The sequence below is a fragment of the Bradyrhizobium sp. U87765 SZCCT0048 genome, from assembly GCF_018131225.1.
Lineage (GTDB): Bacteria > Pseudomonadota > Alphaproteobacteria > Rhizobiales > Xanthobacteraceae > Bradyrhizobium_A.
In genome coordinates, this window is record NZ_JAFCMM010000004.1 from 732,287 (window position 1) to 787,985 (window position 55,699).

Consider the following 55,699-nt stretch of genomic DNA (forward strand, 5'->3'; position numbering starts at 1 on the left):
AACGAGCCCATCGAGCGCGCCGTGCCCATGCACAGCGTATGTACCGGCGCCTTGATGAACTGCATGGTGTCGTACATCGCAAGGCCCGAGGTGATCACCCCGCCATAGGAGTTGATGTAGAGGTTGATCGGCTTGTGGGGGTTGTCGGCTTCCAGCAGCAGGAGCTGCGCGCAGACGAGGCCGGCCTGCGCATCGTTGACCTCGCCATTGAGGAAGATGATGCGTTCGCGCAGCAGGCGCGAGTAGATGTCGAACGCGCGTTCGCCGCGGCTCGACTGTTCGACGACCATGGGGACGAGCTGCATCATGTCGCGCATCGGCGACCTCCTTTCAGCGATGAAGGCGGGTATTTTGGCGTTAGGCCGTTTGAGCAAGACCAGCGATCGTCTCGCCGCTCAGGCGGCGCGCATCAGAACGTCGTTGCTGTTGGCGCCGTGCAGCGCCTGCGCGGCGTGGTGCTGCGTGATGCCGAGTTCGTGGATGATGTGGACGCGCGTGCCGCCTGCCGGTGTCGGGGTCAGGCGAAAGGTGACCACGCTCTCACCAAACGGCGGCCGTGGATCGCGCATGCGGTAGCGCACTTCCTCGCCGTCGACGGTGGTGTCGGGTTCGGCCGTCGCAAGATCGGCATCGGGGAGCCAGCGCTCGCGCAGCGCCGGGATGGTGACCGCGCGCCAGACCTTTTCGGGCGGCGCCTCGAACTCATAGTCCAGCTCCAGCCTGTCGTGCTCGGGGGTGCGGTCCGCAGTCGCCGGCTCGGTCATTGGTCCATGTCCTTCAGCAGGGTCCGGAGCGCGTCCATCCGCTGCGGCCAGTACGCGCGGTAGCGGGCGAGCCAGCTGCCGATATGGGCGATGCCGTCGGGGTCGACCTCGTAATTGACGAAGCGGCCCTGGCGCTCCTCGCGCACGAGCCCGGCGGCGCGCAGCACCGCGAGATGCTGTGACATGGCCGGCTGGCTGATGGGCATGCCCTCGCGCAGGGCGCTGGCGTTCTGGCCGCCGTCGGCGAGTTTTTCGAAGATTGCCCGTCGGGTCGGGTCGGCCAATGCCTTGAAGATGTCGTTCTCCATGAACGACACATAAGCATATACTTATCTGGATCGCAAGCCCTGTCGCCGGGGGGCGAGAGGGGCGCGCGCCGCATCGGCCGGAAGACCGCGCGGCGCGGCCGGGTTACTGCAGCGCCTCGCCGTGCTGGGTGATGTCGAGGCCTTCCAGCTCCTGGTCCCTGGTGACGCGCAGCGGCACCATGACGTCGACGATCTTGAGCAGCACGAAGGTGACGCCGCCGGTCCAGACGAAGGTGACGGCGACGCCGTAGAGCTGGCTGAGAATCAGTTTGCCGTTGCCTTCGATCAGGCCGGACGAGCCACCGATCGCCGAGGTGGCGAACACGCCGACCAGCAGCGTGCCGATCAGGCCGCCGATGCCATGGATGCCGAACACGTCGAGCGAGTCGTCGTAGTTGAAGCGGTGCTTGAGGCTGGTGCACGCCCAGAAGCAGACCGCGCCGGCGATGATGCCGATGACGATGCCGTGCCATGGCGCGACAAAGCCCGACGCCGGCGTAATCGTGCCGAGACCGGCGACCGCGCCGGAGATCATGCCGAGCACCGACGGCTTGCGGCGGGTCAGCCATTCGATCGCGGTCCAGGTCAGCGCGCCGGCGCAGGCGGCGAGATGGGTCGCGAAGATCGCCATCACCGCGCGCGAGCCGGCCTCGAGCGCCGAGCCGCCGTTGAAGCCGAACCAGCCGACCCACAGCAGGCCGGTGCCGATGATCGCCAGCGACAGATCATGCGGCGCGAGGTTCTCGGTGCCGTAGCCGCGGCGGTTGCCCATCACCAGGGCTGCGACAAGGCCGGCCGTGCCGGCACTGAGATGCACGACAAGACCCCCGGCAAAGTCGAGCGTTCCGGCTGCGGCGAGGAAGCCGCCGCCCCAGATCCAGTGGGCGAGCGGCACATAGACCAGCGTGAACCAGCAGATCGAGAACACGACATAGGCGGAGAATCGCAGCCGGTCGGCGACGGCGCCGGCGACGAGCGCCACGGTGATCACCGCGAAGGTCATCTGGTAAAGCGCAAACAGCGCCTCGGGAATCGTTTTCGCCAGCGGGTTGACGCTGGTCATCTCGAGGCCGGCGAGCAGCCCGCGGTCGAGCGTGCCGATCCAGTCACCGTTGCCGACGAAAGCGAGGCTGTAGCCGTAGACCACCCACAGGATCGAGATCAGCGCCACTGCGGCCAGGCTCTGCGCCATGGTGGCGAGCACGTTCTTCTTGCGCACCATGCCGGAGTAGAACAGCGCGAGGCCGGGAATGGTCATCATCAGCACGAGAGCGGTGGCGATGATCATCCACGCGGTGTCGACGGCGCTGATGGCGCTCGTCGCGGGCTGCGCCAGCGCCGGCGTTGCGCCGGCGACCGCCAGCAGCGCGCCGGTGGCGACACCCTGGACGATGACTTGAGAGCTGACTTGAGAAATGCGCGCGCGCGGCTGCGCCGCGAAGACAGCCGCGCGCAATGCGCGGCGAGACGTGGCCGTCATGGATGATCCCCAGCAGGCAATAATGAAGGCGCGCGCGGCGTTGGGCGCGCCCGGGCAGGACGTTATGGCGTCAGAGCGCGTCGGCGTCGGTCTCGCCGGTGCGGATGCGCCGCGCGTGGTCGATCGGCGTGACGAAAATCTTGCCGTCGCCGATCTGTCCGGTGCGCGCGCCGGTGGTGATGACGTCCACCGCCTTGTCCGCGAGCTCCGAGGAGACCGCGATTTCGATGCGGAGCTTGGGCAGGAAGTTCACCACATACTCCGCGCCCCGATAGATTTCGGTATGGCCCTTCTGGCGGCCATAACCCTTCACCTCGGTCACCGTCATGCCGTGGACGCCGATGGCGGTCAGCGCCTGGCGCACTTCGTCGAGCTTGAACGGTTTGATGATCGCAACAACAAGTTTCATAGTCCCCGGCCTTCCCAGCTCTCTCACGCGCCCTGATTGGTTCGCTGCCAGGCTCCGCTGACAGCCAGCGCCCGGGCCTTACGGGATCGCGCGCCCATGTCATGGGTGTGACATCCCGCGACGACGCCCCCGCGCCTGCCGACGCGGGCGGCACGGACGCAGGAAATAAGCAGGTTTGCTGCCTGCGATAAAGGCTGTCGGCAAAATATTACGGCAATTCCGGACGCTCTGCCCATCCGGCCGGCAGCCGTCCGGGGCGTCCGGTCGGCCGGGGCGCGGGTCGCAGGGGGCGGCCGGTCAGCTCTTGCGTTCGCGGATCGAGCCTTCCTGCGCCACCGAGGCCACCAGCGTGCCGTCGGGTTTGAAGATCAGCCCGCGGGTCAGGCCGCGGCCGCTCTGGGCGCTCGGCGAATCCTGGCTGTAGAGCAGCCATTCGTCGGCGCGGAACGGGCGGTGAAACCACATGGCGTGGTCGAGGCTCGCCGGCATCATGCGCTTGTCGAACAAGGTTCGGCCATAACGCGCCATTGCCGCGTCGAGCAGCGAGAAATCCGAGGCATAGGCGAGGGCGCACATATGCAGCGCCGGATCGTCCGGCAGCTTGGCGGCGGTGCGGATCCAGACATGGATACGGCCGTCGTCGATCTTCTGGCCGAAATAGCGCCCGAGCTCGACCGGACGCAGTTCGATCGGCCGGTCGGATTCATAGTAGCGGCGGATGAATTCCGGCATCTCCCGGAACATCGGCTGCTTTGCGACTTCCTCGGCGGTGAGCTTTTCCGGCGGCGGCACGTCCGGCATCACTTCGGAATGATTAAAAGAGCTGTCCTCGTCGACATGGAACGAGACCATGATGGAGAAGATGGCCTGGCCGTGCTGGATGGCGGTGACACGCCGCGTGCTGTAGCTCTTGCCGTCGCGCAGCCGCTCGACCTCGTAGATGATCGGAATCTGCGGATCGCCCGGCAGGATGAAATAGCAGTGCAACGAATGCGGCATGCGGCCTTCGACGGTACGGCAGGCCGCTACCATCGCCTGGCCGATAACCTGGCCGCCGAACACCCGCTGCCAGCTGGTCTTGGGGCTGAGGCCGCGGAACAGGTTCACTTCCAGCGGCTCGATGTCGAGAATCGAGATCAGGTCAATCAGGCTTTTCGACATGGCGTGTCTCGGTCCTCGGTTTCGCCGGGCTGGGCGCCGCGATTTTGAACATTTCCGGGTGCACGGAATTGCTGATAGAACAACAGCATCCGCCGTGTTCCAGGCGCGGGACTATGTTGCCCAAGCGTGCGTGCGTGGCAAGAGCGAGTATGGGAAGACGACCATGTCCACGCAACGAGGTATCGTCATCGGCGGCGGCGCATTCGCAGGGCTCGCCCTGGCGCTGGCGCTGCGCCAGGGGCTCGGCGACGACACGCCGATCATCGTCGCCGATCCGGCGCTGGCGACGCGGCCGTCCCGCGATCCGCGCGCTTCGGCGATCGTGGCCGCCTGCCGCCGCCTGTTCGAGGCGCTGGAGGTGTGGGGCGCGGTCGAGGGCGACGCCCAGCCGATTCTCGACATGGTGGTCACCGACAGCCAGCTCGCCGACGCGACGCGGCCGGTGTTCCTCACCTTCGCCGGCGAGGTCGCTCCCGGCGAGCCGTTCGCGCACATGGTCGAGAACCGCCATCTCATCAATGCGCTGGTGACCCGCGCGGAGGCCTCCGGCATCACGCTGCGTCCGACCGCGGTGACGAGCTATGACGCGCGCACCGATGGCATCGCCGTGCGGCTCGCCGATGGCACGCCGATCGAGGCGAGCCTGCTGGTTGCGGCCGACGGCGCACGCTCGAAGCTGCGCGAGCGCGCCGGGATCGCCACCCACGGCTGGGACTACGACCAGTCGGGCATTGTCGTCACCGTCGGCCACGAGCGCGATCATGAAGGCCGCGCCGAGGAGCACTTCCTGCCGGCGGGACCGTTTGCGATCCTGCCGCTCAAGGACCAGCGTTCGTCGCTGGTGTGGACCGAGAAGCGGCGCGAGGCGGCGCGCATCGTGGCGCTGCCTGCCGACGAATTCCAGCAGGAGCTGGAAACACGCTTTGGCCTCAAGCTCGGCGAGGTCCGTGCGCTCGACACGCCGCGCGCCTTTCCGCTGGGATATTTCGTCGCCCGCTCGTTCGTCGCGCCGCGGCTCGCGCTGGTCGGCGATGCCGCGCATGTCATTCATCCGATCGCGGGGCAGGGCCTCAACATGGGCCTCAAGGACATTGCCGCGCTCGCCGAGTGCGTCGTCGATGCGGCGCGGCTCGGGCTCGATTTCGGGCAGGCCGACGTGCTCGAGCGCTATCAGCGCTGGCGGCGGTTCGACACCATGGCGATGGGCGTCGCCACCAATACGCTGAACGCGCTGTTCTCCAACGAATCGACGCTGCTGCGTACAGTGCGCGATATCGGCCTCGGCATCGTCGATCGCCTGCCGCCGCTCAAGAGCGCCTTCATCCGCCAGGCGGCCGGGCTGTCCGGCGAGGTGCCGCGTCTGCTGCGCGGCGAGGCGCTGTAGCGCGCTTGCGCGCGAAGGGCGCGCCGGTTCGCTCGAGCAAACGCGAACCGGTCTGCCGCCTCAGTCGAGCTTGCGCGCTTCTTCGGGCAGCATGATCGGAATGCCGTCGCGGATCGGATAGGCGAGCCTGGCGGTGCGCGAGACCAGTTCCTGCCGTTCCGCGTCGTATTCCAGCGGCCCCTTGGTCAGCGGGCACACCAGGATCTCGAGCAGTTTGGGGTCGACGGCGTCCGGGCGCTCGGTCGGGGCGGTCATGGCTGGCTCCGGCATGAGGATCGAAAGGCTGGCTCCTGCTAGCATACCTCGATGGCGAATGGATATCGCCGTGCCGTTCAGCCGCGCACGCCGGCCATTCGCACGAGTTCGTCGACCAGCGCGGCCGGCCTGTCCGAAGGCGCGGTTCTGTCCGACAGGGCGAAGCCGAGAAAGGTCCAGTACAGGATCTGGGCGCGCGCCGGCGCGGCCGCGGCGGGCACGCCACCGGCGGTGAGCAGGCCCTCGACATAGGCGAGGCGGCGGCGATCCACCGCCTGCACCGTGCGTCGCGCCGCGGCATCGTGGGTGGCCCAGCTGCGCACGGCCGCTTCGAGGGCCGGTCTCGCCGCGAACACGCGCCGCAGCAGACGGTGCAGCGGCAGCTCTTCCGGCGGCGCCTGTTCGACGTCGGCGATGATGTTGTCGAGCGCGACCTCGCGCCAGCGCCCGAGCACCGCGGCGTGGTAGGCGGCGATGTCGGCGAAGTGCCAGTAGAAACTGCCGCGCGATACGCCCATCGTCTTCGCAAGCGGCTCGGCCTTCAGTGCGGTGAAGCCGTCTCGTGCCAGCGTACGCAAGCCCTGGTCGAGCCAGTCCTGCGCCGAGAGCTGATCCGCCATGGTTCCGTGTCCTGTCCGTCGTGCGGGTGTTTCAAACGCCCGATGCGTCGACCATACACTCCTGTATTGACAGGGGCCAGCCGCAAGCGCATCGTCACCATACATAGCTGTATGGTGACGATGATGGGCATGACGATGCATGATGTGATGCTGCAGGCCGCCGGCGTGATCGCGATCGCCACCGCGATCGCTCATGGCGTGCTCGGCGAAACCATGGTGTTTGCCAATGCCACCATCGAGCCGCGGCGGCTGCGCACGCTGATCCGTCTGGTCTGGCAATGCAGCACGGTGGCGTGGCTCGCCGGCGGCGTGCTGCTGATCGCGGCGCCACTGGTGGCGCCGGAGCCGGCGCGGCAGTGGATCGTCGTGGTCGTCGCGGCGATGTATGCGTTCGGCGCGCTCGCCAACGCCTATGCGACACGGGGGCGGCATCCCGGCTGGATGGCGCTGGCGGTGGTGATCGGGCTCGCGGCGGCCGGCGCCTGACGGCCGGCCGGCGGCATTACTGCAGCGGCGGGTCGCCGGAGGTCTTCTTCTTGGCGAGGTCCATCTCGGTCACGGCGATCAGGATCTCGGCGCGGGTCTTGAGATCGCGTGCCTCGAGCAGGGCCTGCTTCTCGGCCGCGCCATAGGGCGACATCATCGCCAGTGCGTTGACCAGCGCCTCGTTGGGCGCATTGTCGATGCCGTCCCAGTCGACCTTGAGCTGGTTGGCCTTGAGGAAGGCACGCAGCGCGGTCAGCAGCGCATCGCGATCGACATCGTCCTCGCCCTTGCGCGCGGTGAAGTCGTCGACGAACGGCTGATAGTCGACGCGGCAGCGCCGGTAGGGGGTGGTGACCGCGATTTCCTCGACGACCCTGAAGCGCGACACGCCGGTCAGTTCGAGGATGTAGCGGCCGTCGCCGGCCTCGGCGAGCTGGGTGATGCGGCCGACGCAGCCGACCTGGAAAAGCACCGGGCGGTCGGCATTGTGCGAATGGGCGACATCCGGCTGGATCATGCCGATCAGGCGATGGCCTTCGCGCAGCGCATCGTCGACCATCGCGAGATAGCGAGGCTCGAAGATGTTGAGCGGCATCTGGCCGCGCGGCAGCAGCAGCGCCCCGGTCAGGGGAAACACCGGAATGATGGCCGGCAGGTCCGCGGGTCCGCGATATTCGACATTGATCGGCATGCGTTCAGTCCCGGGCGGAAGTGGTGTCTGATTCGGGAGCGGCGGTGGGGGCGACGGCCATGGCCGCGCCCCTTGATCCGGCGGTCACGAGAACAGAATCGATGACAGGCGGCGGCGGCCCTCGGTGGTGGCCTCGTCGGTCGGTCCCCACGCCTCGAACAGCTGCACCAGTTGCTTGCGCGCGCCGTCGTCGTTCCATTTGCGATCGCGGCGCACGATCTCCAGCAGGTGATCGGTCGCCTCGGCGCGCTTGCCGGCGGCGTTCAGCGCGTTGGCGAGGTCGAAGCGCGCCTGAGTGTCCTTGGGATCGGCGGCGACCTTCTGTTCGAGCTCAGCGATCGGCCCGAGCGACTTGGCCTGCTCGGCAAGATCGAGCACCGCCTGCACCGCTTTCACTGCCGGATCGTTCCGCTTGGATTCCGGCACCATGGCCAGCGTCTGGGCGGCCTGGTCGATGGCACCGGTCTCGGCATAGCAGCGCGCAAGGCCGGCCAGCGCAACGATGCTTTCCGGGTCCTCGCCGAGGACCTGGGCATAGATCGCGGCGGCAGTCGCCGGATCGCCGGCGGCGAGGGTCTCCTCGGCCTCCTTGAGCAGATCGGCGGTGTCGCCAGTCGGCGGCAGGTTCTTGGTCAGGCGGTCGATGAAGGTGTTGATCTGGCTTTCCGGCACCGCGCCCATGAAGCCGTCGGCGGGCTGGCCGTTGACGAAGGCGATCACCGCCGGAATGGACTGGATGCCCATCTGGCCGGGGATCGCCGGGTGCTCGTCGATGTTCATCTTGACCAGCTTGACCTTGCCTTTGGCGGCGCGGACCGCCTTTTCCAGGATCGGCGTCAGCTGCTTGCATGGGCCACACCACGGCGCCCAGAAGTCGATCAGCACCGGTTGGCGGCGCGACTCCTCGATGACGTCCTTCATGAACGTCTGGGTGGTGGTGTCCTTGATGAGATTGGCTGATGGCGGCGGGGTGTCGCCGTTTCCCTGCTCGATTATTGTCACGTGGTCCTCGCCTGGCGCCCGTTGGCCGTCCCGATGCCCCTCGCATTGTCGGGAGGAGGCCGATCCTATCACGGCCCCGGGGATAAATGGCGGCAAAGGCCGGTATTTTCAATTGCCTGGAACCGGCGCGAATCGCCGCTGCCGCGGCGATTTACCGGCGGTTGCGGGGCGAAACGTCGCAAAACCGTTCGTTAAGCGTCATCGTCGTTTTAAATGCGCCCAGCCTGTTGCATTCCCCGGCGGCATTTGGCATAGGACTGCCCACCAGCGCCCCGGCAGGGCGCTGATATCTCGGATGCGGGTGTAGCTCAGGGGTAGAGCACAACCTTGCCAAGGTTGGGGTCGAGGGTTCGAATCCCTTCGCCCGCTCCAGATGTCTCAGGCAGCGATTTCACGGACAACATCGACAAACCGGCCATCCTGCGTTTGCGGGCTGTGATCACGCGCCGGGCCGTTGTCGCCTACCCTGCTTCATCCAGTCTCCCCCGCGATCATCGCGGCTGATCCGCTTCCGCTGCAGACCCCTGCCGCGTTTGCCGGCCGCCGGCTTCTTTCCGCGCCATGCCGCCGGCTCCAGAACGGCTGATCGGGCCAGCGCCGTTCCATGCCGTACCAGGCGGCGAGGTGGGCGCGGTAGGTCGCGCGGACCTGCGCCAGCTCCTGCGCATAGTCGGCCGACGCCTGCGAATCACCCGACAGCATCCGCTCGGCGGTCTCCGCGCCGGCGAGGCCGGTGTACAGCGCATTGAACAGCCCCTGCGACGACAGCGGATCGAAGGCGAGGGCAGCATCGCCGACGGCGATCCAGTCCGCACCCGCCGGCGGCGCGAGCGCCGCGCCCTGGGCGGCACACGTGCCGTGCATAGCCTCGTCCCAGTCGGCGGCGTTCAATTGCGGTCCAAGCATCGGCAGGCGGCGCGCGCGGCGAAGCAGCGCGGCGGGATCGCGGCACAGCCGCGCGTCGGGCAGGTCGGCGTCGGTGTGGAAGGCGAGCACGGCTTCGCCGTGCGGCAGCGGGGCGGCGTACCACCAGCCGCCGGCTTCGGCTTCGATCTGTGTCGCGCCGTCGGCAAGCGGTGCGTGGCCGCGCAGCCAGGTGCAGATCAGCCGGTCGTCGACGATGCGGCGCGCGCCACTGCCGGTCGGAACGCGCGAACCGCGGCCGGCGGCATCGACGATCAGGCGTGCCGTGATGTCCCGGGCGTGACCATCGTGGTCGAGGCTGATGCGCCACCGCGCGCCCTCGCGCACGACAGCGCGTGGCCGTGCCGGCGCCAGCAGCATCGCGCCGCGCGCCGCGGCGGTCGCGCGCAGCCGCCGCTCGAAGCGGGCGCGGTCGAGATGCCAGCCATGGCCATCGGGATCGGCGAGTGCGTCGCGTTCGCTGATGTCCGCGTTGCCCCAGACGCTGCGATGGAGATGGCGCGGCGCGTGGCCATCGCTGACAAAGCCCTGCCAGAGGCCCATGTCGGTCATCAGACGTCGTGCCGCGCCCGGCAGCGATTCGCCGATGCGGCTGTGCGGCGTGGCCCGCAGGTCGATCAGCAGCACCCGGTGGAACGGCGCGAGATTGAGCGCAGCCGTCGCGCCCGCCGGTCCTGCACCGACGATGACAATGTCGCAGTCGGTCACGGCTGCCTACTTGAACTGGACGCGAAGCCCCTGCGGGAAGCGGTGGAACTTGTCGATGTCGGAAATGTCGACGGTGCGGCTGGTGCCCGGTGCACCGGCATGGGTCGCGCCCTGATGCGCAGGCGATCGCAGGCTGCGCGGTCCGCGACCGCTTTTGGGAATGACGTCATGGATCGTCTTGCGGCGATCCTCGACCTCGATCGCCGCGGGAAACAGGTCCGAGTCCTTCGGGCCGGGATGGACCTCGACGACGCCGAGATGATCGAAATGCTCGATCATGTTGTTGATCTGGTCGGTGTAGCTCGTCGTGCCCAGCGGATCGATCCATGCCGCGCGGTTGGCGAAGGCCGCGCGCCGCTCGGACAGCGGCCGCTTGCGATCCATGACAATGTCGTAGTTCTCTTTCGTCAGGACCTGATCGGGCACCCGCGCCGGCCAGAACGCGGGCACATAGGGATCGTAGCTGGGCGTGTAGCCGGAGCGGCAGCTCGCGCTGTCGGTCTGCCAGGGCACTGCCATCCAGCGGGTGAGGCCGCCCGGTACCTGGCCGTACAACGGGCCGTTGGGAATGGTCATGCTGTCGCTGGTCAGCGTCTCGCCGAGATTCGGCGCCACCCAGTCGGGCAACACGTGGGCGAAGCGGAACGGCGCCATGTACATGGTCGCCGCGCGCACCGGCCATGTCATCTCGCAGCCGGGATGGAAGGCGTCGGCGAGGCAAAAATCGAGCGCGGCCTTGGTCAGCACGTCGCCCTGCTCGTGGAGCGGCACGTCGTCGATCGTGGCCGGCGGCACGTGCTTCGGATCGTAGTCGGCGTCGAAGTCGCCGGCCGCCCACTGCTCCAGCATCGCCAGCTGGCAGTTGCTCAGCGCGCAGTGCTGGCGCGGCGTCGGCGCGGGCGGGATGTTCATGGCGTCGCCGTAGAGCCATGGCCATGGCTTGGGTGACCAGGAATCGATCGCGAAGCGGCGAAACGAGTTCGACAGCACGCGGCGGAATTCCTGATACGCAGGGCCGTTGTCCGCGAGCTTGGCGATGCCGTCCGGTGTCGAGAAGTCGAACGCGCCACGCCAGCCGAAACCGGCGGCGAAGCCGGCGTTGACCCACTGCAGGCCGGCCATGCGCTGGAAGATCGGCAGGATGTCACGGGTGAAGGACGGCCGCTTCGGCGCGGCGAGCGTGCCGGCGGTGATCGCGACATCGCGCATCAGGTCCCACATCGTCCGCACCGACTTGCGCTGCGGCCCGAAATTGGGCGGCGCGACGACCACCCACGCCGGGATCACCTCGAGCGGCGTGCCGTTCAGCGTGACCTTCGCGTTGACCGGACCGTCGGAAACGTCGTCGTGCCAGCCCTCGTTGTTGGCGAAGGTGATCGCCCAGGTGCCGTCGCAGGAATCGGATTCGCCGTGGCCGCCGAGAACGATCAGGCGCTGTTCGGCGTCGGTCGAGACCTCGCCGAGATAGATCTTCTTGCCCATGAAGCTGCCGGTGTCGAACCGCTTGGGCTTCGCCTTGCGGCCCGCGACCTCGCGCGGGCCCGGCGTGATCGCAAGGCGGGTGCGGTCGGCGACGGCGGCGTTGCGCAGCACCGTCGGTGGCGCGGATGCCGCTTCGGGAATGTCGAGCGCGAGCTGGAAGCCGTACCAGGCGGCCTTGGTATTCGCGAGCTCCACCGACCAGGCGATCTTCACGTCGTCGCCCTTGCCGGTTAGTTCGCGCACGATGTCGCCCTTGGCATTGACGCCGTAGACGCGGAAGCGTGCGGCCTGCCGTTTCAGGCGTCTTTTCTGGTCGCGGTAGGCGCCGGGCGGCAGCGGTTCGGGATCAGGCGTTTCCGGGCCGATAAACCATTCGCTCTCGCTGTTGCCGACACGGGCGATGCCGATTGCGGGATAGATCGCGGCCTTGACGATGCAGGTGTCGGGTGGCGTGTCCGGCGTCAGATGCGGCGTGCGCGGTTGCGGTGGGTCGTGCAGCGGCTGGCCATTGGCCTCATGGCGGGTGTTGGCGCTTGCGGCGTACACCGCCTTGCGGACCGCGGCGATCGAGGATTCCGGCACGGGCGCCTGCACCGGCGGCACGCGGAAGATGTTGAAGGCCAGCGATTGGCCGTAGTCGGCCTGGCCGCGGTCCTGGATGTCCTGGCGCGGGATGATCAGTGTCGCGACATGAATGAACGGGCTCTCGGATTCCGGCCACTCCACCGTGGCCTCGTCGAGCGGCATGGTCTTGGGATTGGTGCGGCGCTGGACCATGAAGCGAAAGCGATACTCGCGCTGCAGCAGGCGGCTCGCCATGTCGGTGGCGAGATAGTCGGGCGCGTCGTTGGCAACGTTCTCCGGCGGTGTCTCCGGATCGAGGCGATACTTCACCGCCTGTTTCTCGCCAGCACCGAACGGCAGGATGCCCCAGTAGGTCGCGGTCAGCACGCTGCCCTCGACCTTGGCCATCTCGTTGAGGATATGGTTGGTCCTGGGGTGGTGGGCGAGATAGGTCGGATAATCGCCCTGCACGACGCCGGCATAGGTGAACTCGCACATCTCCTTCGCATTATCGACGAAGAAGACCGGGTAGTTCTGCATGATGAAGTCGGCGGTATCACCGGCGCCGCCATAGGCCTTGTCGCCGGGGACGCCGAACACCTTGAGGCCGATGCCGACGGTCGACTGCAGGTCCGGTGATGTCGGCGAGGTGTCGCTGGAGAAGCGCATCCAGGCGACAAGGCTCTTGTGGGTGAACACGCCGACCTTGAGATCGGCGGGAATGGTCCTGGCCATCTCGAGGCGGCCATGGGCGGCGCCGTGCAGCTTGCGGAACACCGGGCGCTCGGCGGGTGTCTGGCCCAGCCGGATCCGTTTTTTCTGGGCGATGTCGACGAACATCTCGATCAGGCGGTTGATCGGGTCGTCGCCGCAATCGAAGCACGGCGGTATCGGCGGGTTCGTGACGCTCATCAGACCCTCCCCATGCAAACGGAATGGGGAAGGGGAACATGCTACCGGTGGTTGAGTCAATAAGGCTGTTTCGCCTTTTGCGGCTTGTCAGGGGGCGAACCGTGTCCGTCGGGCTCGGATCACGGCCAGATCGCCGTGCGGGCGATCTCCTCGCAAAGCTCGTAGCCGATGCGCTGGGCGCTCCAGTCGCTCTGGTGCAGCCGGTCGGTGTCGTTGGGGTCGATCAGGCGGTCGAACGACTGGCCCTCGATGGCATGCCACTTCCGCATCATCTCGAAGCGGTGGAACACGTTGACGCGCGGATGCGTCGCCGCGACGCGGATAATCTCGAGCAGCATCCAGTGGGTGTTGTCGATCTTGTCCGGCGTCAGCAGGGCAGGTGCATATTGCATATCCATCAGGATGACGTCGGTTGCCAGCGCCGTGAGCTGTCCCAAGCCGTCGTCGATGGCCGCGGCGACAGCGCGCAGGTCATGGCCGCGCTGCCACACCGCATTGGTGCCGACCTGCCAGATCACGAGGCACGGCTTTTCTGCGACGACATCCCTGTGCAGCCGCGCGAGTTCGGCAGGCGCTTCCTCGCCGCTCACGCCGCGGTTGAGAACATCGATCATCCGGCCGGGATACTTCGCCCGGAGAAAGGCTTGCAGCCGCACCGGGTAGGGCACGATGCCGCCCTCACCTGCGGTCGACGATGAGCCCAGCGCCACGATCTTGATCGCCTGCCGGGTCTTCGCGTCGTCATCGAGGCAGGCGGCGACATGCGGCAGCTTTTGGCGGAAGGGCTCGACGCGGACGGGGATGTAGCGGTTCGGCGGCGGTTCGGCCATCGTGTGGTCCTTCGGTCGATAGGTGGTGCGGGCTAGGGCCAGATCGCCTTGAGGAGTTCGGCGAGGTGAGCGCCCGCCCTGGCGAGCTGCCTGCGCTTGATCGTGTCCTGGGTCCGCAGATAGGCGGCATGGTCGTCGAAGCTCACGGTCCAGCGCTGAGGGCCGCTCGGTGCGAAGCTCAGGCCGGCGAAGGCCTGCCGCGCGACGCCGAGGGTCTCGGTGGCCCATGACGCCGGCCAGTCCTCGATGCTGCCCGGCGTCGCTGGTTGCGATCGCGCGTCCCTGATCAGGTCGCGCGTTGCGGCGTCGCCGAGATCGGTCGGGATGTCGTCCCATTCGCGGTGCAGGTTGACGTTCTCGTCCTGGATGAAGTTGGCGCCGGCGGTTTCGGTCGTGGGGTCCGCCGGATGCGTCGCATCGGGATCGACGCGGTTGCCGGCGGCATCGAGATAGACCGAGCCGACATGCATCGGCTGATGCAGGTCGCCGATGAAATGCGCCAGCATGAACAGCGCTTCCCTCTTGCTGGCGATGGCGAATGGCGGCGGCGCCGGCTTGTCCTGCAGCACGGCGATGGCGGCATTGATCGCGGCAACGAGGTCGTGCGGATTGGTGCCTTCGACCGTGCGGTCAAAGCGGTCGCGCTGAATGGCGACATCGTCGAAGTGGTAGGTCTCGTGGCAGGCACGCTGGTGCACGCCGTCGGGGAGATACCGGCAGGTGAACCAGTTGCGCTTGACGAAGGCGATCATCTCGGCGCGCTGCTCCGGCGCCTTGAATTTCGTGCAGGGCACTTCGTAGTCGAGATGCTCGGGATCGACGACGTAACTGTAGGTGTCGTTGTCGTCGCGCCGCACGGCCTTGAGGCAATCCATCCAGGGGCCGGCCGTGCGCAGGTCGGTGCCGAGGATCTCGCCGACGTTGCGTGCGGCGTTGGTGTCCTTCAGCAGCCGGTCGGCGATCGATCCGACCACCCTGTGGCCCTGATTGCCCCAGGCCGAGGCGGTGTCGTGGGACGTGATCAATCCGATGGCGGCAAAGATCGCGACAACGATCGCGTGTCGCGCGATGTGGCCGATCATGATCATGGATGTGCCCCGCCGGATGCTTGCCGCGACCATCAAGTGTAGCCGAGCTGTGTTGCAGCTCAATGGCGGGCGCCACTGTTTCGCACTGCAGCGAGGTGAAGCACCGCGTGATCACGGCCGTTTGCGTTTCCGATCGCGGTGGCTTTGCGATCGATGATACGATAGATCCATCGGATGGAGATCAACGTCTTGGGTGCTGGTGCGCGCGCCGCTCGAATGACGATTCTTCAAGGCGACAATTCTTCAAAGCGACGTTCCTTCCAAGCAACGTCTCTTCAAACCGGGGCAGAAGACGACCATCATGTCAGGCAAAAATCGCATCTCGTCCGAAGAGGCACTGGCGTATCACCTCGAACCCGTGCCGGGAAAGTATGAGATCGTTGCTTCGACCCCGATGGCGACGCAGCGCGATCTGTCCCTCGCCTACAGCCCCGGCGTAGCTGTGCCGGTGCAGGCGATCGCCGAGCGGCCCGATGCGGCCTACGACTACACTGTGAAAGGCAACATGGTCGGCGTCATCACCAATGGCACGGCCATCCTCGGGCTCGGCAATCTCGGCGCGCTGGCGGCCAAACCAGTGATGGAAGGCAAGGCGGTTCTGTTCAAGCGCTTCGCCGGCGTCAACGCCGTCGATATCGAACTCGACAGCGAGGATGTCGACGAACTCGTCAATGCGATCCGTCTGATGGGGCCGACCTTCGGCGGGATCAATCTCGAGGATATCAAGGCGCCGGAGTGCTTCGTCATCGAGCAGCGGCTCAAGCAGATGATGGATATCCCGGTGTTCCATGACGATCAGCACGGCACCGCGGTGATTGCCGCGGCTGCGCTGATCAATGCGCTGGAGCTGACCGGCAAGACAATCGAGAACGTGCGCATCGTGCTCAACGGCGCCGGTGCTGCCGGGCTTGCATGCCTTGCGTTGCTCAAGGTGATGGGCGCGCGCCGAGACAACTGCATCGTGTGCGACACCAAGGGCGTCGTCTGGGAGGGGCGCACCGAGGGCATGAACCCGTGGAAGGCTGAGCATGCGATCGCGACCCCCGCGCGCACGCTGGAGGACGCCGTCGCCGGCGCCGATGTCTTCATCGGCGTCTCCGCCAAGGGCGCGTTGACCGCAGCGATGGTCGCCAGCATGGCGGCGGATCCGGTGATCTTCGCGCTGGCCAATCCCGATCCCGAGATCACGCCGGAGGAAGCCCGCGCCGTGCGGCCCGACGTCATCGTTGCCACCGGCCGCTCGGACTATCCGAACCAGGTCAACAACGTTCTGTGCTTTCCCTACCTGTTCCGCGGTGCACTCGACATTCGCGCCCGTGCCATCAATGACGAGATGAAGATCGCCTGTGCGAACGCGCTGGCGCAGCTCGCGCGTCTGGATGTGCCCGATGAGGTGACGCTGGCCTATGGCCGCAAGCTCGCGTTCGGGCGCGACTACATCATCCCGACGCCGTTCGATCCCCGGCTGATCCATGTGGTGCCGCCGGCCGTGGTCAAGGCCGGCATGGCGACGGGCGTGGCGCGGCAGCCGATCGGAGATATCGACGGCTATGTGGAGCGACTCAAGGCGGGTTTGCGCCCGTCCCGAGTCTGAAGCGCAAGATGCTCTGATCAAGATTTGGCGGGATGCCTGTCCGGCTGGTTTACCGTCGGTTCAGCGGCGCAGCGCGCGGTTGTCGCGGGGTGTGGCGTCAGCCTTGCTTCGCTTCGACACGGCAGTGTGGTGCGCCGCGCGCGGCCGCCGGCCGCTGCGCCTGCTGGCTCAGCCACACGCTGCCGACCACCACGGCCATGCCGATCAGCTGGGTCGCGGTGAGCGACTGGTCGAGCACCAGCCAGCCGAGCACGACCGCGGTCACCGGGCTCAGGAAGCCGAGCGAGGCGACGACCGAGGGCTCGAGCCGCGCGACGCCGCGAAACCACAGGATGTAGGTCAGCGCCGCGCCGATCAGGCCGAGATAGACGAAGCCAATGACATTCGCCGGTGTCAGCGTGGTCAGCGGCGTCTCCAGCAGCAGCGCCACCGGAGTAAGCAGCACGCCGCCGGCGGTGAGCTGCCAGGCGGTGAAGGTCAGCGGCGATACCGGCGGCTGCCAGCGGCGGCTCAGCACGGTGCCGAGCGCCATCGACACCGCGCCAGCAAGCCCCGCGGCAATGCCGACGGGATCGAGCGTCGCGCGCGGCGTCAGCAGCAGCAATGCGACTCCAGCCATGCCGCCGAGCGCGGCAAGCACTGCGACAGCACGAATCGGCGTGCCGAGCAGCGGCCGCGCCAGCATCACCACGACCAGCGGCTGGATCGCACCGACAGTGGCGGCGACACCGCCGGGCAGGCGATAGGCGGCGACGAACAGCATCGCCCAGAAGAACGAGAAGTTCAGGATGCCGAGCAGAGCCGTGCGCAGCCACCACACCCCCGTCGGCAGTTGCCGCACCATCAGCAGCAGCAACAACCCCGCCGGCAACGCCCGCAGCATCGCCACCGTCATCGGATGGCCGGCCGGCAGCAACTGGGTGGTGACGAGATAGGTGCTGCCCCAGATCGCCGGCGCGATCGCGGTGAGCAGCAGGTCGACATGGCGGGAGGTCATTGGCGTCCAGTCTGTTGAAATGGTTTTGCCCGGCGCTCTTGTGGCGCCGTGGACGGGTGCGCCGATCAGTACGGCCGACGCGTCACCTCAGATCTAGGACGTCAACAAGCGCAAGAAAATGACGATCTGCGCTGCAAGACCGTTCGCCGGCGGTGAACGATCGCAAGGCGGCTGTCCCGTGACCCGTCACCCTGAGGTGGTCCCGCGGAGCGGGACCCTCGAAGGGCGACGGCCCGGGCAACGCGGCAGTGGCCGTTCATCCTTCGAGGCTCGCTTCGCTCGCACCTCAGGATGACGGAAGAAAGGACAGTGTGAACCCGTCCTGCAGCCTCAATCCCCCGCCGCTGTCTGCGCCGCCATGTTGCGGTCGATCAGCGCCGAGGTGCGGCGGTAGTGGGCGGCGAGCAGGGCGGTTGCTTCCTCGGAGCGGCGGGCGAGGGCCGCGTCCATGATCTGGCGGTGCTCCAGCGGCACGTCGCGGGCTTCGTCCGCGAAGGCGCGACCCGTCAGCATCGGCAGGCGATAGCGCTGGGTTTCGGCGTAGAGCTGCTCGGCGAGGTCGAGCAGCCGGCGCGACCGGCACCTCGCAATCAGCGCGCGGTGAAAATCCTGGTGGCGGACCTCCAGCGCCGAGAGGTCGTCGTCGCCGGGCTCGCCGAGAATGGCCTTCACCCGCCGCGCCTGCAGGTCGAGCGCATGGAAAGCGGCGACGATGCCGGCCTCCCAGTCGTCGTCGCCATTGTCGATCGAGCGGCGAAGCGCTTCGCACTCGACCAGAATTCGTGTCTCGGTGGCGTCGCGCATCTCCTCGGACGAGAACGGCGCGACAGAGAATCCGCGCAGCGCCGCGGCCACCACCAGCCGCTCCGACTGCAGCCGGTTCAGCGCCTCGCGCAGCGGCGAAAAGCTGAAGCCGTAGCGTTGCTTGAGCAGCTCCAGCCGCAGCGGCTGCCCCGGCGCGAACACCCCGGCGATGATGTCGCGGTGCAGCCGCCGATAGGCGGTCTCCGCCAGCGTCGCCGGCTCATCCGCCGCCCGCGGCTGGGTGTCGCCGGCCATCGGCTGCGCCACGTTTCGCTTCCCGCTCACCTGATCGCTCCTCCCGGCCTGCTGTCCGGTCTACACGGATTCGAACTCTAACGCAAAAACCACTTTCTTTCGAAAATCCTTTCTGTCATATAAATCGTACGGAGGACAACACCATGGCCAATCCGACCAGAGAAAATCACCGCGAGGACGTTGCCGGCCGCGCCAATGTCGAGGACACGCCGGAGCTGCTCGCCTACTACGACGAGCTCGAGCGCATGGACGCCGGCGCCCTGTGGACGGTCGCCAACAAGATCGAACCGTGGCAGCCCAAATCGTCGTCGGTGCCGGTGCTGTGGCGCTATCAGGACCTGCGCGACTATGTGCTGCGCTCGGTCGCGCTGGTGACGCCGGAGAAGGCCGGCCGCCGCGTCGTCTATCTCAACAATCCCGGTCGCCGTGATGTCGCCGCCTGCGTCGGCTGGCTCTACTCCGGCCTGCAGGTGATGCATCCCGGCGAGGTCGCCTCGGCCCACGCCCATTCCGCCTCGGCGCTGCGCTTCATCATGGAAGGCAAGGGGGCCTACACCATCGTCGACGGTCACAAGATGACGCTGGGCGCCAACGACTTCGTGTTGACGCCGAACGGCACCTGGCATGAGCACGGCGTTGCCGCCGACGGCACGCCGTGCATCTGGCAGGATGGCCTCGACATTCCGCTGGTCAACGCGCTCGAAGCCAACTTCTACGTCGTGCATCCCGACCTGCAGCAGAAGGTAGGCTATCCCGTCGACGACATGTCCCACTCCTGGGGCGCGCCGGGCCTGCGCCCGGCTAATGCAGAATGGGCGAAGGGCTATTCGCCGCTGCTCAAGTACGAATGGGAGCCGACCTACGAGGCGCTGCAGCGCTATGCCAAGGCGACCGACGGCTCGCCGTTCGACGGCGTGCTGATGAACTATGTCAATCCGGTCACCGGCGGTCCGGTGATGCAGACCATCGGCGCCTCGATGCAGATGCTGCGGCCCGGCGAAAAGACCCGTGCCCATCGCCACACCGGCAGCTTCGTCTACCAGGTCGCCAAGGGCGAGGGCTATTCCGTCATCGACGGCAGGCGCTTCGACTGGAAGGCGCGCGACATCTTCTGCGTGCCGTCGTGGGCCTGGCACGAGCATGCCAACGCGTCCGCCAGCGAGGACGCCTGCCTCTTCACCTTCAACGACCTGCCCGTCATGCGCTCGCTCGGCCTCTATCGCGAGGAAGCGTTCGGCGACAACGGCGGCCAGCAGCCCATTCTCGCCTGAGGACTTTCAAGCCATGCGTCTCGTTACCTACCGCGCCACCGTCGAATCCGAAGCGCGCCTCGGCGTCATCGTCGGCGACCTCGTCGTCGACGTCGAAGCCATCTCGGCCAAGGCGGGCCTGCTGCTGCCGTCGTCCATGCTGACCTTCATCGATCTCGGCCCGTCCGGGCTCGAGACGCTTGAAGAGATCCTGGAAGGCCAGGACGGCCGCTTCCCGGCCGGCACGGCGCTGCCGCTCGCCAACGTCCGCCTGCTGGCGCCGATCCCCCGGCCGCGCAAGAACATCTTCGGCATCGGCCTGAACTATGTCGAGCATGTCGCCGAATCGGCGCGCACGCTCGACACCTCCAAGGACCTGCCGAAGCAGCCGGTGATCTTCTCCAAGCCGCCGACCGCGGTGATCGGACCGAACGAGGCCATCGAGCACAACAAGGCCATCACCCAGCAGCTCGACTGGGAAGTCGAGCTGGCGGTGATCATGGGCCGCACGGCGCGCCGCGTCACTGAAGCCGACGCGCTGAATTACGTGTTCGGCTACAGCGTGATGATCGACATCAGCGCGCGCGACAACCGCCGCGCCGGCCAGTGGATCTACTCCAAGGGTCAGGACACCTATGCGCCGTTCGGGCCGTGCATCGTCACCACGGACGAGATCCCGGATCCGCACAATCTCGACCTCTGGCTCACCGTCAACGGCGAGACCAAGCAGAAGTCGAACACCCGCCACATGCTGTTCAAGGTGCCGCTGCTGATCGCCGACATCAGCGCGGCGATGACGCTGGAGCCCGGCGACATCATCGCCACCGGCACGCCGGACGGCGTCGGCGCCGGCCGCACGCCGCAGGAATGGCTGTGGCCCGGCGACGTGGTCGAGGCCGGGGTCGACGGCATCGGCCGCATCCGCCACCCGGTCGTGGCGGTCTGATCTCCTCATCACAACAGCGGCGGCGCATCGCGTCGCCGCATCAATCAATCCAGGGAAGGGACACAATCATGGGTGCAAGGATGTCGAACCGCCGTCGCGTGGTCGCCGGCCTGCTCGCCGCCGGCTCGCTTGCCGCGTCGGCGGCGTGGAGCGCGGCGCCGGCCGCCGAGGTGTCGATCGGTTTCATCACCACGCTGTCGACCCCCGCCGGCTATATCGGCGAGGACATCCGCGACGGCTTCAAGCTCGCGATGGATGACGGCAAGCTCGGCGGCGTGCCGGTCAAGCTGACCATCGAGGACGACGCGCTCAAGCCCGCCAACGCCAAGCAGGCGGCTGATGGCATGATCCAGTCCGGCGTCAAGCTGTTCACCGGCATCAACTTCTCCAACGTGCTGGCGGCCGTGGTGCCCGGCGTGCTGGAATCCGGCGGCACCTATGTCAGCGTCAACGCCGGTCCCTCGACCTTCGCCGGCGAGAAGTGCAACCCCGGCTACTTCGTCGCGTCCTACCAGAACGACGCCTTCCACGAAGCCGCGGGCCTTGCCGCCAACGAGCTCGGCTACAAGAAGATGGTGCTGCTGGCGCCGAACTATCAGGCTGGCCGTGACGCGCTCGAAGGCTTCAAGCGCACCTACAAGGGCGAGATCGCCGGCGAGATCTACACCAAGCTCGACCAGACCGATTTCTCGGTGGAGCTCGCGCGCGTGCGCTCCATGGCGCCCGATGCGATCTATCAGTTCCACCCGGGCGGCGCGGGCATCAACTTCGCCAAGCAGTACGCCAACGCCGGCCTGTCCAAGACCGTGCCGATGCTGATCCCGAGCTTCTCGATGGATGCCCGCATGGTCACCGCCACCGGCGACGCGGCCGACGGCATCTATGCCTCGGCAATCTGGACCACCGAGACCAACAACGCGGACTCGAAGGCGTTCGTCGCCGCGTTCAGGAAGGCCTATTCGCGTACGCCCACCATGTACGCCCAGCAGGCCTACGACACCGCGCATCTGATCGGCAGCGCGCTGAAGGCGGTCGGCGGCGATCTCGGCAAGCGCGACGACTTCCGCAAGGCGCTGCGCGCCGCGCAGTTCACCTCGATCCGCGGCAAGTTCGCGTTCGGGCCGAACCAGCATCCGGTGCAGGACTATTACCTGACCAAGTATGAGAACAACGGTTCGGGCGAGCTGGTGCAGACCATCGTCCGCAAGGTCTCCAGCGACTACGGCGACGCCTACGCCGCCAAGTGCAAGATGGACTGAACAGGGCTTCCCGGCGCGCCGCGGTGATCACCGTGGCGCGTCCGCGTGCCCGGATGCCGCCATGCTCCTCCTCGTCGAACAGCTTCTCAACGGCCTGCAATACGGCGCCATGCTCTTCATGCTGGCGTCGGGCCTCACCCTGATCTTCGGCATCATGGGGGTGATCAACCTCACCCACGGCGCCTTCTACATGGTCGGCGCCTATTGCGCGGCCTATGCGGTGCTCGCCACTGGCTCGTTCGCCGCCGGCGTCGCCGCGGCGCTGATCGGCGCCGGCGCCTATGCCGTGCTGGTCGAGGTTGCGGTGGTGCAGTGGCTGTACAAGCGTGATCATCTCTACCAGGTGCTGGCGACGCTGGGCCTGATCCTGTTCACCAACGAAGCCGTCAGCATGCTGTTCGGCCGCAAGCCGCCGCTGATGGACATCCCCAGGCTGTTGCGCGGCTCTGTCGGCCTGCTGCCGGGCCTCGATTATCCCGTCATTCGCCTCGCCTTCATCGCTGTCGGCGCGCTGGTGGCGATCGGGCTGTGGCTCCTGGTCAATCACACGCGGCTCGGCATGCTGATCCGCGCCGGCGCGGACGACCGCGAGATGGTCGACGCCCTCGGCATCGATATCCGCCGCCTCTACACCCTGGTGTTCGGCCTCGGCGGCCTGCTGTGCGGCCTTGCCGGCGTCATGGCGGCGCCGCTGCTCGCGGTCGAGATCGGCATGGGCGAGCGCGTCCTCATCACCACCTTCGTGGTCATTGTCATCGGCGGTGTCGGCTCGATCCGCGGCGCGCTGGTCGGCGCGCTGCTGGTCGGCATGGTCGACAGCCTCGGCCGCGCCTACCTGCCGCAGGCGCTGCAATCGGTGCTGCCGGCGTCGGTGGCCGACACCCTCAGCGCCGGCCTCGTGTCCGCCAGCATCTATGTGCTGATGGCGCTGGTGCTGCTGGTGCGGCCCCTCGGCCTTCTTCCGGCGCGGAGCTGACATCATGATGCCCAGCACGCTTCGCCGCACCGCGGCCCTCGTCGGCCTCGTCCTCTTCCTGGCGCTGCCGTTCGCCGCGGAAGCGGCGGGGATCGCCAAGGCGATGGATCTCGCCACCCGCATCCTCATCTATGCCATCGCTGCGGTCAGCCTCGACCTCATCCTCGGCTACGGCGCCATGGTCAGCTTCGGCCATGCCATGTTCTTCGCGCTCGGCGGCTACACCGTCGCCATCGTCGCCTACCACACCGCCGCCGGCGACAAGCTGTTCGGCTGGTCCGGCACCAATGCGGCGCTGATCGTGTGGCCGCTGGCGCTGGTTGCCTGTGCATTGCTGGCGACGGTGGTCGGCGCGTTGGCGCTGAAGACCCGCGGCGTGCAGTTCATCATGATCACGCTGGCGTTCGCGCAGATGATCTTTTTCGTGCTGGTGTCGCTGCAGGCCTATGGCGGCGACGACGGCCTGCTGATCGATCGCCGCAACGAGCTGCCGCTGATCGACATCTCCCGCCCGCGCACCTTCTACTATCTCTGTCTTGGCGTGCTGGCGCTGTGGACGCTGGCCTGCGCGACCATCGTCAATTCGCGCTTCGGCCTGGTGTTGCAGGCGCTGCGCCAGAGCGAGCGCCGCACCATCAACCTCGGCATTCGCCCGCTGCCGTTTCGGCTGGCCGCGTTCGTGATCTCGGCGGTCGGCGCCGGCCTCGCCGGGGTGCTGTGGGCGAACTACGCCCGCTTCGTCACCCCGGACATGGCGGCCTGGACCAAGTCCGGCGAGTTCATGTCCATCGTCATCCTCGGCGGTCTCGGCACGCTGCTCGGGCCGATCGTCGGCACGGCGGTGTACATCGCGCTGGAGCAACTGCTGACCAGCTGGACCGAGCACTGGATGATCGTCATGGGCCCGGTGCTGACGTTGATTGCGCTGTTCGGCCGCAAGGGCCTGACCGGCCGCCTGTTCGGAGCGCGCCATGACTGAACACGCCATGACTGAACGTGTGATGGCCGAGCCCGTGCTGGAGATCGACGGCCTGCGCAAGGCGTTCGGCGCCGTCGTCGCCACCGACAACGTCTCGCTCACCGTGCGCAAGGGCGAGCTGCATGCCCTGATCGGCCCCAACGGCGCCGGCAAGTCGACGCTGATCACCCAGATCTGCGGCGAGCTTGCGCCCAATGCCGGCCGCATCGTGTTCGCCGGCCGCGACATCACCGCGCTGCCGGCCTATGCGCGGGCGAGGCTTGGTTTGGGACGCTCGTTCCAGCTCACCCAGCTGTGCCCGGAGTTCTCGGCGCGGGATAATGTCATGCTGTCGATCGAGGCCAAAGGCGGCGGCTCGTTCAACATGTTCGCCAACCCGCGCCGCAACGCCAGGCTGCGCGAGGCCGCGCAGGCCTGGCTCGATCGTGTCGGCCTTACCGGCAAGGAAGACCGGCCGGTGATGACGCTGGGCCATGGCGAGCAGCGCCAGCTCGAGATCGCGGTGGCGCTGGCGCGCGATCCGCAGCTCCTGCTGCTCGACGAGCCGATGGCCGGCATGGGTCCGGAGGAATCCGCGGCGCTGACGCGGCTGCTGTCCGAGCTCAAGGGCCGCTATGCCATCCTGCTGGTGGAGCACGACATGGATGCGGTGTTCACGCTCGCCGATCGTGTCAGCGTGCTGGTCTATGGCCGCGTCATCTTCACCGGAACGGTCGCGGAGGTGCGCGCCCATTCCGACGTGCGTGCGGCCTATCTCGGCGGAGACACGCCATGCTGACGATCGACAATCTCGAAGCCGGCTATGGCGCCAGCCGCGTGCTGTTCGGCCTGTCGCTGGAAGCTCCCGCCGGACAGGTGGTGTCGCTGATCGGCCGCAACGGCATGGGCAAGAGCACCACGGTGCGCACCATCATGGGCATGATGCGCCCGCGCGCCGGTCACATCCGCTTCGATGGCCGCGATCTCGCGGGGCTCGCGCCCAATGTCATCGCCCGGCTGGGGATTGGCCTCGTGCCGGAAGGGCGGCGGGTGTTCGCGTCCCTCAGCGTCGAGGAAAACCTCGTCGCCACGGCGCGGCCCGGCCGCGATGGTGCCTGGACGCTGGCGCGGGTGCTGAAACTGTTTCCGCGGCTCGACGAGCGGCGGCGGCAGCTGGCAAAGACATTATCGGGCGGCGAACAGCAGATGCTGGCGATCGGCCGGGCGCTGCTGATCAACCCGCGCCTCCTGATCCTCGATGAGGCGACCGAAGGCCTCGCGCCGCTGATCCGCGCCGAGATCTGGCGCTGCCTGCAGCAGCTCAAGACCGAGGGCCAGACCATTCTGCTGATCGACAAGAACCTCGCCGAGATGGCATCGTTGGTCGATCGTCATTATGTTGTCGAGAAAGGTCACGTCGTCTGGGCCGGCTCGCCTGCGGAGCTGCAGGGTGATCCGCAGATCGCGCAGCGCTATCTTGGTTTGTAGGGCGGAATCCTTCATGGCCCGGCAGCACCATCTCCGTCATCCTGAGGTGCGCGCTCTTGCGCGCCTCGAAGGATGAACGGTCGAGGCCTCACCGCTCGGGCCGTCGCCCTTCGAGGGCCATGCGTTGCATGGCCACCTCAGGGTGACGGATTTGAGCCGCGTGGATCGAACTCCATGTCATGCAGTCGTGTGAACCAAAGTTTATCGACGACACGCGGAGACGTCGCCATCGTGTCACCCGCGATCCTGCTTACTTTCGCTATGTGAGGCCCCGCCATGCTGTTTGACATGTCAACACTCGCGCCGGACCTGCGCTACAAGGTTCTCACCGCCACCGTGACGCCGCGGCCGATCGCCTGGGTCAGTTCGGTGTCGGAGCAGGGCATCGTCAACGCGGCGCCGTTCTCGTTCTTCAATGTCATGGGCCATGAGCCGCCGACGGTGACGCTCGGCCTGCTGCGGCAGGCGGGTGGCGAGTTCAAGGACACCGCGGCCAATATTCTCGCCACCGGGGAGTTCGTCATCAACCTGGTGTCGGAAGCCAATGCCGAGGCGATGAACATCACCTGCATGGACGCGCCGCCGGAGGTCGATGAGCTCGCCTGTGCGGGCCTGACCGCGCTGCCATCGCTGCGGGTCAAGCCGCCGCGCATCGCGCAGTCGCCGGTGTCGCTGGAATGCCGCTCGGTCGCCTCGCTGGTGATGGGGCCGAAACAGACGCTGGTGATCGGCGAGGTGCTCGCCGCCCATGTCGACGACGCCGTGGTGCTCGATGCCGAGCGCTGCCATTTCGATACGCCGAAGCTCAAGCTGATCGGGCGCATGCATGGCAGCGGCTGGTACGCCCGCTCCAGCGACCTCTTCGACATGCGCCGCCCGACCTGGGCCGAGTGGTCGGCGAAGCATAAGGGCTGAGGCAGCAATCCGCCGACGCCCGCATCGACCCCTCATCCTGAGGAGCAGGCGCGGCCTGCGTCTCGACGGATGAGGCCGAGGCCTGCGGCCTCATGGTTCGAGACGGCGCTACGCGCCTTCTCACCATGAGGAGACAGGGTCGATGCGCCCGCGCTTCAGCGCTCGTCCGGGCTACGGTCCTGAGGGGATGGTTGGCAGGGCAGTGGATATTGTCGAGGACCACGACCTGCATTCGCCCGTCGATGCTGTAAATTGAAGTTGTCCGAGCGCGATGCGTCTCGATTTTCCCGGCGTCATCACCGGGCCGGCGCGTAAGCGCCGAGACCCGGTGATCCAGCTTAAGGACCTCGCATCGTGTGGTGAAAAAGCTCGATTGCCGGGTCAAGCCCGGCAATGACGCAACATATGTGGCGCCCCAGCCCTGTCCCTCTGCAGCCGTACGGCCCGGGCGGTCATGTCGGGGCCGTCCATCCTTCGCGGCGAGCAAGAGTGCGCACCTCGGGATGGCGCGCGCGCGCGCCAACCGAACTGACTAATTCTCCGCCACCGCCTGCACCACGGTATCCGTCGGTCCGAGCAGCCGGCCGTCCTGGGCACGCAGTTCGAGCTTGCGCACCGGCAGGCCGTTTTTGCGGTCGACCAGCAGCACATGGGACTCGGCGGGGTCGAAGAAGTAGGTCTCGCCCCATTGCCGCAGCGCCGTCAGCAGCGGAAACAGGCCGCGGCCTTTTTCGGTGAGCACGTAGTCCTGATAGGCACTGCCGTCGGCGGCCGGCACGGTCTCGAGGATGCCGTGCTGCACGAGATTGCGCAGCCGTGCCGACAACACGTTCTTGGCAAGCCCAAGGCTCTTCTGGAATTCGCCGAACCGGCTGAGCCCGTCGAAGGCATCGCGGATGATCAGCAGCGACCACCAGTCGCCGATGGCGTCGAGCGGCCGGGCGACGGGGCATGTCCGGGTGCTGTGGCTGGTTCGCTTGGCCATGGCTGGCCTCTCTTCTCCTCGCGCGGCGGCCGATGGCCCGCACAGTGGGTGGGGCCATGGCCGCAGGCGTAATCTACTGTCCTCTGGTTGCTATGTAAAACTTCCTTCCGGCGAGTCCAGTTGGTCCTAGATGAAAACCACTGACGGCGCTTCGCGGAGCGCCCGCAGCCCGTCTCCTCGCCAAAAGCTGTTCGCAATCAACTATTAATGCCATGTGACAAGTCAATGCCATGCGCCGCATGGCTCCCGTGCAGCAGCAGGTGGTTGCAGATAAAAACCAGCTTAAGTATCGATCGAAGCAGTTTCGATGTAAAACCAGCTGGAGGTCGGCGATGGATCTGGATGGCAACGGCACGCTCGAAAGGGCCGTCGCGGCGGATGCCGCATACGCCGGGATCAGCAAGGCGGTGGCGCCGTCCGTATCCGCGCCGGTGGCCTGGCTGCTGGCGCTGGCCGCGGGTCTTGCGGTCGCCAACGCCTACTATGCCCAGCCGCTGATCGACGTGATCGCCGATACGTTCGGCCTCGGCCACGCCGTCGCCGGCTCGATCATCACCCTGACCCAGGTCGGCTATGCCGCGGGGCTCGTGCTGGTGGTGCCGCTCGGCGACCTCTTCGACCGCCGCCGCCTGATCATCGGCCAGCTCGTGGTGCTCGCTGCCGCGCTGCTGCTGGTGGCGTTCGCCGGAAATGCCGGCGTGCTGCTCGCGGGCCTCGCCGCGGTCGGCATGCTCACGGTGGTGACACAGCAGCTGGTCGCACATGCGGCGTCGCTCGCGCGGCCGTCCGAGCGCGGCCGCATCGTCGGCATCGTCACCAGCGGCATCATCACCGGCATTCTCGTGGCGCGCACGGTGTCGGGCACGCTGTCCGATCTCCTTGGCTGGCGTTCGGTGTATATCGTCTCGGCCGTGGCGATCCTGCTCATCGCCCTGCTGCTCGCCGCGACGCTGCCGGCACAGGCGCGACCGAGGGTCCGCGTCCCCTATGGCCGTCTCATCGTGTCGGTGTTCACGCTGTTCGCACAGGAAAAGGTGCTGCGTGTGCGCGGCGCGCTGGCGCTGCTGATCTTCGCCGCGGTGACGGCGCTGTGGACGCCGATGGTGCTGCCGCTCAGCGCGCCGCCGCTGTCGCTGTCGCATACGCAGGTCGGCCTGTTCGGTCTCGCCGGCGCGCTCGGCGCGCTGGGCGCGGCGGCCGCCGGCCGGCTCGCCGATCGCGGCCATGCCGAGCGCACCACGGGCATCGCGCTCGCGCTGATGCTGCTGTCATGGTGGCCGGTGGCGCTGCTGCATGTCTCGCTGTGGCCGCTGGTGATCGGCATCGTCGTCATCGACTTCGGCCTGCAGGCCGTCCATGTCTCGAACCAGAGCCTGATCTATCAGGTGCGCCCGGACGCGCAGAGCCGGCTCGCCGCGGCCTACATGCTCTGCTACTGCGCCGGCTGCGGCGGCGGCTCGCTCGCATCGACGCTGGTCTACGACCGCTTCGGCTGGTCCGGCGTGTGCCTGCTCGGTGCCGTGTTCAGCGCGCTGGCGCTGCTGGTCTGGGCGGTTGCCCGCCCGCGCCCCGCGCCGGCTCGCTGAGGCGCGCAGCATGTCGATCTCCTCCTGCGTGCCGCACGGCTCACGGCAACAGTCCGCCTTTCGCATCTGGCTCGCCGTGGTTGCACTCGGCATCGCCACCTTCGCCATCGTGCTTACCGAATTCGCGCCGATCGGGCTGCTGTCGCAGATTGCCCAAAGCCTGGGTGAGAGCCGCGCCGCGATCGGCCTCACGGTGACGCTCTATGCCTGGATCGGCGCCGCCAGCGCGCTGGTCTGCGCGGTGCTGCTCGGCCGGCTGCCGATCCGCCCGCTGCTGATCGTGCTGATGCTGGTGCTCGCGGCGTCCAACGCGCTGGCGATGCTGTCCGGCAGCTTTGCGGCGTTGCTGGCGTCGCGGGCGCTCGGTGCGGTGGCGCACGGTTTCTTCTGGGCGATGGTCGCAGCGGTGGCGGGGCGGATTGCGCCGCCGGATCGTCTCGGCCTCGCCACCTCCATCGTGTTCGGCGGCATCACGGTGGCCACCGTGCTCGGCGTGCCGCTCGCCAATCTGATCGGCCAGGCCGAGGGCTGGCCGGCGGCGTTCGGCGCCACCGCCGCGCTGTGCGTCGTCACCGCGCTGCTGCTGTCAGCGGTTCTCCCGCCGGTGCGGGCCGACGCCGCGGTCGGCATCGCCGCGCTCGCGGAGGTCGCGCGCAACCGCCCGCTGCGCCGGGTCTACATCGCTGCGGCGTTCACGGTGATCGCGCATTTCGGCGCGTTCACGTTCATCGAAGCTTTCCTCAGGGACATGCCGGGCGTCGCCGCGCCGATGATCGCGGTGCTGCTGTTCGCCTTCGGCGCCGCCGGCATTCTCGGCAATGTGCTGACCGGCATCTTCATCGATCGCTTCATGCGTCCGGCCATCGCGCTCGGCCTTGTCGTGATGGCGGTAGCGCTTGCCGTGCTCGGCCGGGGCGGCGCGCAGCTCGATCTCGCGGCGCTGGTCGTCCTGCTGGTGGCGTGGGGCATGGCGTTCGCCGTGCTGATGGTCGGCCTGCAGGCGGCGGTGCTGCGCACCGCCGGCACTGCCGCGATGCCGGCGTCCGCCATCTACACCGCGGTGTTCAACACCGCCGGCGGCGCCGGCGCGGTGCTTGGCGCCGCGGTGCTGGGCGAGGCCGGTCTCCCCGGCCTGATGCTGTCAGCCGGCGGCGTCGCCCTGCTCGCCTTGCTTGTACTCGTGTCCGGCCGGCGGCCGGGCGCCTGACACCGTCGCCGTGCCCCGGTGGCACGGCGACATCCACCGATCGATGTCTTCAACCCACGGAGCCTGACCATGCTGCTGCTCGGAAGCTACTACTCGCCCTTCGCCCGCCGTGTCGGCGCCGCGCTGATCGCGCGCGATATCCCTTTCACCCATAACGGCGTCAACGTGTTCGTCGATCCGGCGCCGGTGGCCGCCGTCAACCCGCTGGTCAAAATCCCGGTGCTGCAGCTCGACAGTGGCGAGGCCCTGATCGATAGCATGGCCATCGTCGATCACCTCAACGAACAGCTCGGTCCCGACCGTGCGCTGGTGCCGCCGTCAGGCGCCGAGCGGCGGTCGGTGCTGCGTCTGGTCGCGATCGCCGGCACCGTGTGCGAGCAGATCATCGCCTGGGAGGAAGAGCTGCGGCGCACGGAGAGCCAGCCCAAGGCGATCGCCCGTCACCGCCGCGCCATCACCAATGGCTTTGCGGCGCTCGATGCGGCCAGCGGTCCGGATGGCCTGATCGGCCGCGCGCCGCTCGATCTGGCGACCATCAGCGCCTACATCGCCTATGACTATTATGTCGGCAGCGAATTGCCCGAGCGCGACGGCCCGGGCCTCGCACCGCGCCTTGCCGCGGTGGTGGCGCGGCTTGCCAATGATCCGGCGTTCGCGCGCACCCGGTTCCGGAGCTAGCCGCCATGACCGGGCGGATCTGTCTCGTCACCGGGGTCGGCGGCGCCACTGGTGCCGCGATCGCCCGTCGCTTTGCCCGCGATGGCTATCGCGTGGCGATGCTGGCGCGGAACGGAGAGCGTCTTGGCGCGCTGCAGCGGGAGATCGCCGGCAGCGCGGCCTATGCCTGCGACGTCGGCGATCTCGATGCGCTGGCGGCGACCCTCGCGCGGGTGCGCGCCGACCTCGGCGCGCCATCCGTGCTGGTGCACAACGCCGTGTCCGAGACCTTCGCCACCTTCATGGAGGCGGATCCGGCGCTGCTGGAGCGCAACTTCCGTGTCAACACCACGGCGCTGCTGTATCTGGCGCGAGCACTGGCGCCGGACATGGTGGCGGCCGGGCAGGGCGCCATCATCGTCACCGGCAATACCGCGGCCCATCGCGGCGCGGCCAACTATGCGCTGTTCGCGCCCACCAAGGCGGCGCAGCGCATCCTCGCCCAGGCGCTCGCCCGCGATCTCGGGCCGAAGCGCGTCCATGTCGGCTATGTCACCATCGATGCGGCGATCGATGCCGCCTGGCTCGGCGAGGGCGGCCGCACCCGTCCCGCCTGGGTCGAGCCGCCGGCCGGCTGGCCGTGGCCGCGCGAGGATTACTTCGCCCGGCCGGACGCCATCGCCGACGAGGTCTTCCACATCGCCCATCAGCATCCGTCGGTATGGTCGTTCGACCACATCATCCGGCCGTTCGCCGAGAAGTGGTGATGTGGAACGGCCGCGGAATTGCGGCTGATCCGGATACTCGATGAGTGTGGTAAGATGTCACGCCCCGTACGGGAATGGTTTAGATGAATTGATCAGATAATCCTAAAAAGGCATCTTCCCTCGAACGGGGAGGCTGCGAAAAATAATGAACAAACCTGACTACGCAAAAAATTACGAAACTTTAGTGGCTGTAATTACGCATCTCGCAGTAAACAAGTGGGCCCTAAGGCAACCGAAGGGCATCGCTAAGGATTTATCCATCGACGTAGATGCTGTGCGTCCAGTTCTAAGAGCATTTAAGGGACTTTTCCGAGAATCCAAGGGAGTGTCTAAGGATCACGGCGATCATTACTACTCCTTGCATTTGCGGCATTCGAGGCAAATCGTCGATGACAATGTTGATCAGGAGCGTCCGCCGCTTGAGCCGGAGTACTTGTTCAATTTGCTGAGGGTGATTTCCGAGAAGTCCGCTCAGCAATCTCAACAGTTGTCTGCACTTCGAATTGCTGCGCTGACGTCGATTGTTTCGTTGGTCGTTGCGATGATGTCGATCGCAATGGCTCTTCATAAAGCATAGATTTTAGGTGTAGCTGCCTGGCAGCCCCGGAGGGCGGATACAAGCTGTATCTGCCTTGTTGTTATTATCATTTCGACCGGCTCATCCGAGTAGATATCGATCGTTCAGTAAAAAGAATCCGCGTCCGCAACATTGCTGCAATTTCCGCCGACGACACTGCGCCAGCCGCCCGCCCTATCGGGGTGACCGGGGCGGCTGGTCCGGTGCGCGGAGCGGCCCGCTCGGGCCATGCCGTTCGCCGCGTGGTGTCGGACCTCCCAACGGATGCGGATCCTGGTCGTCGAGGATGAGCCGGAGATCGCGGCGCTGCTGCGCACCGCGCTCGAGCGCCAGGATGCCGTCGTCGACCATGTGACGCTGCTGGCGGATGCGGAGGAGGCCGCGCGCCAGGGCGTGCACGACGCCGTCATTCTCGACCGCCGGCTGCCGGATGGCGATGGCCTGACGCTGGTGCCGCGGCTGCGCGCCCGCGGCGTCACTACCCCGGTGATCGTGCTCACCGCGCGTCGCGATCTCGCCGACCGTATCGAGGGCCTCGATAGCGGCGCCGACGATTATCTCACCAAGCCGTTCGCGCTGGAAGAACTGCTGGCGCGGCTGCGCACCGTGTTGCGGCGGCCGTCCGGTCTCGGGGAAGCGGAGGTCGCCGTGGGCACCTTGACCTTCAATATGCTTCACCGCAGCGCCAGTGTGCGCGGCGCGCCGGTCGGCCTGTCGCGGCGCGAACTGCTGGTGCTGGAGGCGTTGGTACGGCGCGCCGGGCGCACCGTGGCGCGCACCGCGCTGGAGGAGGCGGTCTACGGCTTCGCCGAGGAGATCCAGCAGAACGCGCTCGATCCCCATGTCTCGCGGCTGCGCCGCAAGCTCGGCGATGCCGGCGCCGATATCGAGATCCGCAGCGTGCGCGGCGTCGGCTATCTGCTGCGGGCCCTGCCATGAGCGCAAGGCCCGACAAGCCGCCGGGGTCGCTGCACTGGCGGCTGGTGCGCAACATCATCGCGATGCAGGCCGTGGGCATCCTTCTGCTGCTCGGGTTGATCATCGCGTTGCTCGGTTTCAACGAGCTTGAGGACGATGCCGCGGTGGTCGAAGCGGCGCGCGGCGCGGTGTTCCGCGATGCCGCCGGCGCGCTGGCGTTGCGTGACACCCCGGCGCTCGCGGCGCTGCGCGCGGCGCGTCCCCGGCTGTGGTTCGTGGTGCGCGATGCCGACGGCGTCATGGCGGTTTCCGGCGAGGTGCCGCCGCGCTTTCGCGGCGACTTCGGCGCGGTTCTCGCCACGACCGATCGCGCCAACCTCAGCTGGGGCCTCGGCGACAACAGCCCGACCGCGGCGCTGAAACGGCAGAAGACCGATGCCGGCCTTGTCCAGATTCTTGGCGGCACCGGCGATGCGGTCTCGCGCGCCAGGACGGTCAGCCTCAATATCGACGCGCGCCTCGAGGTGGAAGAGAATGCGAAGGGCTGGCGCACCTGGCTCAAGATCGCTGTCGCCATCGCCGTGCTGCTTGTCGTCTCCGGTGTCGTGCCGATCGTGTTGGTGATGGGCGCCGCGACCATGGTGGCGACCCCCATTGTCGTGCGCCGTGCGCTCGGCGGCCTGCGCGAGACCGCGGAGCACGCCAGCCTGATCGACATCAATCGCCTCGCGGTGCGGCTGCCGACCAGCCAGGTGCCGCGCGAGGTCGCGCCGCTGGTGCAGGCGGTCAATCGCGCGCTGGAGCGGCTCGACGATGGTTACGACCGGCGCAGCCGCTTCATGGCCGACGCCGCCCACGAGCTGCGTACGCCGATCACCATCCTGCAGACCCGCCTCGAACTGCTGCCGCCGAGCCCCGAGCGGACCCGCCTGATTGAGGACGTCACGCGCCTTGCGCTGCTTGCCGAGCAGTTGCTCGACCTGCAGCGCCTCGACCATATCGACGTCTTTACGCCGCTCGATCTTGTCGCCCTCGCCCGCCATGTCGTCGAGGACATGGCGCCGATCGCCATCGCCGCCGGCTACGACCTCGCGTTCGAGCCGGACGAGGCGCGCGTGCCCGTGCTCGGCGACCAGACCTCGCTGGAGCAGGCGCTGACCAATCTGGTGCAGAACGCCATCGAGCATGGCGGCCGCAAGGGCGTCATCACCGTGGCGGTCGATAGCTCCGGCGCGGTGGAAGTGCGCGACGAGGGCCCCGGCGTGCCGCAGGACGAGCGCGCGCGGGTGTTCGAGCCGTTCTATCGCCTGCACCCGCGTTCCACCGGCGCGGGCCTTGGTCTCAATCTCGTGCGCGAGATCGCGCGCCGCCATCTCGGCCGTGTCAGCGTCACGGATACGGCCATTGGCGGCGCCTGTTTCCGCATCGAACTCCATCGTCATGCGGAGGCGGCGCCCGCCGCCGCGCCGGCCGTGGCCGAACCACGAATGCTCAAGTGAAAGGGATGCTTCCGTGAAACTCTTGCCGCCGATGCGTGGCCGCCTCGGCCTCGCCGCGCTCGCGCTCGTCTCCAGCCTGCTGCTCGCCGGCTGCGCCTCCGACATCATGAAGGGCTATGTCGGCCAGCCGATCGAGGCGGCGATCGCCGACTATGGCCCGCCGATCAACAGCTTCGACCTCGGCGACGGCCGCCGCGCCTTCCAGTGGCGGCAGGTGCACAACGACGTCGTGCCCGGCAGGTCGCGCGTCGACATCCGCGACACGCGCTATGGCGAGCGCCGCGTCGAGACCCATACGCCGGGCTATGTCGAGAGCCGTGAATGCTTCTACACTCTCTACGCCACCCCGCGCGACGGCCGCTGGTTCGTCACTGATTTTCGCAAGCCGACGCTGATGTGCGAGTAGTGAAGGTGTGCGACGCGCGTGATGCCCGGTACACGTTGTACGGCGTCCGCGTTGAACTGTGGCGCTAGCCACACCCACCGCGTCATTGCCGGGCTCGACCCGGCAATCCAGCTTCGTCGCTACGTATTGTGAGTCAGGAAAAGCTGGATCACCGGGTCTCGGCGCTCCGCGCCGGCCCGGTGATGATGCAGAGGGTGCGGAAGCGCTTGTTCGTCGCACAAGCGCACTGACTTGCGGGTTTCTTCGCTTTCCTGCACAGCGCCGACGTTGATTGTCGTCATCCGTCACCCTGAGGTGCATAGCCCCGGCTTTAGCCGGGGCGTTCTTTGAAAGCCACAAGTCGGGCAAGCCCGACTTGTGGTGCGGAGCATGGCCCTCGAAGGGCGACGGCCCGGGCGGCAGCTCAGCGGCCGTTCATCCTTCGAGGCGCGCAAGAGCGCGCACTTCAGGATGACGGGACACGCGCGCCGGAAATCGCCGCGCTCACTCCTCCGCCCGCAACACCTCGCCGAGCGTCCGCGCTGCGCGCCGCAATGCCTCGACACTGAACCCTGAGAATCCCAGCACCAGCCCCTGCCGCGCCGGTGCATCGAGATACATCGGCGACAGCGCCCGCACGGCGACGCCGGCGGCCTCCGCCGCGGTGACGATCTCGGTATCGCGCCGCGGATGGTCGAGCGCCGCGACGAGATGCAGCCCCTGCTCCGGCACGGTCACCGCCAGATGGGCGGCCGTGTGCGCCTGCAGCTGCGCCACCAGCGTGTCGCGCGCGGTCTGCACCGTGCGCCGGGCGCGGCGCAGGTGGGCGGCGAAATGGCCCTCGCTGATCAGCGTCGCCAGCGCATTCTCCATCACCGTCGGCGGATGGCGGTCGGAGCGGGCGCGCAGCTCCAGCACGGCGCCGAGCAGCGGCTCCGGCAGCACCGCGTAGCCGACGCGCAGGCCGGGAAACAGCACCTTGGAGAACGTGCCGAGATAGGCGACGCGGCCGCCGCCATCCATGCCCTGCAGCGCGGTCAGCGGCGGCCCGGCGAAGCGGAATTCGCTGTCGTAGTCGTCCTCAATGATCCAGGCGTCATGGCGCTGCGCCCAGGCGATCAGCGCGAGGCGGCGCGCCATGGTCATGGTGACGCCGAGCGGGAATTGATGCGACGGCGAGACATAGACCAGCCGCGCCGGCCGCGAGGGCCCCTGCGCGATGTCGAGGCCGGACGCATCCACCGGCAGGCCGGCGAGCTTCGCTCCTGCGCCGAGCAGCGCCGCCCGCGCCATCGGATAGCCGGGGTCCTCGATCCACGCGGTGTCGCCGGGCTTCAACGCCGCGCGGGCGACGAGATCGAGCGCCTGCTGTGTGCCGGAGGTCAGCACGATCTCTTCGGCATGGCAGCGCACGCCGCGTGCGGCCGTGAGATACGCCGCGACGGCTTCGCGCAGCGCTCGGCTGCCGCGCGGGTCGCCATAGTGGAAATGGTCGGGGTGCGGCCGCATCAGGTCGCGCGACAGCAGGCGGCGGAAGATCCGCAGCGTGCGCGCATCCGATACCGCGACGCCGAGGGTGCAGGCCTGCGGCATTGCCGCCGGCGGCGCCGCGCGCGCCGTCTTTTTCGATGGTCGCGCGGGTGTTGCCGGCACGGCCTGCGACAGGTCCGGCACCCGCGCCGCGACGAAGGTGCCCGCGCCGGTGCGCGCCTCGACGAAGCCTTCCGCGCCCAGCATCTCGAACGCGGCGACGGCGGCGGCGCGCGACAGCCGCAGGCGCTGCGCGAGGTCGCGCGTCGTCGGCAGCTTCGCGCCGGCCGGCACGCGGCCGCCCTCGATCAGCTGGCGGATGGCGCGATACAGCGCCCGCGCGCGCGGCCCTTCGCCCGGCAGCACAGGCATCAGCGCCGACCAGTCCGGCGGATTGGTCGCACTTTTTGATCGGGAATTGGTCCTTTTTTGAACCATTGGCATGGCGCACAGTGGTCCTGCCAGCCTGACGATGCAAGCCAGATCGAGGACAGAAGCCGTGAGCGACAGCCCGCCGACCACCTCCGCGCCGTTCCCTGTCACCGAGCGCAACCGCATGAAGCGCTATTACGAGCGCGGCAGCTACGATCGCGATGCGGTGTTTGCCGTGCTCGACAGCGCGATGCTGTGCCATATCGCTTATGTCATCGACGGCCAGCCCTACTGCACGCCCACCATCCACTGGCGCGAGGACGACGTGCTGTACTGGCACGGCTCGTCCGCGAGCCGGATGCTGCGCCATCTGCGCGCCGGCACGCCGGCGTGCCTCACCGTGACCCATCTCGACGGCCTGGTGCTGGCGCGCTCCGGCTTCAACCACTCCGTCAACTACCGCTCGGCGATGTGCTTCGGCACCGCGCGCATTGTCGACGATGCGGCCGCCAAGGCGCGCGCGCTGAACGGCCTCGTCGATCGCTTCTATCCCGGCCGCGCCGCAACGCTGCGGCCGATGACGGAGCAGGAGATCAAGGCGACGACCGTCATCGCCATGCCCATCGACGATGCCGCCACCAAGTCCCGCGCCAAGGGCGTCGGCGATGACGAGGAGGATTATGATTTTCCGGTGTGGGCCGGCGTCATCCCCGTGCGCACGATCGTTGGCGCCGACGAACCATGCCCGCGCCTATTGCCCGGCGTCGCGCGGCCGGAGGGACTGGCGGGGTATCGCGAGGGGGCGCGGCTGGATGAAGTGTTTGGGGAGGCGATGCGGGGCGGGTGACATCAGTTTTCACAAAGATCAACGGCTCCAGCGCCAACGGCGTTCCTCCATTTCAGTCGAGATTTGAACGGGGGAAATAGGTGAGCGACTTTCTCAAGGGCTAGATTGCAGATTTTTGCTAGATCAGGAACTGTATCTTCGTTCAGCTTCCGGGGAGGTATTGGAATTCGATGTAGACGATGAAGAGGGTTAGCGCATTGAGCAAAAGCCGCATGTCGAACAGCTGCCCAATTTGCGTGAACATAGCCAGATAGTGCGTCATAGTAGGTATCGTAAAAGGTCTTTAGACCAGCTTCTTCGGAGATAGTCCGGAGATTTTTGTTCGCCCACGCGCCGAGTTTGATGTCGAGATGCTCCATCCATATATCCTCGTTCGCAAAGCTCTGAAGAAGTTCTGCGCTGATGAATGATGGAGCTTCATCCAGATCTAGGTGCTTTAGGTATGCGAGCTTGGCCTGTCCGCTTCCATAATTTCGGTACTGTAGCCAAATCGTGGGGTCATCTTTATGCGCTAGATAAGCCAATGTGATGTACGCTTCTACGGCCGAGCGCAGTGCCACTCGTCCTTGAACGGTCGATCCGATATTTGGCTCAAGGCAAAAATGCAAAAGCTGCATAATATAAAAAGCCAATCCAAATGTACTGTCGAGCTTGGGATCTGCTGCAGTTGTTGTGACGGCTGATATGAAATGATCGGTTAGCTCGTTATGCAGAGAGTGAATTTGCTTAGCCAAATCCGCGTGATCTAGCGCCCATACATTTATATCGGGATTGATGGCGAGACACTCAGTCTTCTCCCAACATTCGTTCCAGAAACTGTTGTTCCAAGCGGGAGAATCTTTGCTTAAGGGATGAGACCCAGGGCGTGTGGAGATTTCGAGGGCTCGAATTGATGGCCGCACTGCCTTCATATCCCCTTTGTTAGGGTACTCAAGGTATTCGTCGAGCCTTTGTTTCATTGACGGAGGCAAAAGAAGTTTCTCGGCTAAGATCAAAGTCATTACCTTTAGCCAACGACAATCTGTTGCTTCCTGCGATTGGTGATCCAGAGAAGCTGCGACCGCAGAAGCAACGAAGGTCCACTTCTCCGGACTAGGCGATGGCAGAAGGGCCTCCCAAAATTTGCGATCCGGAAGGCTTTCGAAAAGGAGGAGTGCAGAAAGGACTTCTCTCGAACGCTCGTCCTTACATAAATCGCCGAAGAGTTGATTGAACTGATCTTGAGAAAGGGTGGCGAGCTTAGAGTGCTCCAACGCAGCATCGTCTTCGAATATATTCTTGTGCTGTGCAACTAAATTGAGCACGCTACGAAAATGCCTCAAAGCGTCGTCACGAGGCAATGTTCCAACTAGGAGGATGGCCCAAAGAATATTCGGAAGGCCGTTCTCGATCCATGACGTGAATTGGAGATTGGGAATTTGTTTGCTTGGCGCCTCGAGAACGTTTCCTTTGCGTTTCAGTTTAGTTAGACGCTCGTTACGAGCTCTAATTTGCGTCGCTGATTTACTGTTATTAGTTGTTTTAATCATCAAACTTGTCTGCTTCGCAAAACGGGGTTCGGCAGGCGAGGTGAAAATATTGGACGCAGGTCGAAGAATTTTGGCACGAATCAATCCGCGTAATAGATATCGTAGTTTGAAGGGCGCACCCGTTCGAGCAGCTATAGGCCCTATATCTGAAGACCATGCGCGCGGCCTCACTATATACCCAGCCCGCTGTTTTCATAAGATGATGTCGTTTACGTGAGCGGTATTACTGAGGGGCTCAGCCACCCGCATGGCGCTCGGCAGTACATCAAGTTGTTGTTCAAGTTCGAGCCTTCACTCAGATCAGGCACCTCTAGCCACAGTTCGGTTATGGAAGGACGAAATGATCCGCGATTTATCGACTTGGGTCGGCGCAACTGCAGTTCGTATTGGAAAATTGTGGGTGCCGAGCCGCCAAGCCGAAGCGACATTAGCAAAGTACACCAAGCAAATATTCTGTCTCACCGGAAATGAGAACTATCCATACTCGTTTCGAGGATCGGCTACTACGGTTCGAATTGCGGACAGGTGCTTCGCTCTCTGGTGTCGCCACCAAGTTCGCGATTTCACGCCCGACAATGTGACGATTCCAATCGAAGACGGAACCGTTCTGGTGTCCGGATCTAGTCTGCTGTCCGTAGAGGAAGACGATGGGAATGCGGATGAGGAGTTCAAGGATATTTGCGCTGCAGAATTCTTGGTCGAGAACTACAAATCTCCGAAGCTCGAAAAGGCGTTCTTTCCTTTGATGGAGGAAGATGTCTGGAGGGGAAATTCGGACGCGAACTTCTATCTATTTGGCTATCCTAGTGAGCTGCGTTCTATTGACTATGAGGAGGCGAGGTTGCACCTGCAGCAGGCCGTAACCAGCGCCGAGTATAACGGTGCTAGTCAAGCTCGATATCTTCATTCGCTAAAAATTACCGGCAAGAAGAGTTTTACTCAAGACGGCTTAAGTGGGGGGCCGGTTTATCATGTCGCGAAGGGCAGAGATGGGTTTTGTATCGGACTCGCTGGTATCATCGTGAGAGGTGGAAACCACAATGTACACTTTGTCGACATAAGGTTTGTACTGTCATTGTTGGGAGCCGGTCGGAAGATCTGAAATGTTCAATCCCTCAATTCTCGAAAGCTGTGAGCGGCTTTGCGTTGGCATCCTTTCCGGCCTCGCCTTGACTATCTACCGCCGCTTCCCCGCCGGCGCGGATCGCCTCTCCCAATGCGACGATGCAGGCGCAGATCGCCACCAGCACCAGCGATGCGGCGGAGGCGGCGGGTAGGTCGGTGCCGGTCTCGGAGATCTTGCTGTAGAGCACGAGCGGCAGGATGTTGACCTGGGTACCGGCAAGGGCGAGCGCGGTGCCGTAGGCGCCCAGGGCGACGGTCGAGGTCAGGCAGAACGCGGCGACGAGGCTCGGCAGGATCTGCGGCAGCATCACCTCGATCACGGCACAGAATACGCCGACGCCGAGACAGGATCGCGAGCACGACGCGCTCTGGACAGACGTCATTCAACCATTTAACACGTTAAATATCTCGGTTGCGACGTCTTGCCGCGTTCACGCTGCGGGTCTCGTGCGCCGAGGGCTTGCCGATGCGCCGGGAGCTTTGCGTCGTCCGGTGCGATCCTTTGCTGAACGTCTCTTGTCGAGCCCTGCCGATGCACACTCCTGTTGCTGGCGCGCCAGCGCCGCTCTCCGCCGCCGATCTCGAACGCACCGGCGTCTACCGCACCATCGCCCTGCGGCTGATCCCGTTTCTGTTCGTGTGCTACGTCGTCAACTTCCTCGACCGCACCAACATCGGTTTCGCGCAGCTCGCGCTGAAGGATGAGCTCGGCTTCAGCAACGCGGTCTATGGCTTTGGCGCCAGCCTGTTCTATGTCGGCTACATCCTGTTCGAGGTGCCCAGCAACATGCTGCTGCAGCGCATCGGCGCGCCGAAGACCATCATGCGCATCATGGTGCTGTGGGGCCTGATGTCGGTGGCGATGGCGGCGGTGTCGTCGCCGCTGCAGTTCTATGTGCTGCGCTTCCTGCTCGGCGTCGGCGAGGCCGGCTTCATGCCCGGCATCCTGTTCTATCTCAGCGGCTGGGTGCCGGCGTCGCAGCGCGCGCGCTTCACCGCGCTGTTCATGATCGCGATCCCGATCTCGGGTGTGATCAGCGGGCCGATCTCCGGCGGCATCATGCAGTTCCTCGCCGGCGCCGGCGGCCTCAGGGGCTGGCAATGGCTGTTCATCCTCGAGGGCGCCCCGGCCATCGTGCTCGGCATCATCGCCGCCTTCGTGCTCGCGAAGGGCCCCGCGGATGCCAAATGGCTCAGCCCGGCGCAGCGCGAAGGGCTGCTCGCCGCGATCCGCGCCGACAGCGCGACATCCACCCGGCGCGCCGCCCGTCTCGGTGAAGTGCTGCGCGAGCCGATGCTCTATGTGCTCGCGTTCTACTGCGTCGGCATGAACGGCTCGATTGGCGGCTTCTCGTTTTGGCTGCCGACCATCGTCAAGGGGTTCGGCGTCAGCAACACCTTCCATGTCGGCCTGCTGGTCGCGATCCCCTATCTCGCCGGTGCGGTGGCGCTGGTGCTCAACGGCCGCCATTCGGACAAGACCGGCGAGCGGCGCTGGCACGCCGCCGGCGCCATGCTGGCCGCGTCGTTCGGCTGGCTGCTGCTGCCGCTCGCCATCCATCAGCCGGTGATCGCGATGGCGCTGATCACGCTGGCGACCGCGGGAACGATCGCCTGTCTCGCCTGCTTCTGGTCGATGGTGCCGCTGTATTTTCCTGCCGGCGCGGCCATCGCGTTCGCCGGCGTCTCCAGCCTCGGCAGTCTCGGCAGCCTTGCGAGCCCGGCCCTCGTCGGCTGGATTGCCACCGCCACGGGCTCGGTGGTCAACGGCACGCTCTATCTCGGCAGCGTCATGCTGGTGGCGGCCGCGTGCCTGATAGCGGCGACGGCGACGCGCCGTACGCCGCAGGCCGGGCCGTCCGCTTAGGACGGCCCGCAGCGCATCAGTTCAGCCGCTTGCCGACCTCGGCGCGGATGGCCGCGCCCATCTGCGCGGTGGAGACGGCAGCCTCGCCGTCGCCGCGGATGTCGGCGGTGCGCACGCCTGCCGCGAGCACGGCGGCGATCGCGGCCTCGATCGTGTCGGCGACGTCGCCGAGGCCGAACGAATAGCGCAGGCACATCGCGAACGATCCGATCATCGCAATCGGATTGGCGATGCCCTTGCCGGCGATGTCCGGCGCCGATCCGTGCACCGGCTCGTACAGCGCCTTGCGCCGGCCCGTCGCGGCGTCGACGGCACCGAGCGAGGCTGACGGCAGCATGCCGAGCGAGCCCGTCAGCATCGCGCAGACGTCGGAGAGGATGTCGCCAAAGAGATTGTCGGTGACGATGACGTCGAACTGCCTGGGCGCGCGCACCAGCTGCATGCCCAGCGAATCGGCGAGCTGGTGATCCAGCCGAACGTCGGCATGCTCGCGCTGGTGCAGCGCCGTCATCACCGCGCGCCACAGCACGCCCGATTTCATCACATTGTGCTTGTCCGCCGAGGTCACGCGGTTGTTGCGCGTCCGCGCCAGCTCGAACGCGACGCGGCCGACGCGCTCGATCTCGCGGGTGTCGTAGATCTGGGTGTCGACGCCGCGCTTCTGGCCATCGCCGAGATCGACGATCTCCTTCGGCTCGCCGAAATAGATGCCGCCGGTCAGTTCGCGCACCAGCAGGATGTCGAGGCCCTCCACCACCTCGCGCCTCAGCGAGGATGCGTCGGCCAGCGCCGGATAGCAGATCGCGGGCCGCAGGTTGGCGAACAGGTCGAGATCCCGGCGCAGGCGAAACAGGCCCGCCTCGGGGCGCCTGTCATAGGGCACGCCCTGCTATTTGGGGCCGCCGACCGCGCCGAGCAGCACCGCGTCCGCCGCCGCGGCGAGGCGCATGTCGGCGTCGGAAATCGCCTGGCCATGGGCATCGTAGGCGACGCCGCCGACCAGTCCCGTCTCCAGCGCGAAGTCGGCGACGCCGGCCTGCCCGAGCAGTCCGGCGAGTTGCGCGACCTCGGCCATCACCTCGGGGCCGATGCCGTCGCCGGGCAACAGGAGCAGCGTATGGCGGGTCATTTCGTCGTGTCCTCTGTCATGATGTCGATGGACGCGAGGATGAAAGCCGCCGCATACTGGTTCAAGAAGGCATCTTATCCTGGTATAAATTGCACCATGACCTCGACGGATTCACGCAGCGCCTCCCGTCACGCCCTGGGCACGTTCCTGCGCACCCGGCGCGAGCGGCTGCCGGTGCCGCCGACCGCGTCGGGCCGCCGCCGCACGCCGGGCCTGCGGCGCGAGGAAGTTGCCGAGGCCTGCGGCGTCAGCCACACCTGGATCACCTGGCTCGAGCAGGGCCGCGATGTTTCGGCCTCGCCCCATGCGCTGGCGCGCCTCGCGGAAGCGCTGCGCCTGGTGCCGGCCGAGCGCACCTATCTGTTCGAGCTCGCCGGCAAGCGCGATCCGGCGGCGCCCGTCGCCGGTGACGACGATCTGCCGCCGCAGGTTCTGGCGCTGCCGGACCGCATGACCATTTCCGCCTACCTGCTCGATCACACCTGGATGGCGCGGGCGTGGAATGCCGACGCCGCCGCGCTGTTCACGGGCTGGCTTGATGGCGACCACGACCGCAATCTGCTGCGTTTCATCTTTCTGTCGCCGGCCGCACAGCGTCTGATCGTCGACTGGGACGAGCGCGCCCGCCGGGTGGTCGCCGAATTTCGCGCCGATGTCAGCCGTCGCCTGCGCGATCCGTCGATGCAGGCACTGATCGAGGACCTGATGACACGCTCCGCGGTGTTCGCGCGGCTGTGGCAGGAGCAGGCGGTGCTCGGCCGCGAGGGCGGCGAGCGGCTGTTCGATCACCCGCGCCGCCGCTACTACCAGTCGACGCTGCTGCTGTCGTCCCATCCGGACATCAAGCTGATCAGCCTGACGCCTCTCGCCGGGTGAGTGCGTGTCGCGGCGTTTGGTGCCGCGGGGAGTGCGCGCGGCGTCAGCGCCGCTTGCCCGCGGGCCGGATCGCTTCGCCCAGCGCGACGATGCAGGCGCAGATCGCCACCAGCACCAATGATGCGGCGGAGGCGGCGGGCAGATCCGTGCCGGTCTCGGAGATCTTGCTGTAGAGCACGAGCGGCAGGATGTTGACCTGGGTGCCGACAAGGGCGAGCGCCGTACCGTAGGCGCCGACGGCCACCGCCGCCGTCAGGCAGAAGGCGGCGACAAGGCTGGGCAGGATCTGCGGCAGCATCACCTCGATCACGGCGCGGAAGGCGCCGGCGCCGAGCGAGCGGGCGGCGGCGAGCTGGCTGCGGTCGAAGTTGCTGATCGCCGGCAGCACGATCAGCACCACGCGCGGCACGAGGTAGTAGGAGTAGGCGAGCCCGAGCCCGATCGGCGAGAAGATGAAGGCGCCGGTCACCGCGGGATCGAGGCCGAGCTTGGCGAGCAGCAGCGTGACGAAGCCGGCGCGGCCCAGCAGCAGGATGAAGCCATAGGCGACGATCAGGCCGGAGAACGTCAGAGGGAGCGAGATCGCGATCAGCGCGGCGGTGCGCAAGCCCGGCGCGACGCGCGCCAGCGTCAGCGCGACACAGAAGCCGATGGTCAGCGAGAACAGCGGCGCCACGGTGCCGAGCAGCAGCGTGCCGCGCAGCCCGTTCCAGAACACCGGGTCGGCGGCGAGGCGGCCGAACGCCGCGCCGCCATCGGAGAACGCGCCGATCAGCACGGCGGTGACCGGCGCGATGAAGAACAGGCCGAGCACCAGCACGCCCGGCGCGGCAAAGGCGGTCAGCGCGGTTTTGGGGGCGCGGGTGCTCACGTGGGGCTTCTCACTCTGCTGTTGTGATCCGTCACCCTGAGGTGGTCCCGCGCAGCGGGACCCTCGAAGGGCGACGGCCCGGGCGGTGAGGCCGGGGCCGTTCATCCTTCGAGGCTCGCTTCGCTCGCACCTCAGGATGACGGGGTGGGTGCAGGCGTGGTTGCGAGGTTGGATGTCAGGCTTACGGCCGGGCTTTTCATCTTGCGATGGCTGAAGCTCGACCACGTCAGGTAAAGACGACTGCTTCCTATCTCTGTCGTCGCCGGGCAGCGCGATCCGTCTTTGACGGATCGCGCTGCCCGGCCACGACACGATGGAGGACGAGGCCTCCGCTCACTGCCCCAGCACGGCCTTGGCCCAGCCGGCGTCGATCTCGCCCTTCTTGGCCACGGCTTTCGCGATGTCGATGGGGCGGATCTGCGGGGCGGCGGGCATCTTGTCGGCGACGGACGGCGGCAGCGCGACGCCGGGCACGGCGGGGCGCACGAAACCCTCGGCAAAAATCTTCTGGCCGTCATCGGTCATGATGAAGTTGAGCCACAGCTTGCCGGCATTGGGGTTCGGGCCGCCCTTGACCAGCGAGATGGCGTAGGGCGCGGCGGCCGAAGCTTCCTTGGGGATCACCACCGCGATGTTGTCGCCCATGCCGTCGACATGCTTGGCCTTGAGGCCGTCGTTCTCGTAGCCGATCCAGATCGGGATCTCTCCTTTCAGGAACTGGGCGTAAGGCGTGGTGCCCATGGTGCGCAGCACGTTGCCGGCTTTCGACAGCTTGCCGAGATAGTCGATGCCCGGAGCGATGTCGTCCATGCTGCCGCCGTTGCCGAAGGCGCTTGCGAACGCGATCACCTGGCCCTGGCCGGTGGAGCGCGGGTCGAGATAGACGATGGCGTTCTTGTAATCGGGCTTGAGCAGGTCCGCCCAGCTCTGCGGCACGTCCTTGACCAGCTTGGTGTTGACCAGGAACGCGACATTGAGGGTGTGGATGGTGAACCACTGGCCCTCGGGATGGCGCAGCGTGTCCGGCAGCTTGTCGAAATTCACCGGCTTGAAGTCGGCGACGACGCCGGCCTTGGCGGCGTCGAGCGCGGAGGCGGCGAAGTAATAGGCGGTGTCGGCCTGCGGGCGGTTGCGCGACTTGTCGAGGGTCACGACCGTCGCGGCGGAGCCGAGGTCGTTGTAGACCATCTCGACGCCGGGATAGCGCTTCTGGAACGCCTTGAACTCAGCCGCCCAGTTCGCCCAGGTCGGGCCGGTGTCGAACGACACCACGAGGCCTTCCTTCCTGGCGGCGTCGTACAGCGCCTGTTCGCCGGGATAGAGCTCGCCGCCGTCGAGCGCGAGCGCGGCATGGGAGGTGACGAGCGGCGCCGCAAGCGTCGCTGCGGCGGTCGAGAGCAGGAAGGCGCGTCGGTTGAGGGATCCGGTCATGACGAGGTCCTTGCAGGGGTTTACGCAGGGTTTTGCAGACCGGCCGGCAGCAGCCGGACGGCGTCGGGCGGAATCGCGACCGATGTCACCGGTTCGCGTAAGTGAGTTTCGAGCTTGATCACGCCGCCGCCGACATCGAGGTCGATGCGGCGCACCGGGCCGAGATAGCGGTCGGCGACGACGGTGCCGGTGAACTGGCCGACCACGGCCGTCGCCGGTTCGTCGACAGGCGTGACACGCTCGGGCCGGACGAACACGGTCACCGCGTCGCCGATCGCGCGGTCGCCGGTGTCGCAGGCGAGCGGACCAAGCGCGGTGCCGACGAGGTTGGCGCCGGTCACCCGGCCGGGCCACAGGTTGGACTGGCCGACGAAGGCGGCGACGTCGGCGTTGACCGGGGTCTCGTACAGCGCGCGCGGCGGGCCGACCTGGATGAGCCGGCCGTCGCGCATGACAGCGACCTTGTCGGCGATCGACAGCGCCTCTTCCTGGTCGTGGGTGACCAGCAGCGTGGCGATGCCGGCGGCGCGCTGCACCCGCAGGATCTCGTCGCGCATTTCCATGCGCAGGCCGGCGTCGAGCGCCGACAGCGGCTCGTCGAGGAGGAGGCCGCGCGGTTCGAACACCAGCGCGCGGGCCAGCGCCACGCGCTGCTGCTGGCCGCCGGACAGCGCCGCGGGAAAGTCGTCGACGCGGTTGCCCATGCCGACCCGCTGCAGCATCGCAGCCGCGCGTTCGCGCCGCTCGCCGCGCGACAGGCCCCGCACCTTCAGGGGATAGGCGACGTTCTCCCACAGCCGCATGTGCGGAAACAGCGCGTAGTTCTGGAACACGACGCCGAGGCGGCGCGCCTCGGGCAGCGCGGTGCTGACATCGTCGCCGTCGATCAGCACGCGGCCGCTGCTTGGCTGCACGAAGCCGGCGAGCAGCTTCAGCACGGTGGATTTGCCGGAGCCGGAGGCGCCGATGATCGCCAGCAGTTCGCCGCGGCCGATCTCCAGCGAAATATCGAACACGCCGGTCGACGTGCCGGGATAGGTGTAGCTGACGTTGTCGTAGCGCAGGCTCATGCGGCGGCCCTTCCCTTGCCGGCGCCCGCAACCTGGGCGGTGACGCTGGACGCGAGCGAGGCGATGGTCGCGAGCAGCAGCAGAACGATGGTGGCGGCGCAGGCAAAGCCCGTCGCGCCATAGAATGCCTGCAGCAGCACCACCGGATAGGTGCGCGACAGGAAGCCCGAAATGAGGTTGGAGAGCTGGAATTCGCCGATCGACAGCGCCGCCACCGTCAGCGTCGACGATAGAAGACTGGTGCCGAGCAGCGGCAGCGTGACGTCACGAAAGCGCATCAGGAACGAGGCGCCAAGCGTCGCGGCGGCGTGCTCGTAGTCGTCGAGGCCGAGCTGGTCCATGTCGGCGATCAGCGCCGTCACGGTGTAGGGCAGCGTCAGCACGAGATGGCCGGCGGCGAGCAGCCAGAAGCTGCCGAGCCAGGGCAGGGCATCGGACGAGAACACCAGGATGAAGCCGAACGCCAGCACCAGTTCGGGCACCGCGACCGGCAGGAAGGTGACGAGGCGCGCGGCGATGCGCACGCCGCCGCGGGCGCCGGCCTGGATGGCGTAGGCGAGCGGCAGGCCGATCAGGACGTTCAGGATGCAGGTGAGGGCGACGACCTGCAGGCTGGTGGTGAAGGCGCGACGGAAGCTCGGGTCGGACGCAACCTCGACGAACCAGCGCGTGGTGAAGCCGCTCGGCAGCAGCGTGTTGCTCCAGCTCTCGCCGAACGATCCCAGCCCCAGCAGCGCGACGGGCGCGGCCAGGAAGACCAGGTAGAGGATCGTGATCAGCCGCACCCGGCGCTCCCTCGGTCGCCGCTTCGGCGCCCGACAGCGCTTAGCGGTCTTTCATGATAGATCAATGACGCGTGGAAGAAATATTACATATGGCCATCGAGAGCGAGCACCCGTGCGGCGATTCGCTCCAGGGCCTCGTCCATGGAACCGAGCCGCGGCACCGCCTCGACCTGGGGCGCGTCCGCGAGCGCCAGCACCAGGCGCCTGAACTGCAGGCCGAGCGCCATTTCCGACAGCGTGCCGACACCGCCGCCGACCGCGACCAGCGCGAGGCAGGCGCGGGCGATGATGGCGTTGCGCGCCGGGCCGATGCCGGTGGCGATGGGGATGGCGACATAGGGGTTGGCGGCGTCCCATTCCTCGTCGGGCAGCAGGCCGACCGGCAGGCCGCCGCCGGCGGCATGGCCGCGGCAGGCGGCTTCCATCACGCCGTTCTTGCCGCCGCACAGCATCTGCAGGCCGTGACGCGCCAGCGCCTTACCGAGGGCTTCTGCCAGCGCGCACTGCGCGTCGGTGGCCTCGCGCGGCCCGATGATGCCGATCGGCACCCGGCGCAGCCGGCGCGTCGGGGCAAAGCGCAGCAGGGCCGCGACCGGAGAGACCGCCTCGCCCGCCTCCGCCGGTGGCGGCGCCTCGGTCCAGCGTAGCGCCGCCGGATCGAAGGTGCGGTCGCCGTTCGACAGGATCGCGGCCTGGGGGTGCCATCGCAGGGCGGTTGTCATGGTGTTTTCGTCTCTCTGTGCGCTGGTCGGATCACAGTCGCCGGCTTGATGTCGGCGGATCCCGTGGATATGTAAATTATCTTACATCGCAGGGAAAGCGGCATGGCGAGCGCGAACGGGCCGACCGACGAGATCACGCCCCGGCAGCACGAGATCGTGCGGATCGTCGGCGAGAAGGGGTTCGCCACCATCGAGGCGCTGGCGCAGCACTTCTCCGTGTCGGCGCAGTCGATCCGTCGCGACATCATCCAGCTCGACCGCGGCCGTCTGTTGCAGCGTTTCCACGGCGGCGCCGGCGTGCGCGATTCCACCGTGCGTCTCGGTTATGCCGAGAAGCACGGCCGCTCGATGGAAGGCAAGGCGCGGATCGGCGCCGCGGCGGCGGCGCTGGTGCCGGATGGCGCCTCGGTGTTCCTCGATGTCGGCACCACGGTCGAGGCGGTGGCGCGGCGGCTGCGCCAGCGCTCCGGCCTGCGTGTGTTCACGGCGAGCCTCGCGGTCGCCATGCTGCTCGCCGGCAACGAGGGCATCGACCTGCAGGTGTTCGGCGGCGCCTGTCGCGGGCCCGACGGCTCGCTGGTCGGCGCGACCACCGTCGCGGGGATCAACGAGATCCACTTCGATTGCGCGTTTCTCGGCTTCTCGGGCTTCGACGACGATGGCGGCCTGATGGACTTCGATCTCGACAAGATCGCGGTCAAGCGCGCGGCGCTGCGCCGCGCCGACATGGCGATTGCGGTCGGCGACGCCACCAAGTTCAGCCGCCGCGCGGTGGCGCGCCTCGGCGCGCCGGATGATTTCGCAAGGCTCGTGACCGATGCCGCGCCGCCGGCGGCGCTGGCGGCGCAGTTCAGGAAGGCCGGGTTGTCGGTGGTGGTCGCGTAGCGCCAACCCGCCGAGGATGCGCTATCGCGGTCACAAGCGCGTCGTCTCCACCCGTTGCCCGTCGGGGCTGCATCTCCGATGCGCTCACGCGGATGTCGTCTGGGCGCCATCGCGCATTGCGCCGGGCGGATGGCCGATCACGCGCTTGAAGGCGCGGCTGAACGCGGCCTGTGAACCATAGCCGAGGCGATGCGCCGCGGCGTCGATCGACATGCGGTCGCGGCCGATCCATTGCGACGCCAGCCGCATGCGCAGCTCGGTGAGATAGCGCACCGGCGTCATGCCGGTGACCGCGAGGAAGCGTTCGGCGAACACCGAGCGCGAGCTGCCCATCTCGGCGGCCAGATCAGCGACCGACCAGTTCCGGCCGGGGTCGCGATGCAGCGCCGCGATGACGCGGCCGAGGCGCGGATCGCGCAGCGCCGCGACCCATCCATTGCTGTCGCCGCAACCGCATTCGACCCACGCCCTGACGATGAACGCCGACACCACATCGGCAAGCCGCGCCAGGATGCCGGCGAAACCGGCGCGGGCGCCGCGGGTCTCGCGCTCCATCGCCTCCAGCATCGGCAGGATTTCGGGGTAGCGCTCCAGCAGCGTGCCCACCAGCATCATGTCGGGCATCAGGGCCACCAGCGGATGCATGCTGCCGAGATCGAACGCCATGCAGCCGCTGAAAATCAGCGCGCCGCCGGTGTCGCCGGTGCAGTCGTCGCAGGCATGGATATCGCTGACGCTGGCGCACAGCGGCGCGGCCTCGAACGCGGTGACACAGCGGCCGGGCATGTCGGGCTCGGAGACGAGATCGTGCGCGCCGCCGCGCGGCAGCAGCACCGCATCGCCGGTGGTCATCGGACGGATCACCTGGTCGGCGCCACGCAGGAACACCGGGCCGCGCGCCACAAAGTGGAACTGGGCCCGCCCTTCCTCAACGCCGAAGCGGATCCCGAACGGCGGGGTGATCTGGATGCGGTGATACCGCAGCCCGACCAGCCGCATCCCCATGAGCAGCTCGCTGACGAGATCCGCCGGGGTCTGCGTGGGGTCTGATCCCCCGCGATTATCGGACGCATGATCAAGCATGCCGGACTTTATGGCATGGATCGTCCGGCGCCGCCATCCTATTTGCTGCACCGCAAGGATGTTGCCGCGAATGGAGAGATGAATGAGCGACGTGGTGCAGCCGGCTCGGCAGAGCCGTGCGGAGGGGCCCGCCTGGGGCGCCGTGGTGTCAATGACGTTCGGTGTCTTCGCCCTGGTGACGGCGGAGTTTCTCCCGGCCAGCCTGCTGACGCCGATGGCGGCGGATCTCCGGATCAGCGAGGGCGTCGCCGGCCAGACCGTGACCGTCACCGCCGCGGTGGCGCTGGTGACCAGCCTGCTGATCCCGGCGGCGACGCGCCGGGTCGACCGGCGGCACGTGCTGCTGGCGTTTTCGGTGCTGCTGATCCTTTCGAACCTGCTGGTCGCGTTCGCGCCGGGATTGACGTTCCTGCTGCTCGGCCGCGTGCTGCTCGGCATCGCGCTCGGCGGCTTCTGGACGATGTCGGCGGCGGTGGCGATGCGGCTGGTGCCGGAGCCGCTGGTGCCCCGGGCGCTGTCGATGATCTTCAGCGGCGTGTCCGCAGCGACGATCCTGGCGGCGCCGGTCGGCAGCTATCTCGGCGAGATCATCGGCTGGCGCAATGTGTTCCTGATCACTCTGGTGCTGGGCGTGGTGACGCTGGTCGCCCAGTTCGCAACGTTGCCCCGCATGGCGCCCAGCGGGCTGACGCGCCTGCGCACGCTGGCCGATGTGCTGATGCGGCCGGGCATTGCGCTCGGCATGCTCGCGGCGATGCTGGTGTTCACCGGACATTTCGCGTTCTTCACCTACATCCGTCCGTTCCTGGAGACGGCGACCGGCGCCGGCATCGGTGCGGTCTCGGCCATCCTGCTCGGGTTCGGCATCGCCAACTTCCTGGGAACGCTGCTCGCGGGCCCGCTGCTGGAGCGCAACCTGCGGCTGACCTTGATCGCGATGCCGCTGCTGATGGGCGCGCTCGGCGTCAGCCTGGTCACGCTGGTCAATCCGGCCGTGGATGCGGTGATGGTGGCGCTGTGGGGGCTCGCGTTTGGCGCCGTCCCGGTGGCGTGGTCCACCTGGCTGACGCGCACCGTGCCGGATCAGGCGGAGAGCGCCGGCGGTCTTCTCGTCGCGGCCGTGCAACTGGCGATCGCGGTCGGCGCCGCCGCGGGCGGCATGCTCTACGATTTCAGCGGCGCCAGCGGCGTGTTCAGCGCCAGCAGCCTCGTGCTGCTGGTGGCCGGGTTGATCATCGTGATCGGGGTGCGCTCCCGGCCGGCGGTCGAGGCCGTTTAGCGCATACGCTGGCACATCTCCGTCATCCTGAGGGTGCGAGCGTCAGCGAGCCTCGAAGGATGAACGGCCGATGCGCTCGGGCCGTCGCCCTTCGAGGGTCCCGCTGCGCGGGACCACCTCAGGGGAACGGATGACGAAGCCTCGTACAGCGGAAGTCTTTCGGACGCCGATATATTGCGGCGCGTTGCGACGATCGTGTCCGTTCTCTGAGCACGCCACACCCCCCGCGTCATTGCTGGACTTGATCCGGCAATCCAGCTTGCTCACCACGCGACGAGCGCCAGTTAAAGCTTCATCGCCAGGTCTCGACGCTTCGCGTCGGCCCGGTGATGACGCTGAATATGAAGGAGCGGCCCATGTTCAGGACGCCGCACCCGATCACCCCAGATAGGCCTGCAGGCTGCGCGTCATCAGCGCCCAGCCGGTGCGGCCGGCGGCGGCGAGCGATGGCGGCATCTCGCCATTGACGTATTCGCTGACGACGAGCCGACTGCGAGAGGGCTCGTCCGCTGCCGGTGCGATCGTGAACTCGACCTCGCAGTCGGGCATATCGATCCCGGGCGGGTTCTTCCTGCCCCAGGTCACGCGCAGCCGGTGCGGCGCGTCCTTGGCGAGCACTGTGCCGTCGACATGCCAGCCATCGTCGCGCGCGAGGCGGAAGGCGCCGCCGACGTCGCCGACCATGACGCGGGCGCGCATGAAGTAGTGTTCGGTCTCGTCGGCATCGGTCAGCGCGGTCCACAGCCGCTCGGCCGATGCAGCGACGACAACCTCGGTGCGGCTGTTCAAGTGCCAGTCCGGCATTCGATGCTCTCCGGCCGCATCGATTCGCGGCGCGGGCGTAAGCCTATCACGGGCGCGCTCACAGCCAGCGCCCGCCGCCGGCTCAGCCGTGCTGCGCGGTGATCAACTCCTCGACATCGCGCAGCTGCTCCTTGCCGAAGAACATCTCGTCGCCGACAAAGAAGGTCGGCGAGCCATAGGCGCCGCGGTCGACCGCGTTCTGGGTGTTGGCCATCAGGCGGCTCTTGACGTCGTCGTCCCTGGTGCGCGCCAGCAGCCGCGCGGCGTCGAGGCCGGACTCGGTGAGCGCTTTTGCCGCGACCTCGGGATCGTCCATCTTCTTCGGCTCGGCCCACATGTGATGGAACGCGGCGTCGACATAGCGCGCGAAGTCACCATCGATCTGAGCTGCCACCGCGCCACGCATCAGCAGCAGCGTGTTGACCGGGAAGAACGGGTTCATCACGTAGGGCTTGAGATGATAGCGCGCGAGGAAGCGCCTGGTTTCCAGCGCATGGAATTCGAGCTTGTTCCTGACGCCGCTGAACGCCTCGACCGGCGAGCGGTTGTTCGTCAGCTTGAAGATGCCGCCGAGCAGGACCGGGACATACTCGAACGTGACGCCGGTGCGGCGCTCGATCTCCGGGATCACGAGATGGCTGAGATAGGCGTTTGGACTGCCGACATCGAACAGGAATTGCGGATTGGGCGTGGCCATCGTTTCGCTCCGTGGATCATTGCTTGCGCGTCGGCGCGGGAGCCTCCCGCGTCGCGGCCGTTACCGGCGGTGCATTAAAGCAAATCATACCGCTGCGGCAAACAATGCGATGGTGCGGTCGATGAGCCGTCTGCTCCTCCGCAGGACGACCTCGACAGTGTCCTGAAGATGATCGAGCCGTGAGGCGATCGGCCGGCCGGTGAACGGTTCACCGGCCGGCCACGATCGTTACACCAGCCGCTCGATCGGGCGCTTGCGCCAGACCAGCAGATAGTACCCGGCCTGCAGCACGAACATGGTGCAGAAGGTGACGGGGTAGGCCACCCACACGCCCTTGAGGCCGATGGTTCGGCTGAGGACCAGCGCGACCGGCACCTCGACCGCGGCGATGGCGAAGATCGACAGCGCCATCGGCACGAACACGGTGCCGCTCGCCCGCATCACACCCGAGAACACCCCCGACAGGCCGAACGCCACCGAACTCCACAGCACCACATGCAGCAGCCGCTGCGCGAGGTCGATCACCGGCGGATTGGTGATAAACGCGCTCATGATGGTGCGCGACAGGAGATAGGCGAGCACCACGAGGCTGCCGGTGAGGACGATATTCAGCATCAGCCCGGTGCGGGTGATGAGATGCAGGCGGTCGACGTCGCCACGGCCGATCGCCTGGGCGGAGAAGATCGAGGCGGTGATCGCGATGGATATCGCCGGGAACTGGACGTAGCTCAGCACCTGGTTGACGGCGCCATAGGCCGCGGTCGCATCCGCGCCGAAGCCGTTGACGAGGCCGAGCAGCACCACTTCCGCCAGCGCCATGGCGGCGATCTGCACCGCCGAGGGCATGCCGAGACGCACTATGGTCAGCAGCAGCCTGGGGTCGACCTTCATGCCGCGCAGGAACACGATGTCGGGCGCCATGGCGTGCTTGCGGCCGCGCAGGTAGAGACCGTACCAGACGATGGTGCAGGTCGACGACACCAGCGAGGCGACCGCGGCGCTGGCGACGCCGAGCCGTGGCAGGCCGAGCCAGCCCTGAATCAGGGCCGGCGTGACCAGCAGGCCGATCATGGTGGAGACGCCGAGCGCGATCAGCGGCGTCACGGTATCGCCGACGCCGCGAACGATCGAGGTGGCGAGAATGAAGGCGTAGGTCGCCGGCATGATCATCATCATGATCCGGGCATAGAGGATGGCGTCCTCGATGATGTCCGGCGGCGTCGCCAGCGCCACCATCATCGGACGCGCGAACAGGCCGCCAAACACCGCGATGACAAGGCCGCCGATCAAGGCAACGCTGAACGCGGCGCCTGCCACGGTGCGCACCTTCAGGAGATCGCGTGCACCATAGGCCTGGCCGATCAGCACGGTGGCGCCGGCGCCGAGGCCGATGATGAAGGCGATGAACAGGAACAGCACGGGGAAGAACGCGGACACCGCGGCGAGCGCGTTCACGCCGATCATCTGGCCGAGATAGACATTGTTGAGGGTGCCGAACAGCGCCTGCAGGATATTGCTGAGCATCATCGGCGCGAGAAAGACGAGATAGGTCTTCCACAGAGGTGTGGGAGCGGACATGGGCATCCTCGGGCAGGAACGGGTCGAAGTCGGATCGTCTGGAGCAGCGCGGCGTCGCATGGATACGTCGCGCGGAGCGAAGCGGAAGCGGCGCGGGATTCGAGCGGGATCGAATCGTATCAGCGCGT

At 66.9% G+C, this 55,699-nt stretch carries 54 protein-coding genes, 1 tRNA gene and 2 pseudogenes (2 of these 57 cut by a window edge); 26 read left to right on the forward strand and 31 right to left on the reverse strand.

Annotated features, from left to right (window positions below; all coding sequences use genetic code 11):
• The 6 genes from JQ639_RS26205 to tesB form a co-directional block, all read right to left on the reverse strand.
• Positions 1-317 carry the 5' portion of an ATP-dependent Clp protease proteolytic subunit gene (locus JQ639_RS26205; RefSeq protein WP_211968651.1) on the reverse strand. Its footprint begins 289 nt before the window's first position, so only the first 317 of its 606 coding nucleotides appear in the window; the start codon lies at positions 315-317; its stop codon lies beyond the left edge, outside the window.
• A gap of 78 nt (positions 318-395) precedes the next feature.
• On the reverse strand, positions 396-764 hold the full coding sequence (locus tag JQ639_RS26210) for an SRPBCC family protein (RefSeq protein ID WP_211968650.1): 369 nt from the start codon (positions 762-764) through the stop codon (positions 396-398).
• Positions 761-1,072, reverse strand: a complete 312-nt coding sequence (locus JQ639_RS26215) for an ArsR/SmtB family transcription factor (RefSeq protein WP_211968649.1) — start codon at positions 1,070-1,072, stop codon at positions 761-763. Before JQ639_RS26215 ends, JQ639_RS26210 begins: the two co-directional genes overlap by 4 nt.
• A gap of 103 nt (positions 1,073-1,175) precedes the next feature.
• The gene (locus tag JQ639_RS26220; protein ID WP_283811583.1) at positions 1,176-2,552 is read right to left on the reverse strand and encodes an ammonium transporter; all 1,377 of its coding nucleotides are present in this window, start codon (positions 2,550-2,552) and stop codon (positions 1,176-1,178) included.
• Between the two features lie 70 nt (positions 2,553-2,622).
• Positions 2,623-2,961 (reverse strand): P-II family nitrogen regulator, encoded by a 339-nt coding sequence (locus JQ639_RS26225; protein ID WP_211968648.1) that lies wholly within the window; start codon positions 2,959-2,961, stop codon positions 2,623-2,625.
• Positions 2,962-3,258: 297 nt separating this feature from the next.
• Positions 3,259-4,122, reverse strand: a complete 864-nt coding sequence (gene tesB / locus JQ639_RS26230) for an acyl-CoA thioesterase II (RefSeq protein ID WP_211968647.1) — start codon at positions 4,120-4,122, stop codon at positions 3,259-3,261.
• Between the two features lie 163 nt (positions 4,123-4,285).
• Between tesB and JQ639_RS26235 the strand changes: the two genes are divergently transcribed.
• Entirely contained in the window at positions 4,286-5,506 is a 1,221-nt protein-coding gene (locus JQ639_RS26235) for a ubiquinone biosynthesis hydroxylase (RefSeq protein WP_211968646.1), read from the forward strand.
• 60 nt (positions 5,507-5,566) lie between these two features.
• Here JQ639_RS26235 and JQ639_RS26240 read toward each other — a convergent pair whose 3' ends face one another.
• Positions 5,567-5,761, reverse strand: a complete 195-nt coding sequence (locus tag JQ639_RS26240; protein ID WP_211968645.1) for a Trm112 family protein — start codon at positions 5,759-5,761, stop codon at positions 5,567-5,569.
• Positions 5,762-5,838: 77 nt separating this feature from the next.
• Positions 5,839-6,381, reverse strand: a complete 543-nt coding sequence (locus JQ639_RS26245) for a TetR/AcrR family transcriptional regulator (RefSeq protein WP_211968644.1) — start codon at positions 6,379-6,381, stop codon at positions 5,839-5,841.
• Between the two features lie 135 nt (positions 6,382-6,516).
• Here JQ639_RS26245 and JQ639_RS26250 point away from each other — a divergent pair, with 135 nt between their 5' ends.
• The gene (locus JQ639_RS26250; protein ID WP_211969051.1) at positions 6,517-6,867 is read left to right on the forward strand and encodes a hypothetical protein; all 351 of its coding nucleotides are present in this window, start codon (positions 6,517-6,519) and stop codon (positions 6,865-6,867) included.
• Positions 6,868-6,883: 16 nt separating this feature from the next.
• On the opposite strand, the gene JQ639_RS26255 is transcribed toward JQ639_RS26250, so the two are convergent.
• Positions 6,884-7,558, reverse strand: a complete 675-nt coding sequence (locus JQ639_RS26255; RefSeq protein WP_211968643.1) for an LON peptidase substrate-binding domain-containing protein — start codon at positions 7,556-7,558, stop codon at positions 6,884-6,886.
• 84 nt (positions 7,559-7,642) lie between these two features.
• Entirely contained in the window at positions 7,643-8,560 is a 918-nt protein-coding gene (gene trxA / locus JQ639_RS26260) for a thioredoxin (protein WP_211968642.1), read from the reverse strand.
• A 297-nt stretch (positions 8,561-8,857) separates the two neighbouring features.
• Here trxA and JQ639_RS26265 point away from each other — a divergent pair.
• Positions 8,858-8,932 (forward strand) — tRNA-Gly (locus tag JQ639_RS26265).
• 99 nt (positions 8,933-9,031) lie between these two features.
• On the opposite strand, the gene JQ639_RS26270 is transcribed toward JQ639_RS26265, so the two are convergent.
• From JQ639_RS26270 to JQ639_RS26285, 4 genes are all read right to left on the reverse strand, one after another.
• Entirely contained in the window at positions 9,032-10,192 is a 1,161-nt protein-coding gene (locus JQ639_RS26270) for an FAD-dependent monooxygenase (RefSeq protein ID WP_211968641.1), read from the reverse strand.
• 6 nt (positions 10,193-10,198) lie between these two features.
• Complete coding sequence (locus JQ639_RS26275) at positions 10,199-13,150, reverse strand: LodA/GoxA family CTQ-dependent oxidase (RefSeq protein ID WP_211968640.1); 2,952 nt, start codon at positions 13,148-13,150, stop codon at positions 10,199-10,201.
• Positions 13,151-13,269: 119 nt separating this feature from the next.
• Positions 13,270-13,980, reverse strand: a complete 711-nt coding sequence (locus tag JQ639_RS26280; protein WP_211968639.1) for an SGNH/GDSL hydrolase family protein — start codon at positions 13,978-13,980, stop codon at positions 13,270-13,272.
• Positions 13,981-14,012: 32 nt separating this feature from the next.
• Entirely contained in the window at positions 14,013-15,068 is a 1,056-nt protein-coding gene (locus JQ639_RS26285; protein ID WP_211968638.1) for a S1/P1 nuclease, read from the reverse strand.
• A gap of 301 nt (positions 15,069-15,369) precedes the next feature.
• Between JQ639_RS26285 and JQ639_RS26290 the strand changes: the two are divergent.
• Positions 15,370-16,650: pseudogene (locus tag JQ639_RS26290) on the forward strand (malic enzyme-like NAD(P)-binding protein); the annotation flags it as partial.
• 109 nt (positions 16,651-16,759) lie between these two features.
• Here JQ639_RS26290 and JQ639_RS26295 read toward each other — a convergent pair.
• The gene (locus tag JQ639_RS26295; RefSeq protein ID WP_211968636.1) at positions 16,760-17,659 is read right to left on the reverse strand and encodes an EamA family transporter; all 900 of its coding nucleotides are present in this window, start codon (positions 17,657-17,659) and stop codon (positions 16,760-16,762) included.
• 330 nt (positions 17,660-17,989) lie between these two features.
• Positions 17,990-18,748, reverse strand: a complete 759-nt coding sequence (locus JQ639_RS26300; RefSeq protein ID WP_349644577.1) for an FCD domain-containing protein — start codon at positions 18,746-18,748, stop codon at positions 17,990-17,992.
• A gap of 113 nt (positions 18,749-18,861) precedes the next feature.
• Between JQ639_RS26300 and JQ639_RS26305 the strand changes: the two genes are divergently transcribed.
• The 8 genes from JQ639_RS26305 to JQ639_RS26340 all read left to right on the forward strand — a co-directional run bounded on the left by JQ639_RS26305 (position 18,862) and on the right by JQ639_RS26340 (position 26,510).
• A complete protein-coding gene (locus JQ639_RS26305; protein WP_211968635.1) occupies positions 18,862-19,989 on the forward strand; it encodes a cupin domain-containing protein in 1,128 nt (375 codons plus the stop codon).
• 13 nt (positions 19,990-20,002) lie between these two features.
• Positions 20,003-20,914: a fumarylacetoacetate hydrolase family protein gene (locus JQ639_RS26310; protein ID WP_211968634.1), complete on the forward strand. Its 912-nt coding sequence runs from the start codon at positions 20,003-20,005 to the stop codon at positions 20,912-20,914.
• A gap of 68 nt (positions 20,915-20,982) precedes the next feature.
• On the forward strand, positions 20,983-22,173 hold the full coding sequence (locus tag JQ639_RS26315) for an ABC transporter substrate-binding protein (protein WP_249123429.1): 1,191 nt from the start codon (positions 20,983-20,985) through the stop codon (positions 22,171-22,173).
• Positions 22,174-22,234: 61 nt separating this feature from the next.
• Positions 22,235-23,149, forward strand: coding sequence for a branched-chain amino acid ABC transporter permease (locus JQ639_RS26320; RefSeq protein WP_211968633.1), 915 nt, complete (start codon positions 22,235-22,237; stop codon positions 23,147-23,149).
• A 4-nt stretch (positions 23,150-23,153) separates the two neighbouring features.
• The gene (locus tag JQ639_RS26325) at positions 23,154-24,128 is read left to right on the forward strand and encodes a branched-chain amino acid ABC transporter permease (protein WP_349644576.1); all 975 of its coding nucleotides are present in this window, start codon (positions 23,154-23,156) and stop codon (positions 24,126-24,128) included.
• 22 nt (positions 24,129-24,150) lie between these two features.
• A complete protein-coding gene (locus tag JQ639_RS26330) occupies positions 24,151-24,906 on the forward strand; it encodes an ABC transporter ATP-binding protein (protein ID WP_211969047.1) in 756 nt (251 codons plus the stop codon).
• Positions 24,900-25,595, forward strand: coding sequence for an ABC transporter ATP-binding protein (locus JQ639_RS26335; RefSeq protein WP_211968632.1), 696 nt, complete (start codon positions 24,900-24,902; stop codon positions 25,593-25,595). Before JQ639_RS26330 ends, JQ639_RS26335 begins: the two co-directional genes overlap by 7 nt.
• 276 nt (positions 25,596-25,871) lie before the next feature.
• Complete coding sequence (locus JQ639_RS26340) at positions 25,872-26,510, forward strand: flavin reductase family protein (protein WP_211968631.1); 639 nt, start codon at positions 25,872-25,874, stop codon at positions 26,508-26,510.
• Between the two features lie 532 nt (positions 26,511-27,042).
• Here the strand turns inward: JQ639_RS26340 and JQ639_RS26345 are convergent.
• The gene (locus JQ639_RS26345) at positions 27,043-27,495 is read right to left on the reverse strand and encodes a winged helix-turn-helix transcriptional regulator (RefSeq protein ID WP_211968630.1); all 453 of its coding nucleotides are present in this window, start codon (positions 27,493-27,495) and stop codon (positions 27,043-27,045) included.
• A 332-nt stretch (positions 27,496-27,827) separates the two neighbouring features.
• Here JQ639_RS26345 and JQ639_RS26350 point away from each other — a divergent pair, with 332 nt between their 5' ends.
• The 8 genes from JQ639_RS26350 to JQ639_RS26385 all read left to right on the forward strand — a co-directional run bounded on the left by JQ639_RS26350 (position 27,828) and on the right by JQ639_RS26385 (position 35,112).
• Complete coding sequence (locus tag JQ639_RS26350; RefSeq protein WP_211968629.1) at positions 27,828-29,081, forward strand: MFS transporter; 1,254 nt, start codon at positions 27,828-27,830, stop codon at positions 29,079-29,081.
• Between the two features lie 10 nt (positions 29,082-29,091).
• The gene (locus tag JQ639_RS26355) at positions 29,092-30,288 is read left to right on the forward strand and encodes an MFS transporter (RefSeq protein ID WP_211968628.1); all 1,197 of its coding nucleotides are present in this window, start codon (positions 29,092-29,094) and stop codon (positions 30,286-30,288) included.
• 69 nt (positions 30,289-30,357) lie between these two features.
• A complete protein-coding gene (locus JQ639_RS26360; RefSeq protein ID WP_211968627.1) occupies positions 30,358-30,966 on the forward strand; it encodes a glutathione S-transferase family protein in 609 nt (202 codons plus the stop codon).
• 5 nt (positions 30,967-30,971) lie between these two features.
• A complete protein-coding gene (locus JQ639_RS26365) occupies positions 30,972-31,712 on the forward strand; it encodes an SDR family NAD(P)-dependent oxidoreductase (protein WP_211968626.1) in 741 nt (246 codons plus the stop codon).
• A 145-nt stretch (positions 31,713-31,857) separates the two neighbouring features.
• Positions 31,858-32,289: a hypothetical protein gene (locus tag JQ639_RS26370; protein ID WP_211968625.1), complete on the forward strand. Its 432-nt coding sequence runs from the start codon at positions 31,858-31,860 to the stop codon at positions 32,287-32,289.
• 264 nt (positions 32,290-32,553) lie between these two features.
• Positions 32,554-33,228, forward strand: coding sequence for a response regulator (locus JQ639_RS26375; protein WP_211968624.1), 675 nt, complete (start codon positions 32,554-32,556; stop codon positions 33,226-33,228).
• A complete protein-coding gene (locus JQ639_RS26380; RefSeq protein ID WP_211968623.1) occupies positions 33,225-34,706 on the forward strand; it encodes a sensor histidine kinase in 1,482 nt (493 codons plus the stop codon). Before JQ639_RS26375 ends, JQ639_RS26380 begins: the two co-directional genes overlap by 4 nt.
• A gap of 13 nt (positions 34,707-34,719) precedes the next feature.
• Positions 34,720-35,112 (forward strand): hypothetical protein, encoded by a 393-nt coding sequence (locus JQ639_RS26385; RefSeq protein ID WP_349644575.1) that lies wholly within the window; start codon positions 34,720-34,722, stop codon positions 35,110-35,112.
• A gap of 483 nt (positions 35,113-35,595) precedes the next feature.
• Here JQ639_RS26385 and pdxR read toward each other — a convergent pair whose 3' ends face one another.
• On the reverse strand, positions 35,596-36,993 hold the full coding sequence (gene pdxR / locus JQ639_RS26390) for a MocR-like pyridoxine biosynthesis transcription factor PdxR (protein WP_249123428.1): 1,398 nt from the start codon (positions 36,991-36,993) through the stop codon (positions 35,596-35,598).
• 100 nt (positions 36,994-37,093) lie between these two features.
• On the opposite strand from pdxR, the gene JQ639_RS26395 reads away from it, so the two are divergent.
• Positions 37,094-37,840: a pyridoxamine 5'-phosphate oxidase family protein gene (locus JQ639_RS26395; protein ID WP_211968621.1), complete on the forward strand. Its 747-nt coding sequence runs from the start codon at positions 37,094-37,096 to the stop codon at positions 37,838-37,840.
• A 2-nt stretch (positions 37,841-37,842) separates the two neighbouring features.
• Here the strand turns inward: JQ639_RS26395 and JQ639_RS26400 are convergent, their stop codons facing one another.
• Positions 37,843-39,369, reverse strand: a complete 1,527-nt coding sequence (locus tag JQ639_RS26400; protein ID WP_211968620.1) for a DUF5677 domain-containing protein — start codon at positions 39,367-39,369, stop codon at positions 37,843-37,845.
• Positions 39,370-39,709: 340 nt separating this feature from the next.
• On the opposite strand from JQ639_RS26400, the gene JQ639_RS26405 reads away from it, so the two are divergent.
• Positions 39,710-40,471, forward strand: a complete 762-nt coding sequence (locus JQ639_RS26405; RefSeq protein ID WP_211968619.1) for a hypothetical protein — start codon at positions 39,710-39,712, stop codon at positions 40,469-40,471.
• 13 nt (positions 40,472-40,484) lie between these two features.
• Here JQ639_RS26405 and JQ639_RS35430 read toward each other — a convergent pair whose 3' ends face one another.
• Positions 40,485-40,877 (reverse strand): ABC transporter permease family protein, encoded by a 393-nt coding sequence (locus tag JQ639_RS35430; protein WP_249123427.1) that lies wholly within the window; start codon positions 40,875-40,877, stop codon positions 40,485-40,487.
• A 149-nt stretch (positions 40,878-41,026) separates the two neighbouring features.
• Between JQ639_RS35430 and JQ639_RS26415 the strand changes: the two genes are divergently transcribed.
• A complete protein-coding gene (locus tag JQ639_RS26415; RefSeq protein WP_211968618.1) occupies positions 41,027-42,361 on the forward strand; it encodes an MFS transporter in 1,335 nt (444 codons plus the stop codon).
• Between the two features lie 16 nt (positions 42,362-42,377).
• Here JQ639_RS26415 and leuB read toward each other — a convergent pair.
• Positions 42,378-43,490 (reverse strand): annotated as a pseudogene (leuB, locus tag JQ639_RS26420) (3-isopropylmalate dehydrogenase).
• A 96-nt stretch (positions 43,491-43,586) separates the two neighbouring features.
• Here leuB and JQ639_RS26425 point away from each other — a divergent pair.
• Complete coding sequence (locus tag JQ639_RS26425; RefSeq protein WP_211968617.1) at positions 43,587-44,366, forward strand: helix-turn-helix transcriptional regulator; 780 nt, start codon at positions 43,587-43,589, stop codon at positions 44,364-44,366.
• 43 nt (positions 44,367-44,409) lie between these two features.
• Here JQ639_RS26425 and JQ639_RS26430 read toward each other — a convergent pair whose 3' ends face one another.
• The 5 genes from JQ639_RS26430 to JQ639_RS26450 form a co-directional block, all read right to left on the reverse strand.
• A complete protein-coding gene (locus JQ639_RS26430) occupies positions 44,410-45,237 on the reverse strand; it encodes an ABC transporter permease (protein ID WP_349644573.1) in 828 nt (275 codons plus the stop codon).
• 333 nt (positions 45,238-45,570) lie between these two features.
• The gene (locus tag JQ639_RS26435; RefSeq protein WP_211968615.1) at positions 45,571-46,668 is read right to left on the reverse strand and encodes an extracellular solute-binding protein; all 1,098 of its coding nucleotides are present in this window, start codon (positions 46,666-46,668) and stop codon (positions 45,571-45,573) included.
• A gap of 20 nt (positions 46,669-46,688) precedes the next feature.
• Positions 46,689-47,738 (reverse strand): ABC transporter ATP-binding protein, encoded by a 1,050-nt coding sequence (locus JQ639_RS26440; protein WP_211968614.1) that lies wholly within the window; start codon positions 47,736-47,738, stop codon positions 46,689-46,691.
• The gene (locus JQ639_RS26445; RefSeq protein ID WP_211968613.1) at positions 47,735-48,523 is read right to left on the reverse strand and encodes an ABC transporter permease; all 789 of its coding nucleotides are present in this window, start codon (positions 48,521-48,523) and stop codon (positions 47,735-47,737) included. Before JQ639_RS26445 ends, JQ639_RS26440 begins: the two co-directional genes overlap by 4 nt.
• A gap of 83 nt (positions 48,524-48,606) precedes the next feature.
• Positions 48,607-49,245: a TIGR00725 family protein gene (locus tag JQ639_RS26450; RefSeq protein WP_211968612.1), complete on the reverse strand. Its 639-nt coding sequence runs from the start codon at positions 49,243-49,245 to the stop codon at positions 48,607-48,609.
• A gap of 102 nt (positions 49,246-49,347) precedes the next feature.
• Here JQ639_RS26450 and JQ639_RS26455 point away from each other — a divergent pair, with 102 nt between their 5' ends.
• Positions 49,348-50,130: a DeoR/GlpR family DNA-binding transcription regulator gene (locus JQ639_RS26455; RefSeq protein ID WP_211968611.1), complete on the forward strand. Its 783-nt coding sequence runs from the start codon at positions 49,348-49,350 to the stop codon at positions 50,128-50,130.
• Between the two features lie 84 nt (positions 50,131-50,214).
• Here the strand turns inward: JQ639_RS26455 and JQ639_RS26460 are convergent, their stop codons facing one another.
• Positions 50,215-51,213 (reverse strand): AraC family transcriptional regulator, encoded by a 999-nt coding sequence (locus JQ639_RS26460; protein WP_211968610.1) that lies wholly within the window; start codon positions 51,211-51,213, stop codon positions 50,215-50,217.
• A gap of 82 nt (positions 51,214-51,295) precedes the next feature.
• Here JQ639_RS26460 and JQ639_RS26465 point away from each other — a divergent pair, with 82 nt between their 5' ends.
• On the forward strand, positions 51,296-52,492 hold the full coding sequence (locus JQ639_RS26465; RefSeq protein WP_211968609.1) for an MFS transporter: 1,197 nt from the start codon (positions 51,296-51,298) through the stop codon (positions 52,490-52,492).
• A gap of 378 nt (positions 52,493-52,870) precedes the next feature.
• Here JQ639_RS26465 and JQ639_RS26470 read toward each other — a convergent pair whose 3' ends face one another.
• The 4 genes from JQ639_RS26470 to JQ639_RS26485 form a co-directional block, all read right to left on the reverse strand.
• On the reverse strand, positions 52,871-53,296 hold the full coding sequence (locus JQ639_RS26470; RefSeq protein ID WP_211968608.1) for an SRPBCC domain-containing protein: 426 nt from the start codon (positions 53,294-53,296) through the stop codon (positions 52,871-52,873).
• Between the two features lie 82 nt (positions 53,297-53,378).
• Entirely contained in the window at positions 53,379-53,993 is a 615-nt protein-coding gene (locus tag JQ639_RS26475; RefSeq protein ID WP_211968607.1) for a 2-hydroxychromene-2-carboxylate isomerase, read from the reverse strand.
• A 228-nt stretch (positions 53,994-54,221) separates the two neighbouring features.
• Complete coding sequence (locus JQ639_RS26480) at positions 54,222-55,571, reverse strand: MATE family efflux transporter (protein ID WP_211968606.1); 1,350 nt, start codon at positions 55,569-55,571, stop codon at positions 54,222-54,224.
• A 119-nt stretch (positions 55,572-55,690) separates the two neighbouring features.
• Positions 55,691-55,699: the final stretch of a DUF2239 family protein gene (locus JQ639_RS26485; protein WP_211968605.1), read on the reverse strand. 603 nt of this gene lie beyond the right edge of the window; the window shows 9 of its 612 coding nt (coding positions 604-612); its start codon lies beyond the right edge, outside the window; it ends in the stop codon at positions 55,691-55,693.

Coding starts and splice junctions, on each gene's coding strand:
- JQ639_RS26210 (WP_211968650.1), bottom strand. CDS start 764: ATGACCGAGCCGGCGACTGCGGACCGCACCCCCGAGCACGACAGGCTG.
- JQ639_RS26215 (WP_211968649.1), bottom strand. CDS start 1,072: ATGGAGAACGACATCTTCAAGGCATTGGCCGACCCGACCCGACGGGCA.
- JQ639_RS26220 (WP_283811583.1), bottom strand. CDS start 2,552: ATGACGGCCACGTCTCGCCGCGCATTGCGCGCGGCTGTCTTCGCGGCG.
- JQ639_RS26225 (WP_211968648.1), bottom strand. CDS start 2,961: ATGAAACTTGTTGTTGCGATCATCAAACCGTTCAAGCTCGACGAAGTG.
- tesB (WP_211968647.1), bottom strand. CDS start 4,122: ATGTCGAAAAGCCTGATTGACCTGATCTCGATTCTCGACATCGAGCCG.
- JQ639_RS26235 (WP_211968646.1), top strand. CDS start 4,286: ATGTCCACGCAACGAGGTATCGTCATCGGCGGCGGCGCATTCGCAGGG.
- JQ639_RS26240 (WP_211968645.1), bottom strand. CDS start 5,761: ATGACCGCCCCGACCGAGCGCCCGGACGCCGTCGACCCCAAACTGCTC.
- JQ639_RS26245 (WP_211968644.1), bottom strand. CDS start 6,381: ATGGCGGATCAGCTCTCGGCGCAGGACTGGCTCGACCAGGGCTTGCGT.
- JQ639_RS26250 (WP_211969051.1), top strand. CDS start 6,517: ATGCATGATGTGATGCTGCAGGCCGCCGGCGTGATCGCGATCGCCACC.
- JQ639_RS26255 (WP_211968643.1), bottom strand. CDS start 7,558: ATGCCGATCAATGTCGAATATCGCGGACCCGCGGACCTGCCGGCCATC.
- JQ639_RS26275 (WP_211968640.1), bottom strand. CDS start 13,150: ATGAGCGTCACGAACCCGCCGATACCGCCGTGCTTCGATTGCGGCGAC.
- JQ639_RS26280 (WP_211968639.1), bottom strand. CDS start 13,980: ATGGCCGAACCGCCGCCGAACCGCTACATCCCCGTCCGCGTCGAGCCC.
- JQ639_RS26285 (WP_211968638.1), bottom strand. CDS start 15,068: ATGATCATGATCGGCCACATCGCGCGACACGCGATCGTTGTCGCGATC.
- JQ639_RS26295 (WP_211968636.1), bottom strand. CDS start 17,659: ATGACCTCCCGCCATGTCGACCTGCTGCTCACCGCGATCGCGCCGGCG.
- JQ639_RS26305 (WP_211968635.1), top strand. CDS start 18,862: ATGGCCAATCCGACCAGAGAAAATCACCGCGAGGACGTTGCCGGCCGC.
- JQ639_RS26310 (WP_211968634.1), top strand. CDS start 20,003: ATGCGTCTCGTTACCTACCGCGCCACCGTCGAATCCGAAGCGCGCCTC.
- JQ639_RS26315 (WP_249123429.1), top strand. CDS start 20,983: ATGGGTGCAAGGATGTCGAACCGCCGTCGCGTGGTCGCCGGCCTGCTC.
- JQ639_RS26320 (WP_211968633.1), top strand. CDS start 22,235: ATGCTCCTCCTCGTCGAACAGCTTCTCAACGGCCTGCAATACGGCGCC.
- JQ639_RS26325 (WP_349644576.1), top strand. CDS start 23,154: ATGATGCCCAGCACGCTTCGCCGCACCGCGGCCCTCGTCGGCCTCGTC.
- JQ639_RS26330 (WP_211969047.1), top strand. CDS start 24,151: ATGGCCGAGCCCGTGCTGGAGATCGACGGCCTGCGCAAGGCGTTCGGC.
- JQ639_RS26335 (WP_211968632.1), top strand. CDS start 24,900: ATGCTGACGATCGACAATCTCGAAGCCGGCTATGGCGCCAGCCGCGTG.
- JQ639_RS26340 (WP_211968631.1), top strand. CDS start 25,872: ATGCTGTTTGACATGTCAACACTCGCGCCGGACCTGCGCTACAAGGTT.
- JQ639_RS26345 (WP_211968630.1), bottom strand. CDS start 27,495: ATGGCCAAGCGAACCAGCCACAGCACCCGGACATGCCCCGTCGCCCGG.
- JQ639_RS26350 (WP_211968629.1), top strand. CDS start 27,828: ATGGATCTGGATGGCAACGGCACGCTCGAAAGGGCCGTCGCGGCGGAT.
- JQ639_RS26355 (WP_211968628.1), top strand. CDS start 29,092: ATGTCGATCTCCTCCTGCGTGCCGCACGGCTCACGGCAACAGTCCGCC.
- JQ639_RS26360 (WP_211968627.1), top strand. CDS start 30,358: ATGCTGCTGCTCGGAAGCTACTACTCGCCCTTCGCCCGCCGTGTCGGC.
- JQ639_RS26365 (WP_211968626.1), top strand. CDS start 30,972: ATGACCGGGCGGATCTGTCTCGTCACCGGGGTCGGCGGCGCCACTGGT.
- JQ639_RS26370 (WP_211968625.1), top strand. CDS start 31,858: ATGAACAAACCTGACTACGCAAAAAATTACGAAACTTTAGTGGCTGTA.
- JQ639_RS26375 (WP_211968624.1), top strand. CDS start 32,554: ATGCGGATCCTGGTCGTCGAGGATGAGCCGGAGATCGCGGCGCTGCTG.
- JQ639_RS26380 (WP_211968623.1), top strand. CDS start 33,225: ATGAGCGCAAGGCCCGACAAGCCGCCGGGGTCGCTGCACTGGCGGCTG.
- pdxR (WP_249123428.1), bottom strand. CDS start 36,993: ATGCCTGTGCTGCCGGGCGAAGGGCCGCGCGCGCGGGCGCTGTATCGC.
- JQ639_RS26395 (WP_211968621.1), top strand. CDS start 37,094: ATGCAAGCCAGATCGAGGACAGAAGCCGTGAGCGACAGCCCGCCGACC.
- JQ639_RS26400 (WP_211968620.1), bottom strand. CDS start 39,369: ATGATTAAAACAACTAATAACAGTAAATCAGCGACGCAAATTAGAGCT.
- JQ639_RS26405 (WP_211968619.1), top strand. CDS start 39,710: ATGATCCGCGATTTATCGACTTGGGTCGGCGCAACTGCAGTTCGTATT.
- JQ639_RS35430 (WP_249123427.1), bottom strand. CDS start 40,877: ATGACGTCTGTCCAGAGCGCGTCGTGCTCGCGATCCTGTCTCGGCGTC.
- JQ639_RS26415 (WP_211968618.1), top strand. CDS start 41,027: ATGCACACTCCTGTTGCTGGCGCGCCAGCGCCGCTCTCCGCCGCCGAT.
- JQ639_RS26425 (WP_211968617.1), top strand. CDS start 43,587: ATGACCTCGACGGATTCACGCAGCGCCTCCCGTCACGCCCTGGGCACG.
- JQ639_RS26435 (WP_211968615.1), bottom strand. CDS start 46,668: ATGACCGGATCCCTCAACCGACGCGCCTTCCTGCTCTCGACCGCCGCA.
- JQ639_RS26440 (WP_211968614.1), bottom strand. CDS start 47,738: ATGAGCCTGCGCTACGACAACGTCAGCTACACCTATCCCGGCACGTCG.
- JQ639_RS26450 (WP_211968612.1), bottom strand. CDS start 49,245: ATGACAACCGCCCTGCGATGGCACCCCCAGGCCGCGATCCTGTCGAAC.
- JQ639_RS26455 (WP_211968611.1), top strand. CDS start 49,348: ATGGCGAGCGCGAACGGGCCGACCGACGAGATCACGCCCCGGCAGCAC.
- JQ639_RS26460 (WP_211968610.1), bottom strand. CDS start 51,213: ATGCTTGATCATGCGTCCGATAATCGCGGGGGATCAGACCCCACGCAG.
- JQ639_RS26465 (WP_211968609.1), top strand. CDS start 51,296: ATGAGCGACGTGGTGCAGCCGGCTCGGCAGAGCCGTGCGGAGGGGCCC.
- JQ639_RS26470 (WP_211968608.1), bottom strand. CDS start 53,296: ATGCCGGACTGGCACTTGAACAGCCGCACCGAGGTTGTCGTCGCTGCA.
- JQ639_RS26475 (WP_211968607.1), bottom strand. CDS start 53,993: ATGGCCACGCCCAATCCGCAATTCCTGTTCGATGTCGGCAGTCCAAAC.
- JQ639_RS26480 (WP_211968606.1), bottom strand. CDS start 55,571: ATGTCCGCTCCCACACCTCTGTGGAAGACCTATCTCGTCTTTCTCGCG.